The organism is Saccharopolyspora ipomoeae, from assembly GCF_029952525.1.
GTDB classification, from domain to species: Bacteria; Actinomycetota; Actinomycetes; order Mycobacteriales; family Pseudonocardiaceae; genus Saccharopolyspora; species Saccharopolyspora ipomoeae.
This window is the reverse complement of record NZ_JASAOF010000031.1, coordinates 1-56,294: the sequence shown is the minus strand read 5'-3', so window position 1 is coordinate 56,294 and position 56,294 is coordinate 1. Positions and strand designations below refer to the sequence as shown.

Here is a 56,294-nt window from a genome sequence, read left to right as displayed (position 1 = left end):
TGTCGCTGCGCGCCTACGTCCTGGCGGCCCGGCTGGAGGAGGTCGCGATCGCGGCCACCCGCCGCCTGCAGCGGATGAGCGACGGGCGCTACTCGTTCGTGCACTCCGATGCCGCGGGCGCTCGCGGCACCCGCGGCGGCCTGGGCCTGGACGTCCTCGACGACTACTCCGGCAAGGTCCGCCCGGCCAAGACGCTCTCCGGCGGCGAGTCGTTCCTGGCCTCGCTGTCACTGGCCCTGGGCCTGGCCGACGTGGTCGCCGCCGAGACCGGTGGCGCGCTGCTGGACACGCTGTTCATCGACGAGGGCTTCGGCACCCTCGACGCCGACACGCTGGACCTGGTCATGGACACCCTCGACGAGCTCCGCGCGGGTGGCCGCGTCGTCGGCCTGGTCTCGCACGTCGAGGAGATGCGCCAGCGCATCGCGGTCCGCCTCCGGGTCCGCAAGTCCCGCCACGGCTCCACCCTCGAACTCGCCACCTCCTGACCGCGCCGGGTCCCCGATTTCAATGGAAATCAGGTCCCCGACGTCCATTGAAATCGCGTCCCCGGCGCACCCACCGGGCTAATGCCGCAGCTTTCGTCGTGTCGAAACCCCGGTTCTCGTGCGATGAGAACCGGGGTTTTCGGCGTTGTTGGGCGGGTCAGGTGTTGGTGCGTTCGTGGTGGAGGAGCCACTTCTTGCGGTCGGGGCCCCAGCGGAACTCGCCGACCGAGCCGTCGCTGCGGACGATGCGGTGGCAGGGGACGAACAGGGCGACCGCGTTGCGGGAGCACGCCGATGCGGCGGCGCGGACCGCGCGGGGTTTGCCGGTGAGCGCGGCGAACTCGGCGTAGCTGGTGAGCTTCCCGGGCTCGACGGTGCGCAGCACCTTCCAGGCGTGCTGCAGGTACGGCCCGGAGCTCTGGCTGACCGGGATGTCGTCGATCGCCTCCAGATCGCCCTCGTGGTAGGCCACGACGGCCTTGGTGACCGGGCCGAGATCGGCGGCCTCCACGAGGGTTTCGAACATCAGCGCCGGCGCCACCTGGGGCAGCAGGTCGTCGGTGAAGGCCGTCCAGCCGGAGGCGAGCACGACGCCGTCGGCGTCGACCACCGCGCAGAACGGACCCGCCGGAGTGTCCACAGTGGACCACTTGATCACGATTTCTCCCAGTGTTCGAAGGATTTCTGCCGCGTCACGTCGTCGGGCCCCCAGGCGGCCCGCTGCTCGCGGTCTCCCACAGCAGCACTCCGGCGTAGGAGCGCCACGGGCTCCAGCGCTGGGCGTGCGCTTGCAGAGCGGTGGGTTCTTCGGGGATTCCTAGCAGTCCCGCACCTCGCCTCAGGGCGAAATCACCGGAAAGCAGCACATCGGGCGCCCCGAGCACCCGCATCGCCACGTACCCCGAGGTCCACGGCCCGACGCCCCGGATGCGCTCCAGGTCGGCGCGCAGCTCGGCCTCGTCGCGCCCGGCGTGCAGCGCGAGCCGCCCTTCGGCGACCGCGACCGCCAGGTCCCGCACCGTCTCGGCCCGCCGCCGAGGTCCCGGCAGCGCCGAGACCGCGTGCTCGGCGAGCGCCTCGGCGGTGGGGAACAGCCTGGTCACGCCCCCTTCCGGGTGCGCCAGTTCCGAGCCGAGCTCGGCGACGAGCCCTTCGGCGGTGGTCCGCGCGGACGCGACCGAGACCTGCTGGCCGAGCACCGCCCGGACCGCGATCTCCAGCCCGTCCACGGCGCCCGGCACCCGCACGCCGGGGGAGCGCGCGACCGCGCCCCGCAGCACCGGGTCGGCTCCGAGCGCCTCGCCGATCGCGATCGGGTCGGCGTCGAGGTCGAGCAGTCGCCGCAACCGGGCCACCGCGCTGCCGAGATCCCGCAGATCGCTGAGCCGCAGCGTGCACGCGAAGTGCGTGTCCGCAGGTCGCAGCGTCGCGACGGCGGTGCCGTGCGGCAGCCGCAGCGACCGCGCGTAGGAGCCGTCGCGGCACTCCTCGATCCCGGCCAGCGCCCGCCGCCGCAGGAACCGCAGCGCCCCGGCCGTGTCGCAGGGCGCGCGGAACGGCAACCGCAGCGGCACCGTCCCGGCACCGCCGGGCGCGCCGCGCCGCTGTCCGCGCAGGTCGGTGGGGGTGCGACCGAAGATCTCACGCATCGTGTCGTTGAACTGCCGCAGGCTCGCGAACCCGGCCGCGAAGGCGACGTCGCTGAACGGGATGTCGGTGGTCTCGATGAGCACCCGGGCCGAGTGCGCCCGGTTGGCGCGGGCCAGGCCGAGCGGTCCGGCGCCGAGCTCGGTGGTGAGCACCCTGGTCAGGTGCCGCTCGGAGTACCCGAGCGCTTCGGCGAGGCCCCGCACCCCGCAGCGGTCGACGACGCCGTCGCCGATCAGCCGCATCGCCCGCCCGGCGAGGTCGGCCCGCAGGTCCCACTCGGGGGAGCCGGGCACGGCGTCGGGCAGGCAGCGGCGGCAGGCGCGGTACCCGGCGGCCTGCGCGGCGGCGGCCGTCGGGTAGAACTCGCTGTTGTCGCGCTTGGGCGTGCGCGCCGGGCAGGACGGTCGGCAGTAGATGCCGGTCGATCGCACGGCGTGGATGAAGGTGCCGTCGAACCGCGCGTCGCGCGCGGCCACGGCCCTGAGCGCTTCCTCTGTTCCCACCAGCACGACCTCGATGTTCCCAGCGCTGGGAAGCCGGCACTGGCGGGAATCGGACATGGCGGGGGCGACCGGGCCCGATGGTCTCGGGGAGGAACGCCTAGACTCCCCAGGCGTGAGTCTCACCCTCGGAATCGTCGGTCTGCCCAACGTCGGCAAGTCCACCCTGTTCAACGCGCTGACCAGCAACGACGCGCTCGCGGCGAACTACCCGTTCGCCACGATCGAGCCCAACGTCGGCGTGGTGCCGCTGCCGGACGTCCGGCTGGACAAGCTCGCCGAGGTGTTCAGCTCGGCGAAGACCGTGCCCGCCACCGTGTCGTTCGTCGACATCGCGGGCCTGGTCAAGGGTGCTTCCGAGGGGCAGGGCCTGGGCAACAAGTTCCTCGCCAACATCCGCGAGGCCGACGCGATCTGCCAGGTCATCCGCGTCTTCGACGACCCGGACGTGGTGCACGTCGACGGCCGGGTGGACCCGTCGGGCGACATCGAGACGATCAACACCGAGCTGATCCTCGCCGACCTGCAGACCTTGGAGAAGGCGCTGCCGCGGCTGGAGAAGGAAGCCCGGACGAACAAGGACAAGCGCCCGGCGCTGGAGGCCGTGAAGAAGGCCCAGACGATCCTGGAGGACGGCAAGACGCTGTTCGCGGCCGGGATCGGCAAGGACGACCCGGACCTGCGCGAGCTCAACCTGCTCACGACCAAGCCGTTCCTGTACGTGTTCAACGCGGACGAGGGCGTGCTGGCCGAGGAGTCCAAGCAGAAGGAGCTGCGCGACCTGGTGGCCCCGGCCGACGCGGTGTTCCTGGACGCCAAGGTGGAGGCCGAGCTCAAGGAGCTCGACGAGGAGTCCCAGCGCGAGCTGCTGGAGAGCATCGGTCAGGAGGAGCCGGGCCTCAACGCCCTGGCCCGCGCCGGCTTCCACACCCTGGGCCTGCAGACCTACCTGACGGCGGGCCCGAAGGAGGCCCGCGCCTGGACGATCCCGCAGGGCGCCACCGCCCCGCAGGCCGCGGGCGTCATCCACACCGACTTCGAGCGCGGCTTCATCAAGGCCGAGGTCGTCTCCTACGACGACCTCATGGCCGCGGGCACGATGGCCGAGGCCAAGTCCGCGGGCAAGGTCCGCATGGAGGGCAAGGACTACATCATGACCGACGGAGACGTGGTGGAGTTCCGCTTCAACGTCTGATCGCGCGTCGAGGACCCCGGACTTTCTTCTTCGAGAGTCCGGGGTTTTCTCATGTTCGGCCCTGGGCTTCTTCGCGATGTCGCTCCCGGGCGTGAAGTGTTCTGCTCGATGAGCCGATAGAAGCGGGCTCCGATGGTCGGGCGGGTGGTGGGGTCGGCGGGTGAGTGTGGTGTCCGAAGGGAGTGGCCGTGATCGAGGTTCTGAACAGGCTCGTCGATGCGATCGAGGAGCGGCTCGGGGGCGAGATCGACGTCGACGGGCTTGCCGCCTCGATGGGGACCACGGGGTATCACGCGCGGCGGATGTTCTCGTCGTTGGCCGGGATGCCGGTGTCGGAGTACGTGCGTCGCCGGCGGATGACCGTCGCGGCTGCAGAGGTGATCGGCGGTGCGGATCTCCTGACGATCGCCGTGCGCTACGGGTACTCCTCCGTCGAGGCGTTCGGGCGCGCGTTCCGGTCCGTGCACGGCGTGAGCCACGGAGACGTGCGCCGTGACGGCGGCCCCCTTCGGACCCAACCCACCATCAGGTTCCGCCTGACCGTCGAAGGGAACACCGCCATGGACGCACGCATCGTCGAGCGCCCCACCGTCCGCCTGATCGGGCACGCGGCCCGCGTGCCGTTGATCTACGAGGGCATCAACCCCCACATCCAGCAGCACATCACCTCGTTGCCCGCCGGGGAGCACGAGCGCCTCGAAGGGCTCAGCAGCGCCGAACCGAGCGGGTTGCTGCAGGTCAGCGCCGATGTCGACCCCGACTGCACCGAGGGCAGCGAGCTGACCTACCTGCACGGCGTCGCGGTCGGTGCCGATTCCGACGTTCCCGCCGACCTCGACGTGATCGAGGTGGCCGCCGGGGCGTGGGTCGTGTTCCGCACGTCGGGACCGCACCCGGCGGCGCTCCAGAACGCCTACGCGGCCTCGGCGGCCGAGTGGTTCCCGTCGAACCCGTGGCGGCTGCGGCCGGGCCCGTCGATCGTCGCGATCCGCGACCACGCCGAGGACTTCAGCACCGCCACCTGCGAGCTGTGGTTCCCGGTCGAGCGGGGCTGACGCGGCACGTCAGGTGAGCCCGGAGCTCAGCAGCTCGTCGAGGGGGACGGGTTTGCTGAGGTAGTAGCCCTGGGCGTGGTCGCAGCCGATGTCGCGGAGCAGGTCGAGCTGCCGGGCGGTCTCGACGCCTTCGGCGACGACGTCGAGGCCGATCGCGTGGGCCATCGTGATGATGCTGGAGACGATGACCCGGAGCTCCGCGGACTCGGGCAGGTCGGTGATGAACGACCGGTCGATCTTGAGGGTGTCCAGCGGGAGCCGCCGCAGCTGCGCCAACGACGAGTAGCCGGTGCCGAAGTCGTCGATCGCGAGGAAAACGCCCAGCTCGCGAAGGCCGTTCAGGACGCGGGCCGCCGCCGTCGGGTCGCGCATGATCGCCTCCTCGGTGACCTCCAGGCACAGGTTCTCGGCGGGCAGGCCCGAGTCGGACAGGGTGCGCTGCACCAGCGCGTGCAGACCGGGGTCGTCGAGCTGGCGCGGCGAGAGGTTCGCGTTGAGCACCACGTCGAGCCCGGGACGCTCCGCGCCGATCTGGCCGGTCGCGGTGCGCAGCATGTGCGCGCCGATGCGGTTGATCAGGTCGCTCCCCTCGGCGATCGGGATGAACTCGCCGGGGGAGACCGCGCCGTGGACGGGGTGCTGCCACCGCAGCAGCCCCTCCACGGCCACCAAGCGGCCGGTGCCCAGCTCGGCCACCGGCTGGTAGGCCACCCACAGCTCGTCCACCCGCGCCGCGTGGCGGAGGTCCTGCTCCAGGTCCATGTGGCGCTGCACCCGCTCGCGCAGCGCCACGTCGAAGAACGCGTGGCACCCGCCGCCACGGGATTTCGCCTGGTACATGGCCACATCGGCGTCCCGCAGCAGGTCCTGGCCGGCGCGCTCGTCGCCGGGGCCGAACACGACGATGCCGACGCTGCCGGTCACGTGCAGCAGCCTGCCCTGCGCCCGCAGCGGTTCGGCGACGGCGCCGAGCATCCGGGCGCAGCGGTCGCCGAGCTCCTCGTGGCCGCTGAGATCGCGGGCGAGGACCACGAACTCGTCACCGCCGAGCCGCCCCACCAGGTCGCCGGGGGGAGTGGCGTGCACCAGCTGCCGCCCGACGTGCTTGAGCACGTCATCGCCGACGCTGTGGCCCAGGGAGTCGTTGATGAGCTTGAAGTTGTCCAGGTCGAGGAACAGCACCGCCGTCGGCCGGTCCTGGCTGCGCGCCTGCTCCAGGTGCTGGAGCACCAGGGTTCGGTTGGCCAGGCCGGTCAGCGGGTCGTGCGCCGCCTCGTGCTCCAAGCGGGCCCGGGCGGCGCGCTGCTCGGTGATGTCGGTGAACGACATGACGACCTTGGTGCGCATGCCCTCCGCCGTGGTCAGCGCGCGCGAGGTGAGCGCCAGCCACACGCTGCGGCCGTCCTTGCGCTCCAGGCGCAGGACCTTGGAGTTCACGTACATCGGGTTGAGGTCCCGCGGCGCCGTCATCTTCCCGAACTCGTCGAACACGCGCCACGCCGTGACCGGCGTGCCCACGATCTCCGGCCCGGGCACCCCGAGGATGCGCTGGGCGGCCGGATTCGCCGACTCGATGAGCCGGTCGGGCCCGACCACGACGACGCCCTCGTCGAGCGCGTCGACCACCGTCGCGTAGTCCTGCTCCGCGCGGTGGCGCTCGGCCTTCTCGTGCCGGGCGAGTTCCTCCTGCATCCGCGCGATGTGCCGGGTCTCGTCGAGGATGCGCCTGCGCATCGACTCCACGGCCCGCGCCACCGTCGCCAGCTCCGGTGGCCCGTCCGCCTCGACAGGCCGGTCGAGGTTCCCCCGCGACACCCCGTTGACGTCCGACAGGAGCGCGCGCAAGGGGCGGTTGAGGGAGAGGTGGAGCGTGAGGATCGCGCCGAGCGAGGCGATCAGTCCGGCCATGACCAGGGCCAACGTGAGCCAGTTCGCCGCCGCGCGGGCCGCTGCCGCCCGGTCCTCCTCGGACCGGGCGAGCTGGTCGACCCGCTCGTGGAGCTCGTTGAGCCGGTCCCGCAGCTGGTTCGCCAGCTGCACCTCGGAGCGCTGCTCGGCCTGCGACAACGCGGACGGGCCGGGGCCGGAACCCTGGGTCAGCAGCGGGTCCACCGACTGCGCCCGCCACGTCTCCGCCGCCCCGATGACCTGGCCCAACATCTCCTGGACGGCGGCGTCGTCGGCGAGCAGCCGCTGCAGCCGGGCCTCGATGTCGGCGGCGCTGGCCTGGTCGGACTCGTAGGCGCGGAGGAACGCCGGATCGTCGGTCAGCAGGAAAGCTCGCACGCGGCTCTCCTGCTGGGCGTAGGCGGTGATCAGGCCGGCGGTGTCGTTCTGCGCCGGCACGATGCGGCTGATCAGGTACGACGTCGAGTCCTCGACCCGCTGGCGCAGCGCGAACGTGCCACCGGTGATCACGGCGGAGACGATGATCAGCGCTGCGGCGAGCGCGTAGATGCGCCCCAGCAGGGAAAGCCGCCCACGCAGTCGCCAAGCCACCCAGCGAGTATGCGAGACCAACGCCCACAACACTGCTCAGGCGGCTACTTGCGGACGAACGTGCCCCGTCCCTGCGTTCGAATCACGAGCCCGTCGGCTTCGAGCGCTTTGACCGCCTTCACCGCGGTCACAGTGGCCACCTGGTAGATCTCCGCGAGCTCGGTCCCGGAGGGGAGACGGCTGCCGGGCGCGAGCTCTCCGGACTCGACGTCGGCGCGCAGGTCGTCGGCGATCTGCTGCCAGACCGTCACCGGCCCGTCCTTCTCGATCCGTCCAGCACGGCTCTCCCACATGCGGCCAACTGTCTTCTACCGCAGTTCAGCCTGCCGGATGACATAAGACCGCAGTAGACTGCAGTAGTATTTACGCATGGTGGCTCTCGCGATCGGCGGGTGTTCGGTCGAGTTGGAGGTGGTGTTGTTCGATGGTCGGGAGTGGTGGGCGTGCCCGGTCAGCGGCACGGGCTGCGTGCGCGTCCTGGTGGACTTCGGGCCGATGGGGGTCGACGCGCTCGCCCGGCACGTCGAGATCGCGCACCCGCACGTCCTCGCCGCGTGGCGGATCGCGCAGCGCGTCGGGCGGACGTCGGCGGAAGCGCAAGCCGACTGACCCCGTTCTCGGTTGCTCAGAGTGTTGATCAGATCGGACGCGGTGGGATTCCGGTACCGAAAGGGTTCAACCGACGATCACCGGAACCATCCCCACCGGCCCAGAGTCCGGCCTCGCGACGTTGATCTGAGGCGCGTTCCCGGCGTCGACCGACCACGAAGGCCGGTCGTGTGGTGGTACGCGAAGTTTTCATGAAAACTTCCCCCACCCCATGCACGGGAGTACGTTTCCCCTGGTCATGGCGGCGTCGGCGAGTCTCGGTTGAAACTTCCGTCCCGTGGGGGTGCGAAGTTTTCATGAAAACTGCGCATACCCCCAAAGCCCTCGGCCTCCTCGCCGAAACCCTCGACGAACCAGTTTTTCGCTGACGCAGCAAGGTGTTTCGGGGCTGAAGGAGATTACTGTCATCGATGGATACTCACTTGCGCGTAGCCGACGCAGTGATCGGCTCGGGCCGTGTGGCTCGCGTTGTGCTCCGTCCGGGCTCGGCGGAATTCAGGGGAGTCGTGGGGTAGGTCTACTCAGCGCGGAGACGTTCTTCGACGCTGCTGGGGCACCCTTGCTGACCTGCATCATCGAGGTACTTCCGATGTTGGGGCGGGTGAGGGTGATGATCGACGGGGACCGGAGGATCGGCAGGCCGATGTGCCGATCGGCGAGTTTCGCCGTGGTGCTGCGGGAAGCGCAGTGGGAGCTCGACCGGGTGGCGTTCCGGCTGCCCAGGGGCGAGGTCTCCCGGGCCGAGCGGCACCGGCTGGCCGACGCGCTGATCGAACTGGCCGAAGTGCTCCGCGACTGCGAATGACATGACCGGGCGGCCGGGTGAAACCCCGATTTCCCGGGGGTCCGCTCGGCCTCGGGACTGCTAGCGTCGGACGGGTGAGTCCGGTACTCGTGATCGGTGCTGGCGTGCACGGCCTGACCTGCGGCGTCGTGCTCGCCGAAGCAGGCCGGGACGTGCTGATCCGCACCGCCGAGCGGCCGCGCGAGACGACGTCCGCCGTGGCCGGGGCGATGTGGGGTCCGGCGCGGCTCAAACCCCCGGAACGGGTCCTGTACTGGGCGACCCTGTCGCACGCCGAGTTCACCGCGCTCGCGCGCGACGAGAGCTCCGGCGTGCACCTGGCCTCCGGCCGGATGGCCGCGCGGTTCGACCTCGGCGACGTCGTCCCGCCCGAGACCAAGCTCATCCCCGACCTGCAGCGATGTGGCGAGCAGGAGCTCCCCGACGGCTTCGTCTGGGGCTACCGGGGAACCGTTCCGCTGATCGACATGCCCCGCTACCTCGACCACCTGCTGGAGCGGTTCCAGGCGGCGGGCGGCGAGATCCGGCTGAGCCCGGTGCAGTCGCTGGCCGACGCCGCAGCCGAATCCGACGTCGTCGTCAACTGCACCGGCGTCGGCGCGCACGAGCTCGTCGGCGACCCCGGCGTGCACCCGCTGTTCGGGCAGCACGTCGTGGTGCGCAACCCGGGCATCGACGAGTACTTCATCGAGCTCAGCGACGGCGGCGAGTTCACGTCGTGGATGCCGCACGGCGATCGGCTGGTGCTCGGCGGCATCTCGCTGGACCACGACTGGCGGCGGAGGCCGCGGCCGGAGATCAGCGACGGCATCCTCCGCCGCGCCGCCCGGCTCGAACCGCGCCTGGCCGACGTCGAGGTCCTGGAGGAGACCGTCGGCCTCCGCCCCGGCCGCGACTCGGTGCGCGTGTGCACCGAGGACTACGAAGGCGCCCGGATCATCCACGACTACGGCCACGCCGGCTGCGGCGTCGGCCTCTCCTGGGGCTGCGCCTTCGAAGTCGCCGACCTCATCGAGGGCTCAGGATGAACAGTTCTCAAGCGAACTGATCGACCACCGTGTCGATCTCCTGGGCCATCGAGGTGTCGTTGCCGGTGATGCCGCCCTTGTAGTGGGTGGAGAGCATGAACGTCACCGTCTTGTAGCGGATGTCGATGTCGGGGTGGTGGTTCTCGTTCTCGGCGATCTCCGCGATGCGGGTGACGGCCTGGATGGCCTGCGGGAACCCGGGGAATTCCACCTCGCGGACGATCTTGTCGCCGTCCCGGTGCCATTCCGGCAGGTGTTCCAGGGCCTCGGAGATCTGCGCGTCGGTGAGCAGTTCGGTCATGCCTCACATGGTGCCCGAGCGCGGCCGGATCGACTGGGCCAGCCTGAGACCGAGCTGAGAATCCGGCCGATCACTGTGAGAAGGCCCTGAGACCTGATGCCCCGGCCGGGTGCAGGTCGGCATCCTGGTCACCATGTTGCCTCGGGTTCTGGTTGTCGACGACGAGCCGGGAGTGCGGACCGCCCTGCGCCGGGGACTGTCCGCGGAGGGCATGGAGGTCAGCGTCGCCGCCGACGGGCCCGAGGCGCTGCGCCTGGCCACCACCGGGGCGTTCGACGTCGTGCTGCTCGACGTGATGCTGCCCGGCATGTCCGGTTACCGGGTGCTGGAGAAGATGCGCGAGCAGGACGTGAGCACCCCCGTGCTGCTCATCTCCGCCAAGAGCGGCGAGGTCGACCAGGCCGACGGCCTCGACCTCGGCGCCGACGGCTACCTGGTCAAGCCCTTCTCGTTCCTGGTGCTCGTCGCCCAGGTGCGGGCGATGCTGCGGCGCCGCGACCACGCCGGTCAGCAGGCGTGCCTGCGGGTGGGGCCGCTGGAGATCGACCGCAGCAGCCGCGAGGTGCACTGGGACGGTCAACCCGTGACGCTCTCGCCGCGCGAGTTCGGGCTGCTCGTCGCGCTGGCCAGCCACCCCGAATCGGTGGTGCCCAAGGACGACCTGCTGCGCATGGTGTGGGGCGAGGAGCAGTTCGTCACCCGCAACGTCGTCGAGGTCTACGTCGGCTACCTGCGGCGGAAGCTGTCCGCCGTGGGTGCGGGCGAGCTCGTGCAGACCGTGCGCGGGCAGGGGTACAGAGTCTGCGTCGACGCATGATCGCCCGCCTGCGCGTCTGGTGGCAGCGTCGCACCATCCAGTTCCGCACCAGCGTCGTGGCCGCGGCCGTCGCGCTGATCGGGCTCGGCGTCGTCGCCCACGCCGGGGCGGGCATCGTCAGCTGGCTGCTGATCGACTCCGTGGACGCCGACCTCAAGCGCATCGCGAGCGGGACCGCCAACCAGGTCGCGGCGGGCGCGCCCGTCGCAGGCAGGCCCGACGTGCGCGTGCTGGAGGAGCGGACCGGGACACCGGTGGACGGCCTGCCCAGCGCGAACCTCAGCGAGTGGCAGATCGTCGAGCTCAGCGCGGGCACCGGCGTCCTCGACTTCGAGGCGCCCGCCGAACTGCACCGCTGGCGCGGCGTGCCCGTCACCGACCCCGCAGGGCGGCACCTGCTGGTGGCGGCCGAATCCCGCCTGGTCGGCTTCGCCGACACCGCCGGGCGCACCGGCAAGCTGCTGAGCTTCGGATCGGTGCTGGCCGCGGCGCTGGTCGGCTTCGCGACGTGGATCGTCGTGCACCGCTCGCTGCGCCCGGTCGACCGGATCCGCAGCGCGGCCGCCGAGCTCCCGGAGGGGGAGCGGCTGCCGGTGCCCGAGGCCGCCGACGAGATCCGGGCGCTGGCCGAGGAGCTCAACACGATGCTCGCCCGCCGCGACGCCGACACCGAGCGGCTGCGGCGCTTCACCGGCGACGCCGCGCACGAGCTGCGCAACCCCGTCGCCTCCATCCGCGCCCAGGCCGAGGTCGCGGTCATGCACCCCGACCCGGAGATCGCGCACGAGACGCTGCAGGACATCGCCCTCGAAGCGCAGCGGCTGTCCACGCTGGTGGAGAGCCTGCTGGCGCTCGCGCGGGCGGAGCGCGAGGCCGAACCGACCCAGCAGGTGGACCTGGTCGCGGCGGTGCGGAGGGTCGCCGAGCGCCTGGGGGAGGAGGTGCTGGTCGACGTCCCGGACCGGCCGGTGCTCGTGCTCGCCGCGCCCGCCGAGGTGTCGAGCGTGCTGGAGAACATCATCGGCAACGCGCTGCGCTACTCCCGGACGCTGGTGCGGGCGTCCGTGCAGGCCGAGCCGGGGATGGGCGTGCGGCTGGTCGTCGACGACGACGGCCCCGGCATCCCCGCCGAGCACCGGCCGCGCGTGTTCGACCGCTTCTACCGGGTGGAGGAGGACCGGGCGCGCACCAGCGGCGGCGCCGGGCTCGGGCTCGCGCTGGCCGCCGAGGCCGTGACCAGGCGCGGCGGCACCGCGCACGCGGCCGAGTCGCCGGAGGGCGGGGCGCGCATCGAGGTCCGGTGGCCCGCCGCGCCCTGACGTCGGGCAAGATTCGGGACGTGGCGGTTCTGCGCAACACCGGTCTGATCGAGGCACCACTGGCCACCGTGGGGGCCGCGCTGCGGCACACCCGCACCGCCGAGACCGGTCTGGCCGCGCTCGGCGTTCGCGGCGAGGCGCTGACCGGCGCCGGTTCGTTGCTGGTGCCCGGTGACGAGCTCGCGTTCCGCCTCGCCGGGTTCACCCTGACCACGAGGATCGTCCGCGCCGACGCCGACCGGTTGAGCTCGGTGCTGGTCGGTGGCCCGTTGCGGCGGCTGGAGCACGACACCGTTCTGGCGCAGGTCGGCCCGCGCACGCTGCTCACCGACTCGGTGCGGTGGACGACGCCGCTCGGGGTGCTCGGCCGTTTCGGCGACGTCGCGGTGGGCCGGAAGCTGGTGCTCGACGTGCTGGCGGCCCGCGTCCGCGCCGTCCGCGAGCTCGCCGAGTCCTGGGCGAGCCGGACGATCGTCGTGGGCACGGCCCTGGTGCACGAGGGGCGGCTGCTGGCGCAGCAGCGCAGCTACCCGGCCGCGCACGCGGGCCGGTGGGAGCTGCCCGGCGGGCGCGTGGAGGCCGGCGAGGACGAGGCCGACGCCGTGGTCCGCGAGTGCCGCGAGGAGCTCGACGTCGACGTGCGCCCCACCGGGCGGCTCGGCACCGACGTCCCGCTGGACAACGGCATGCTCCTGCGCATCCACACCGCCGAGCTCAAGGACCCCGGTCAGGTGCCGCGGGCGGTGGAGCACCGCGAGGTCCGCTGGCTCACCGCTGCCGACCTCCCCACCCTCGACTGGCTCGAAACCGACCGGGTGCTGCTGCACGACCTCCGCGCCCTGCTGCGGTGAGGTGCACCACGGCAGGGGACAGTTTTTCCTCGAATCACCCATGATCAATATCCGTTTTGCCCGGTTGATTCGAGGAAGAACTGTCCCCTGCCGAGGCGTTGCGGCCGCAGCGGTGGAGCGGAGCCGCGTTGCAGCCGTCCGGGGTGTTGCGGTTGATCAATGCAGAAGGCGCGCTCGGGGTGGAGGCGGGTCTTCGTGGGTGGGGCGGCTTTCGGTTGGTTGCTCCGGGTGAGTGAGGGGATTCGGGGCGTGCGTACCGGGGAGTCCGTTTTCCGAATTCTTGATCTTGTGCTGCGCGAAAAGAACGCGTCAACGTGATCGGCATGGGCGGGCTCGGGGAGTTACATTGAAAGAATGTTTGTAGTGCTGCTGCAATACACCGCGCCCCAATCGGAAATCGACGCCCAACTGGTAGATCACTACGAATGGGTCACCCAGCATTACGACGCCGGCGACTTCATCGCCGCCGGTCACCGGCACCCCCGCAACGGGGCGGTGATCATCGCCAGGGCGATGTCCCGCGGCAAGCTGGACGCGATCCTGGCGACCGACCCGTTCGCCCTGCACAAACTGGTTCGGTACGAGGTCATCGAGTTCCAGGCGCTGCGCACGATCCCGGAGCTGGCGGCCTACGCGGACCCGCTCAGCACCGTCGCGCAGAACTGACCCGACCGGGTTTACCGGAAGGCCTGTCCCCGCCGCGGTGCCCGCGCCGCGGCCAGGTCACTTCGCGTCCTTCTTCTTGCCCGCTTTCAGAGCCTTCTTCTGCTTTTTCTTGACCTCTTCCGCTTTTTGGTCCTTGAGCAGTTTGCGCAGAGCCACGATGGGGCAGCTCTTGCACGGTGGTTGCGAGTGGCAACATTTCTTCTTGACCTTGATGGTGCCTTTGCCCACGGTGCTTCTTTCATCGCGGAGTCGGTCGTCACGGCCGAGCGTAGGTGAACCTAACCCCGGATCGCGAACTTGATGTTCGCCGACTGTTCGTTGTTGCGCTGAGCACGTGCTCGCCGGTCCCGGAAGCGCTTGCACTACCCTGGACGGGGCCGCGTGTCGACGTAGCGCCCCCGGAAGCAGCGGGGTGTCGCCCGAAATGAGCTCCGCAGCAGCGGCGCAGTGGAGCCGCGGCCGGCGTCTGGAAGTTCCGCAGGCGCCATGCGGGAGAACCGCATCCGGTGCCATCGCCCAGCGGTGCATCACATCGACGAACCGCCGCGCCCTTTCCGCGCCGAGCCATGGAGTACCCGCGTGTCCGCCACCAGCGTCGCCGCCCCCACGCGCAGTGATCTGCGCAACGTAGCCATCGTCGCGCACGTCGACCACGGCAAGACCACCCTGGTCGACGCGATGCTGCGCCAGTCCGGGGCCTTCTCCGAACGCGCCGAGCTCGTCGACCGCGTCATGGACTCCAACGACCTGGAGCGTGAGAAGGGCATCACGATCCTGGCCAAGAACACGGCCATCCGCCGTGAGACCGAGGACGGCCCGGTCACCATCAACGTCGTCGACACCCCCGGCCACGCCGACTTCGGCGGCGAGGTCGAGCGCGCCCTGTCGATGGTCGACGGCGTGACCCTGCTGGTCGACGCCAGCGAGGGCCCGCTGCCGCAGACCCGCTTCGTGCTGCGCAAGGCGCTGGCCGCGAAGCTGCCGGTCATCCTCGTCGTCAACAAGGTCGACCGCCCCGACGCCCGCTGCGCCGAGGTCGTCGAGGAGGCCCACGACCTGCTGCTGGAGCTCGCCAGCGAGCTCGACGGCGAGGTCGACCTCGACATGGAGGCCATCCTCGACCTGCCGGTCGTCTACGCCTCCGCCCGCGCCGGCCGCGCCTCCATGGAGCAGCCCGTCGACGGCGAGCTGCCCGACGAGGAGAACCTGGACTCGCTGTTCAAGGTGCTGCTCGACCACGTCCCGGCGCCCGTCGCCGACTACGACTCGCCGCTGAGCGCCCTGGTCACCAACCTCGACGCCTCGTCGTTCCTGGGCCGCATCGGCCTGTGCCGGATCCACTCCGGCACCATGCGCAAGGGCCAGACCGTCGGCTGGTGCCGCGAGGACGGCAGCGTCGAGAAGGTCCGGCTCACCGAGCTGCTCATCACCGAGAACCTCGACCGCGTCCCCGCCGAGCAGGCCTCCGCGGGTGACCTGGTGGCCATCGCGGGCGTCCCGGACATCACCATCGGCGACACCCTCACCGACCCCGACGACCCCCGGCCGCTGCCGCGGATCACCGTCGACGACCCGGCGATCTCGATGACCATCGGCGTCAACACCTCGCCGCTGACCGGCCGCAACGGCGGTTCCAAGATCACCGCCCGGCAGGTCAAGGCCCGCCTCGACTCCGAGCTCATCGGCAACGTCAGCATGAAGGTGCTGCCGACCGACAAGCCCGACGCCTGGGAGGTCCAGGGCCGCGGTGAGCTGGCGCTGGCCATCCTGGTCGAGAACATGCGCCGCGAGGGCTTCGAGCTGACCGTCGGCAAGCCGCAGGTGGTCACCAAGACCATCGACGGCAAGCTGTGCGAGCCGTTCGAGCGGCTCACCATCGACACCCCCGAGGAGCACCTCGGCGCCGTCACCCAGCTGCTGGCCGGCCGCAAGGGCCGCATGGAGACCATGGACGGGCACGGCACCGGCCGCATCAAGCTGATCTACGTGATCCCCTCGCGCGGCCTGATCGGGTTCCGCACCGAGTTCCTCACCGAGACGCGCGGCACCGGCATCGCCAACCACGTCTTCGAGGGCTACTTCCCGTGGGTGGGCGAGCTGCGCACCCGGCACAGCGGCTCGTTGGTCGCCGACCGCTCCGGCCCGGCCACCAACTACGCGCTGCTGCAGCTGGCCGACCGCGGCTCGTTCTTCGTCCAGCCGGGCAGCGAGGTCTACGAGGGCATGGTCGTGGGCGAGAACCCGCGCGCCGAGGACCTCGACGTGAACATCACCAAGGAGAAGAAGCTCACCAACATGCGGTCCTCGACCGCCGATGAGCTGGAGAAGCTGGCCAAGCCGCGGACCCTCTCCCTGGAGGAGGCGCTGGAGTTCTGCTCCGGCGACGAGTGCGTCGAGGTCGGTCCGGAGGCCATCCGCGTCCGGAAGATCATCCTCGACAGCACCACCCGAGGCCGCGAGCGCTCCCGCCAGAAGGCCCGCGACAACGGCTGATGACGCGCTTGAACCGTGGTTCCCCTGCTTGGCGGTGCCTGTAGGGGAACCTGAGCGGCGCTGTGGACTCCGCGCGGTCCAATACACGGCGTCGAGCCGTGCTCGCCACAGCGCCGCTCAGAACCCCCGGCGGTGCAGGCTGCGAGGGTGGGGTAAGGAGAAAGCAGCTCCGCTGCTTGCCTGACGGCGTGTGACCCCGGTGACGATCACCGGATCGCTTGCGGAACCATGGGGGGCTCTCGCGCGTCCTGCGTTCGGATGGAAGCCGTCCGAGCCCCGGGGCGCCCGCCCCGGGGTGATCCTCCGGCGGCCGATGTGAGGGGAGGTTCGGCGTGTCCCAGGGTCGACGCCGCACACGAGGAGCGGTTCCCCTGCTGGTGGGCCCCGTGCTGGTGTCCATCAGCCTGGTGGCCGGGTGCACGAACGCCCCGCCGCCGCAGCTCGTGGCACCGAACCCGACGACCAGCGAACCCAGCACCAGCACCCCGGCGCAGCCGATGCCGATCGAGGTCGTCGTCGGCCTCGACGAGCTCGAAGGCGGGTTCAACCCGCACACCCTCGCCGACCTGTCACCGACCAGCTCCGCGCTGGCCGGCCTCATGCTGCCCTCGGTGTTCCGGCCCGGCGCCGACGGCGCCCTGCAGCTCGACACCAACCTGATGGACTCGGCCGAGATCGTCCCGGACGCCGAGAAGTTCACCGTCCGGTACCGGATCAAGCGCGAAGCCAGCTGGTCCGACGGCGCGCCGATCGCCGCCGAGGACTTCGTCTACCTGTGGGAACAGCTCAAGTCCCAGCCCGGAGTGGCCGACCCGGCCGGATACCGGCTGATCGACGACGTCGCCTCCCGGCAGGGCGGCAAGACCGTCGACGTGACCTTCAGCAGACCCTTCGCCGGGTGGCAGACGCTGTTCAACAACCTGCTGCCCGCGCACCTGCTGCGCTCCGCCCCGCGCGGCTGGGCGACCGTCCTCGACGACGGCTACCCGGCCTCCGGCGGGCCGTTCGCGATCCGGCAGATCGACCTGGACCGCGGCGAGATCATCCTGGAGCGCAACGACCGCTACTGGGGCCCGCCCGCCAAGTCCGACCGGATCGTGCTGCGCGCCCTCGACAAGACCCGCCAGGTGGAGGCGCTGCGCAGCGGCGACAGCCACCTCGCCCTGTTCAGCCCCGACGCGCGCACCGTCCAGTCGCTGCGCGAACTCGGCGACCAGGTGCAGCTGATGACCGTGCCGCGCCCGGCCACGATGGAGATGCTGCTGCGGCAGGACAGCCGCGCCCTCGCCGACACGAAGGTCCGGCAAGCCGTCATGGCCGCGCTCGACCGCCCCGCGCTGATCGAAGCCGGGACCGAAGGCGGCCCCGGCGACCAGCTGCACGCGCACGCCCAGGTCCTCGCCCCGTCCGAGCACGGCTACACCCCGACCGAACCCGCCGGGGCACTGCCCAAGAAGCCCGACCCGGCGCAGGTCCAACGGCTCCTGACCGACGCCGGCTACCAGCGCAGCGGCGGCTCGTGGATCCGCGACGGACGCCCGCTGAACCTGGTGATCGCCGCCCCCTTCGAGCACGAGGGCTACATCAAGATCGCCGAGGCCGCCGCCCAGCAGCTCCGCGACCAGGGCATCCAGGCCACCGTCGTGACACCGACCGGGGACCAGCTCTTCGGCGACATGCTCGCCACCGACCCGCACTCGGCCGAGGCCGGTACCTCCGGCACCGTCGACATGGCCGTCGCGCCCCGCCCGGCGGGCGGCGACCCGGCCGCCACCATGGCCTCGTCCTACGGGTGCCCCGGTGTCGACACCGACGATCAGACGCTGCCGTACAACGCGGCCGGGTTCTGCGACGAGCTCCTGCAGCCGACCATCGACGCCGCCCTGAGCGGGAAGCTGTCGTTCCAGCAGGCGTCGACCAACGTCGAATCCGTGCTGTGGCGGGACGCGATCGCTCTGCCGCTGTACCAGCAGGCCCAGGTGCTGGCGCTCACCAAGGAGGCTCGGGGGGTTCAGCCCGGGAACGGGTTTGCCGGGCCGTTCTCCACAGCTGCCGACTGGTTGGGCACACCGGCTGAAAACGATGGCTATTAATGGTGTTTTCTTGTGTTGTGGTCTTGTTTGCTCGTCACTGCTGATGGTTTGGGGTTTCGTCTACTGACAAGACTCTGTGGTCTTGTTGCTTGGCGGTGCGGGTAGCGGAACCTGACACGCCTTCTGGCTCCGGGATCCGAGGCTTGTGTATGCCAATACACGACACGTCGGCTGTCCTCCCCAGAAGACGTGTCAGAACCCGCGGCGGTGCCAGGTGCTTGGGTGGGGTACTGAGAAACCGCCTTCGGCGGTTGCCTGACGGTGGTCGGGGTCAGGGTCGTGGCTCCTGGCTCGACGTTTAGGCTGGACCGGTGACGCTGACGGCCCCACCGCGGTTGCTGCTGGTACACGCGCATCCAGATGACGAGACCCTGTGGACCGGCGGGACGATCGCCCGCTACGCGGCGCGGGGGGTGCAGGTGTACGTGGTGACCTGCACTCTCGGCGAGGAGGGCGAGGTCATACCGGAGAGCCTGCAGGGGTTGGTGGCCGATCAGGCCGACCAGCTCGGCGGTTATCGCGTCGGTGAACTCCGCTCGGCCTGCGCCGCGCTGCGCGTCGCCGACCAGCGGTTCCTGGGCGGCGTCGGCCGGTGGCGCGACTCCGGGATGCTCTGGGAGCAGCCCGGCCAGGCGACCTCCCGCCCCGACGCGCATCCGCGCGCCTTCGCCACCGGCGATCCCGAGCCGCAGACCGCGGCCCTCGCGGAGATCCTCGACGAGGTGAAACCGCAGGTCGTCGTCACCTACGCCGAGGACGGCGGCTACGGCCACCCCGACCACATCCGCGCGCACGAGATCACCCGCGCCGCCGTCGAGCGGGTGCCGGACGTGGAGCGGCTGTTCTACGCGGTCCCGTCGCGCGACGCGCTGGCCGCCGGGCTCGCCGACCTCGCCCGCGCCGACGACCTGCCGTTCGACCTGCCCGAACCGCACGAGCTGGCCAGCGTCGCCGACGAGACGATCACCACCGTCATCGACATCGCCGAGCACCTGCCCGCCAAGATCAGCGCGCTGCGGGCGCACGGCACCCAGGTCAAGGTCTGGGTCGAGCAGTGGCGCAACGGTGACGGAGTCGCCTCCTACGCGCTGTCCAACGGCGTCGCCCACCCGGTCGTGACCACCGAGCACTACGTGCTGGCCACCGGACCGTCCGAGGGCTGCGAGGCGGACCTGTTCGGCGGGCTCGGGGTGAGCGGCACCGAACCGGTGGGGGAGCGGTGACGCGCTCCGACGCCGTGGTGTTCGGATTCCTGCTGGTCGACGCGGTGCTGCTGGCGATCCTGGAGCTCATGTTCCTGCCGCTTTACATCGGCTCCGTGCAGTTCCCGATCACCGCCGCCGTGGCCGCGGTGACGACGCCGCTGCTCGTCGCCGCCGCCGGCCGCATCTCGAAGAGCCGTCGCGTCGCGGGCGCTCCGCTGGTCCTCTGGTTCGCCGTCGTCCTGATCTTCGGCGTCCTGGGGCCCGGAGGCGACGTGGTCCTCATGGGCAGCGACTGGCGCACCCTCCTGTTCATCGCGGGCGGCGCCCTCCCCAGCGCCATGATGCTCGGCATGGTCCTCGCCAAGCCCACGCCCTGACCTCCCCCAACACGCCCGACCCACCCCCAGCACCGTCGAAGACCGCAACATTCACCGGTCGAAAACCGCGGTTCTCGACACGACGAATGTTGCGGTCTTCGACCTGGGGGTTCTGCAGAATGGGTGCATGACCGAGGTTCTGACCGATGAGCGGATCGCGGGGGTGTTGCGGCCGTTCGTGCGGGCGGCGTCGCCGGTGCTCAACGCGTTGCGGGAGGCCGATCCCGTGCGGCTGCGGGGGCGGGAGATCGAGGCGCTCGGCGACGGGGCCGTGAACAAGCTGCTCCGGCAGCTCGATTCCATGCAGCTGCCCGGCAGCTCCACCTGGGACTCGATGAGCGTCGACGAGCGCTGCGACTGGTGGACGCTGCGGGTGGGGCGGTTCCTCGCGCTGGCGGCCGGGCTGCCGCGGTTCGGCGGGGCGATCACCTCGCGGCTGCCGCTGCGCAACGCGCTGGGCATCACCGGGCAGAGCCTCGTGCTCTGCGCGATCGCCGGTGAGCACGGGGTCACCGACCCGGCCGTCAAGGTCCGGCTGATCGCCGAGGTGCTGCTGGACCGCGAGATCAGCCCCGAGCTGGCCGCCGGGACCGCCGCCGACGACGAGCAGGCGCAGGAGCTCACCGAGGATCTCGACGCCTCGAAGCGCAAGCACGGTAAAGCGACCGTGAAGGCCGTGGTGCGCACGGTGTGGCGCATGGCACGTGCGCTCTGGGAGATCGATTCGGAGCTCGACAAGCGGCCGCAGGGGCGGCTGCACCACCAGATGCTCGGGAACCTGCCGGTCGTGGGCGTCATCGGCGGTTACCTGGGGGAACGTTCGGCGCTCAAGCGAATCGGCCGGAAGGGCGCGGAGTGGTTGGGCCGGAACGGTTTACGCCGTTAACTCAACCGAAGTAGAGTCGTCTGGACTCCCGAGCTGTGGGACCAGTTCCCCGCGCGCGGGGGTCCGCGAGATACTGTCAGCAGTCGCGGCAGGAGATTCCTGCGCGCGAGTTGGACAACGCTTCGAGCTGGAGTGCAACCGTGACCTACGTGATCGCCGAGCCGTGCGTGGACGTGCTCGACAAGGCATGCATCGAGGAGTGCCCTGTCGACTGCATCTACGAGGGCGGGCGGATGCTCTACATCCACCCCGATGAGTGCGTCGACTGCGGTGCCTGCGAGCCGGTCTGCCCGGTCGAGGCCATCTACTACGAGGACGACGTCCCGGACGAGTGGACCGCCTACACGAAGGCGAACGTGGACTTCTTCGACGAGCTCGGCTCGCCGGGTGGTGCCGCGAAGGTGGGCAAGGTCAACAAGGACGTCGAGCCCGTCACGAGCCTGCCGCCTCAGGGCGAATGAGTTCCACGACCGGCCCGGGCGCAGCGACGCCCGGGCCCCGGCTTCCTGACTTCCCCTGGGATTCGCTGGCACCGCACAAGGCGACCGCGCAGGCCCACCCGGACGGCATCGTCGATCTGTCCGTGGGCACGCCGGTCGACCCGGTCCCGGCGAAGCTCCAGGAGGCGCTCTCGTCCGTGGCGGACGTGCCGGGCTACCCGGCCACCCACGGCACTGCCGACCTGCGCGAGGCGGCCGTGGCGTCGCTGCGCAGGCGCTACGGGATCACCGGCCTGGAGCCGGACGCGGTGCTGCCGACCATCGGCTCCAAGGAGCTGGTGGCGTGGTTGCCGACGCTGCTGGGCGTGCGTCCCGGCGACGTCGTCGCGATCCCGGACCTGGCCTACCCGACCTACGAGGTCGGCGCCAAGATCGCCGGTGCCGAGGTCGTCCGGCTCGCCCCCGGTGAGCTGCCGCCCGTCGGCACCCGGCTGCTCTGGCTGAACTCGCCGTCCAACCCGACCGGCCGCGTGCTCACCGCCGACGAGCTCGGCCGGATGGTGCGCGCCGCCCAGGACATGGCCGCCGCGGTGGCCTCCGACGAGTGCTACCTGGCGCTGGGCTGGGACGCCGAGCCGGTCTCCGTGCTGCACCCCTCGGTCGGCGCCGCGCGCGACGGCCTGCTGGCGGTGCACTCGCTGTCGAAGTCGTCGAACCTGGCCGGCTACCGCGCCGGGTTCGTCACCGGTGACCCGGTGCTGGTCGCGCGGCTGCTGGAGCTGCGCAAGCACGCGGGCATGATCGTCCCGCGCCCGGTGCAGGAGGCGGTCACCGCCGCCCTGCACGACGACGAGCACGTCGCCGCCCAGCGCGAGCTCTACGCCGCGCGCCGCGCCGTGCTGCGGCCCGCGTTGGAGGCCGCCGGGTTCACCATCGAGCACTCCCAGGCGGGGCTGTACCTGTGGTCGACCCGGGGTGAGGACGCCTGGGCGACCGTGGAGTGGCTCGCCGAGCGCGGCATCCTCGCCGCGCCGGGCACGTTCTACGGCCCCGACGGCGGCCGTCACGTGCGCATCGCGCTCACCGCGACCGATGAGCGGATCGCGGCCGCGGCGAAGCGGTTGGGTGCTTGATCCCGACAGTTTTAGCCATAATTGACCATGATCGAAGTCCCTTTTGTCCGGTCAATTATGGCTAAAACTGTCCTCACACCGCGTCCCCGGCGGAGCTGAGCGCCTCCCAGGACTCGGGCCACCGCGCACGGCGGTCCGCCTTGCGGAACTCCTCGCGCGCCACCAGCCGCCCTGCCGCGAAGGCGATCGAGGCGTCCGGGCGCGGCCCGAGACCGTCGAGCAGCGCGCGGATCCGCTCCTCGGCCACGCACGCGTCCTGGTGCTCCCCGAGGACGTCCTGGAAGCCCTTCGTGGCCTTGATCAGCCGCTTCACCGGGGCGCCGAGCAGCGGTTCGGCGAGCTCCGCGGTGTAGCGGAGCCGCTTGCCGTCGATGCGCAGCGCGTGCAGCTCGGCGTCGGCGGGTTCGGCGGGCAGCGCGCCGACGGCCTTGCCCAGCTTGCGGAACTCGCGCCGCACCAGCTTGCGCAGCTGGGCCGCCGCGTCCGCACCGGAATCCCGGCCGGGAAGTTCCCGAGTCGCCCGGGCGAGTCGTTCCAGCAGCTCGTCGTAGCGGTCGCTGTCCAGCGCCGCCAGCATGTCGTCCCGGGCCCGCAGGTAGTCGCCGTCCAGCCCCGAGATGAGCCGTTCCGCGGCGCCGCGCTCGGACTCCGGCAGGTCGGCCGACTCCGCCCGGAGCCGCTCCAGCAGCACGTCCAGGTCCCGGACCGGGCCCAGAGCCCTGCCCAGCCAGCCCAGCTCGGCGCGCAGCGGCTCGGACTCCTCCCGGTCCAGGAACGGCCTCGCCGAGCGCAGCATCGCCCGCATCCGCCGGACCGACACCCGCATCTGGTGCAGCTCCTCGGGATCTTCCCCGACCCGAGTCCCGGCCTCGTGCGCGCGCAGCGCCCGCAACCGCTGGTCCAGCCCGGCGCGAACGTGAGCCGCGATCGGGGCCTTGCGCCCCACCTCGACCGGCTCGGCGGCGAGCACGTCCTCGAGAAGCCGGGTAGCAGCCATCCCCCATGCTAAACCGGACAACTCACCCCGAGGCTTGCTCCGAACGGGCCAAAATCAACCCGAAGGGCCCCTCCCACCTGCGGCGGAAGGGGCCCTCGCGAGCTAGCGGATGATCAGTCGTTGGCGTGCAGGGCGGCGTTGAGCTCGACCTTGCCGCCGGTCTTGTTGACGACCTCGACCGCGCCGGTCGTGGAGTTGCGGCGGAACAGCAGGCCGTCGTTGCCCGAGACCTCGGAGGCCTTGGTCAGCGTGCCGTCCGGCAGCGTGATCTTGGTGCCGGCCGTGACGTACAGGCCCGCCTCGACGACGCAGTCGTCGCCCAGCGAGATGCCGATGCCGCCGTTGGCGCCGATCAGGCAGCGCTCACCGATGGAGATGACCTCCTTGCCGCCGCCCGACAGCGTGCCCATGATCGACGCGCCTCCGCCGACGTCGGAGCCGTCGCCGACCACGACACCGGCCGAGATGCGGCCCTCGACCATCGAGGCGCCCAGCGTCCCGGCGTTGAAGTTCACGAAGCCCTCGTGCATCACGGTCGTGCCGCTGGCCAGGTGCGCGCCCAGCCGGACCCGGTCCGCGTCGCCGATGCGGACGCCGGAGGGCACCACGTAGTCGACCATGCGCGGGAACTTGTCGACGCTGTACACGGTCACCGGACCGCGCGCCCGCAGCCGCAGCCGGGTCGCCTCGAAGCCCTCCACCGGGCACGGCCCGTGGTTGGTCCACACGACGTTCGCGAGCAGGCCGAACTGGCCGTCCAGGCTCACCCCGTGCGGGCGCACCAGGCGGTGCGAGAGCAGGTGGAGCCGCAGGTAGACGTCGTGCGCGTCGGCCGGGGCGTCGGCCAGCTTGGCGATGTCGACGCGGACCGCGATGACCTCGACGCCGCGGGCGTCATCCCGCCCGAGCAGCGCGACACCGGCCTCGCCGAGGGACTCGGCGGCCTGCTCGGCGGTCAGCTTCGTCGTGCCGGACTCGCCGGACTCGCTGAGCTTGACGGTGGGGAACCAGGTGTCGAGAACCGTGCCGTCGTCGGTCACGGTCGCCAGGCCCACGCCGTGGGCACCCGTGGTCTGCGGGTCGGGGATGTTCGCGCTCATGCCCAAAACGGTAATCGGCAACACCCCGCTCGGCCCGCACGGGGTCAGGACTTCAGGGCGCTCGGCAGGTGGCATCCCGTGGTCAGCGTCAGGATCGTCGCCTTCGCGGTCCCGAAGGTGTAGACGGCGCCGTAGGAGTCGTTGCCGGTGATCTCGTGATCCCCGGTCCGGTTCACGATGATCTCCGGCTCGCCGAAGCCGTACTCGGCGGTGATGGACCGGACGATGGACACCGCGCTGGGCCAGTCGTGGTCGGCGATCGGCTCCGCCGCCCGCCAGGACTCCAGCACGCGGCTCTCGGCGTCGGACCCGGCGAACTCGGTGCAGTCCACTCTCGTCTCGGGCGTGGACACCGCCCACCGGAGCGGTCCGACCAGGTGGTCGAGGAGATCGCGCAGCCGCTCCTGCATCTGGCCGTACTGCGCGATGATCTGCTCGATGCTCGGTCGCTGCTGCAGCGCACTTCGCGGGTCCAACACCGGTACCCCCGTCAGAGACACACGTCTTAGCGGACGTCTTCGGATGATGCCGGACCGCTGTCACGGAGCCGTGACGGGACGACGCCACGGACGTGTGATGCCGCTCTCAGATGGCCAGACCGAGGCTCATCGCCCCCAAGGCCAGCAGCGGGGCGACGATCAGGGTGATCAACCCCGTCGCCACCGCGCCCCCGGTCGAGCCGGGCCGGACCACCCTGATCCACAGCAGGATCGGCGCGGCGAGCAGGACCAGCACGGCCACGATCGCAGCGACCCCGACCGGGAGGCAGGTGCCCGACGAGCCGGAATCGCACGGGACGGACGCGGCGAAGACGCCGATCACGCCGGTGAACCAGATCGCGGGGAACGCCGCGAGGGTGGCGATCACGGCGAAGATCACCGCAGCAGTCCGCCCGCTGGTGTCCACGTCGCTCATCCCTTCACCGCCAGATGGCACCCGGTGCGGACGCTCAGGACGGTGTTGGCGGCCGAACCCAGTTGGAGCTTCGCTCCGTAGGAGTTGTGCAGCTCGATCTTGTGGTCGCCGGGGCGGTCGGTCACCACGTGCAGTTCGGTGAACCCGCGCGTGCTGCCCACCTCGGTGGCGATCTGCAGCGCCCGCTCCCACTTCTCGTCCGGGATGCCACCTTCCTGCATCCACGTCGCGAGAGTGCGCTGCTCGGCGCCGGGCACGTCGGCGAAGTCCGTGCAGGCGGACTGGCCCGTGTTGCCCTTGTCGCTGAACTCCGGCAGCCCCAGCTCGGCCACCAACCGCTCTCGGAGCTCCTGCTGCATCCGGTCGTAGTCGGCGGTGACCTCTCCCAAGGTGGGACGCTGCCGCAGTGCGTTGAGCTGGTCTTCCATGCTTCCCCCGTCGGGCTGTCCCGCGCACCCCGTCAGGAGCGCGGCGGCCAGGATCAGTGGTGCGAGTCGCCTCATGAGAACAGGTCCTTGACGTCGGCAATGCGGTCGCTGCCCCAGTCGTGCACAGCCGAAGCGCCTTCCTGCACCTGGTGGGGGACGTAGGACAGGGCATCGCCGACGCCGTCGGTCTTGCCCTCCACCGCGTTCTCCGGCACGCCACCCACCACCGAGGCGATGTTGTGCTGGCTCGTCGTGTCCGGGTGGAGGTAGTCGCTGTGCCCGGTGACCTGCGCGCCTTCCTCGGACTTCTCCGTCGACAGATCGGTGAACCCGTCCATGTGCGACGGGTCGCCGCCGAACCGGGACAGGTCTGCGACGAAGTCGTCCTTGGCCTCCAACCGGTAGGTGTGGCCCTCCGGGACGTGCAGGTCCTCGATGTCGTTGGTGCCCACGCCGGGGGAGCCGTAGATGATCGCGTCATCCACGCCGTGCCCGCCTCCCTGCAACGCGTAGCCGGTGGTCGTGGAGCCGTAGGAGTGGCCGATGGCGGTCAGGTGCGGGTCTGTGTCGCGGGAGCTGTTGATGCCCTTGTAGAACTCGTTGAGCTTCTCCCCACCTTCCTTCGCCGATTCCGAGCTGACCACGGAATCGCCGGTCACATCCGCGGTTTCGTCCGTCTGAGGGGCCTCGTAACCCAGCCAGAACACGCCCGCGACCTCGCCGTCCTTGCCGGCGCGCATCATCTCCCGCTGCGACTCGGCCACCAGGTTCTGGGTCTCGGCGTCGGCCCCCTTGAGGCTGTCCGCGGCAGTGGTGGTGAAGCCGGGCGTGAACACCGAGACGTGGTCGGCGGTGTCCACGTCTCCGACGGCGACAGCCGTTTTCACCCGCTCGCCGCTCGCGTCGAGGACGAGCAGCTGCCGGTTGTCCCGGGCGATCGTGTCCTCGACGGCATCGAGGTCCTTGAGCTTCGCGTCGAGCTGGTCGGCTTCGGCCTGCTCGTCCTCGCTGATCCCACCCTGCGCCAGTCGGTTTCGTTCGTCGCGCAGCTGGGAGCGGGTCTTGTCGAAGTTCGCGCGGTTGGCCTCGTCCCGGACGACGGCGGGGATGCCGTCGCGGTTGCCGAGCCACGGTGGTGGGTTCTCGCGGAGCGCCGAGCGCTGCTCGTCCGACAGGGACTTCCACCACGCCGCGTTGGCCTTCGCGGTGTTGTGCGGTGGTTGACCGGCGGAGTCGGCGAGCGCGGTCAGATCTTCGGTCTTCGCCGCGCTGGCCAGGGTGGTGCCCGCGCCTGCTCGGACTTCGTCCTCGTCGGCCGCGTCGAGGGCTTCGGCGAGGGCCGCGTCGGTGGCTTCTGCCTGGTCGAGGATCTTCTCGATCTCGTCGACCAGGTCGTCGCGGACCCGGATGCGTTGCGCGCGGACCTGTTCCGCCTCGCCGGCCGGCACGTTCTCCGGTGGCTTGACGTCGCGGACGCCGCCTTCCTCGGTGATCTGGAAGCCGTGGCCCTCGGCCTCCCGGTCGGCCATCTCCACCCGGCGCTTGATCACGGTGACCTCGTCGGCGGCGGTGGCGACGGCAGCGCGGACCGTGGCGACCTCGGCGACCAGCGAACGCATCCGCTCCACGAGCTCGCGGTGCTGGTCGGCGGAGCGCTGGGCGGCGTCGCCGGTCCAGCCGTCGGGGTTGCGGGAGGCGTCGAGCTCGTCCTGCAGGTTGATCAGGTCGTCGCGGCGGTTGCCGAGCTGCTGGTGCACGGCGTCGAGCTGCTCGGGCTTCCACCGGCGCACGTCGGCGTAGCTGACCACGTCGTTCACCGCCCCGCCGAGTCGATGCCGCGGGCGCCGTCGCGGTCGCCGCGCTCGTACTCGTCGGCCGAGCTCGTCAGCGCTTCGCCGTGGGCGCGGGCGTCGCCGCCCCAGGTCTTGAGCGTGCGCTGCCAGCTCTGCGCGACCCGCTTGGCCGCGCCCTCGCTCTTGCCACCCGGCATCGCCTCGGCGATGTCGGTGGCCGGGTCGCCGAGCCGCACCTGCTCGGCCTGCTCCCCGGCGAGCACCGCCTTCCGACCGGCCGCGCGCAGCGCCTCCGGTTCCGCCCTGTAGCTCATGTCCGCCTCCGCGAGCCGCCCGATTCGATGCGGGAGCCTAGCCCGCTGATCTTGACTCTGATGGCGGTTCGGGCGATTCGGTTCCCGCCGGTGCAGGTCACGCAGTTCACCCGAGTAGCCTGCCGGGCGTGACCGCTTCGTTGGACCTCACCTCGGACCCCGTCGAGCTGACCGCCGCGCTGGTGGACATCCCCAGCGTCTCCGGCTCGGAGAAGACCATCGCCGACGCCGTCGAGCAGGCGTTGCGAGCGCAGGCCCCGCACCTGGAGGTCGTCCGCAACGGCGAAGCCGTGCTGGCGCGCACGAACCTCGGCCGCGACGCGCGCGTCGTGCTGGCCGGGCACCTCGACACCGTGCCGATCAACGACAACCTGCCGTCGCACCGCACCGGTTCCGGTGACGAGGAGCTGCTGCACGGCTGCGGCACCACGGACATGAAGAGCGGCGACGCGGTCATGCTGAACCTGGCCGCCGCGCTCACCGAACCGCGCCACGACCTGACCTTCGTGTTCTACGACTGCGAGGAGATCGAAGCCGAGCGCAACGGTCTCGGCCGCATCGAGCGCGAGCTGCCGGAGTGGCTCGACGGCGATCTGGCGGTGGTGTGCGAGCCGTCGAACGGCTCGATCGAGGCGGGCTGCCAGGGCACGATCCGCGTCGAGGTCCGCACCACCGGCGCCCGCGCGCACACGGCGCGCGCGTGGATGGGGGAGAACGCGATCCACGCCGCGCAGCCGATCCTGCAGCGGCTGGTCGAGCACACCCCGCGCAACCCGGTGATCGACGGTCTCCAGTACCGGGAGGGGCTGCAGGCGGTGAAGATCGCCGGCGGCGTCGCGGGCAACGTCGTCCCGGACTCGTGCGTGGTCACGGTCAACCACCGCTTCGCCCCCGACAAGTCCGCCGAGCAGGCCGAAGCCGAACTGCGCGAACTGTTCTCGGGTTACGAGGTCGTGGTCACCGACCTCTCGGCGGGTGCCCTGCCCGGCCTGACCTCGCCGGCCGCCGCCGAGCTCGTCGCGGCTTCCGAGGCGGAGCCGGTCGCCAAGCTCGGCTGGACCGACGTCGCCCGCTTCGCGGCCAGGGGCCTCCCGGCGGTCAACTTCGGACCCGGCAACCCGACCCTGGCCCACACCCAGCACGAGCACGTCCGCACGGCGGAGATCCGCCACTGCGCGGCCACCCTCCACCGCTTCCTCGCCTGACCCCTCACCCCGCCCGGGAGGTCCCCGAATACTCCGGTATTCCGTCCCCCGATTACGGGAGTTCTCCGTGCGGAACACGGATTACCGCCGTAATCGGGTACCCGAATACTGCGGTAATCGGGTACCGGATTACCGGAGTAATCGAGGACCCGCTGGGGGCGGGAGGGGGTTAGGCGGTGCCGAGGACCTCCGTGTCGGCCGGTTCTTCGGTGGCTCTTTGCTGGGGGAGGGCTGGGGCGGGGGTGGTTTCGGCCGGGAGGTCCGCGGCTCGGCGTTCGGCTTCGGTGAGCTCCTGGGGTTCGGGTTCGCTCGGGACCTCCGCTTCCGCGGGGGTCTCGGATGCCGATTGGGTGCCCGGTTGTTGCTGGATGGTGTCGACGAACCGGAGGAGTTCGACCGGGAACGGCAGGACCAGCGTGGAGTTCTTCTCCGCCGCGACCTCGACGACCGTCTCCAGCAGGCGCAGCTGCAGCGCAGCGGGGGTGTCGGACATGACGCGGGCGGCGTCGGAGAGCTTGCGGGAAGCCTGGAACTCGCCGTCGGCGGAGATCACCCGCGACCGGCGCTCGCGCTCCGCCTCGGCCTGGCGGGCGATGGAGCGCTTCATCGACTCCGGCAGCGAGACGTCCTTGATCTCCACCCGGTCGATGTGCACGCCCCACTCCAGCGCCGGGCTGTCGATCATGATTTCCAGGCCCTGGTTGAGGCGTTCGCGGTTGGACAGCAGGTCGTCGAGGTCGCTCTTGCCGATGATCGACCGCAGCGAGGTCTGGGCGAGCTGACCCATCGCGAACAGGTAGTCCTCGACGTTGACCACGGCCCGCGCCGCGTCCTGCACCCGGAAGTACACGACCGCGTCGACCCGGACCGTGACGTTGTCGCGGGTGATGCCCTCCTGCGCGGGCACCGGCATCGTGACGATCTGCAGGTTCACCTTCCGCAAGTGGTCCACGGCGGGAACGATCGTGGTGATCCCGGGGCCGCGGGTGAGCTCCTGCAGCCTGCCGAAGCGGAACACCACGCCCCGCTCGTACTGCTTGATGATCTTGACGCTCGAAGCGACGTAGACGACACCGAGCACGAGGATTGCGATGAGCAGTTCGATGAGCATGATCGACTCCCGGGCTCGTGGGGGACGGCCCGACGGCGCTGGAGCGCCTGCGTAGATCAGGAGCGGATCTGCGGGTGGCGCCCGGCTCGCGTCGCCGGCGCCGCTAGATCTTTTCTTCGTATCGTACGCCGCGAGACGGCCCTGTGAATCCCCCGTGAACAGGCATTTCACCGTCCGCGTACAGCGGCGGGGCGACTCGGAGAACGATCGGCGGCTGCGTAGGCTCGACACCATGACAGTCGATGGCCAGTGGGGTGAACCCAACGGCGTGGAGCGCCCGCACGAGAAGCAACGCGGACCCGTGGTGCTGCGCCGCTCCAGATTGAGCGAGCCGACCACCACCGACCAGCGCCTGCTGGACTCCAGAGGCCCTTCCGACTGGGTGCACACCGACCCGTGGCGGGTGCTGCGGATCCAGGCCGAGTTCGTCGAGGGCTTCGGCGCGCTGGCCGAGGTGCCGCGCGCGGTCACCGTCTTCGGTTCCGCCCGCACCCCGCGCGAGCACCCCGAGTACGCCACCGGCGTGGCGCTGGGCAAGGCGCTGGCCGAGATCGGCTGCGCGTCCATCACCGGCGGCGGCCCCGGCACGATGGAGGCCGTCAACCGCGGCGCCTCCGAGGCCGGCGGGCTGTCGATCGGCCTGGGCATCGAGCTGCCGTTCGAGCAGGGCCTGAACCCGTGGGTCGACCTGGGCGTCAACTTCCGGTACTTCTTCGTCCGCAAGACGATGTTCATGAAGTACGCGCAGGCGTTCATCTGCCTGCCCGGCGGCTTCGGCACCATGGACGAGCTGTTCGAGGCGCTGACCCTGGTGCAGACGAAGAAGGTCACCAAGTTCCCGGTCGTGCTCTTCGGCAGCGACTACTGGCAGGGGCTCTACGACTGGATCCGGGACCGGATGCTCGAAGGCGGCAAGATCGGCGAGAAGGACATGGAGCTGCTGCACGTCACCGACGACATCGACGACGCGGTGTCGATCGTGCAGGAGGCCTACGAGGCGTGGGAGGCGACCCATTGAACACCCCTTCGGCGGACGTATCGGTCTGCGTCTACTGCGCGTCCGGGCCGGTGCCGCAGCACTACCTGGACCTGGCCGCCGAGGTGGGTCGCAAGATCGCCAAGCGCGGGTGGACGCTGGTCTCCGGCGGCGGCAAGGTCTCGATGATGGGCGAGATCGCCCGCGCGGCCCGCGCCGACGGCGGCCGCACCATCGGCGTCATCCCGCGGGCGCTGGTCGACCGCGAGGTCGGTGACACCGATTCCGACGAGCTGCTGGTCGTCGACACCATGCGCGAGCGCAAGGGCCTGATGGACGCGCACTCCAACGCGTTCCTGACCCTGCCCGGCGGCATCGGGACCTGCGAGGAGCTCTTCGAGATCTGGACCGCCCGCTACCTGGGGATGCACGCCAAGCCGGTGGTGCTGCTCGACCCGGACGGGCACTTCCAGGGCCTGCTGGACTGGCTCAACGGCCTGGTGGAGACCGGTTTCGCCTCGCAGCGCTCGCTCGACGTGCTGACCGTGACCGCCGACGTCGACGAAGCCCTCGACGCCCTCGCCGCATGAGCGCACGACAGCTGCGGTTCCGGGACAAGGAGATGCCGTCCGACCGGCCGCTGGTGATGGGCATCGTCAACCGGACCCGCGACTCGTTCTTCGACCGCGGCCGCACGTTCGCCGCCGACGCCGCGCTCGCCGCGGTCGACCGGGCGGTGGCCGACGGGGCGGACATCGTCGACATCGGCGGTGTCCGCGCCGGTGCGCAGGGCGAACGCGTCGACGCCGCCGACGAGGCGGCCCGGGTGGTGCCGTTCGTGACCGCGGTCCGCGAGCGGCACCCGAACCTGGTGATCAGCGTCGACACCTGGCGGCACGAGGTCGCCGCCCAGGTCTGCGAAGCGGGCGCAGACCTGCTCAACGACACCTGGGCGGGCGCCGACCCGAAGCTGGCCGAGGTCGCCGCCGAGCACCGCGTCGGCGTCGTCTGCTCGCACACCGGCGGGCTCGCCCCGCGCACCGACGCCTACCGCCCCCGCTACGCCGACGTGGTCGCCGAGGTGACCGCGGAGCTCGTCGAGCGGGCCGAGCGGATGGTGGCGCTCGGCGTTCCGGCCGAAGGCGTGCTCATCGACCCGACGCACGACTTCGGCAAGAACACCTGGCACGGCCTGGCGCTGCTGCGCCGGGCGGGCGAGCTCGTCGACACCGGCTGGCCGGTGCTGATGGCGCTGTCGAACAAGGACTTCGTCGGCGAGACCCTCGGCACCGAGGTCACCGAACGGCTGGAGGGCACCCTGGCCGCGACAGCCGTGGCGGCGTGGCAGGGCGCCCGCGTCTTCCGCGCGCACCAGGTGCGCGAGACCCGCCGGGTCGTCGACATGGTCGCCACCATCTCCGGCACCCGGCAGCCGGATCAGGTGCTGCGCGGCCTGGCCTGAATCAGGCCACGCCGAGCGCGGTGCGGATCAGGTGGGTGAGGGCGGGGAACGGGATGTCCGGGCGGACCTCGCGCAGCACCGGCACCAGCCGGATCCAGCGCGACTGCACCCGCGGCGGGCTGGGCTGCTCGACGGCCAGCTCGTCGACGATCTCCGCGAGCCGCCACTTCGCCTCGTCGAGGTCGAGGCTCGGTGCGGGGTGCTGGTCGAGGACGTCGACCAGCGAGTTCAGGTAGACGCGGGCCTGGTCGAGGGCGGCCAGCCGGTCGGTGTGGTCGGTGGTGTCCCGGGGGCTCGGGGTGGCCGGGGCGGACCTGGCGAGCAGGCCGGCACCACTGGTCGTTTCCGCTTCGCGGTCGGGCACGGCAATCGGCTCCTGGTCGGGGTTCGGCGGAGGGAGGGTCGGCCTCCGTTTCACGATCCCCGAGTGTGCTCGATTCAGCCGATCGGGAGCGTCCGTTCGGGTCCACACCACCCGATCGGCCGACTCAAGCTGCTGTGACTCACATCATGGAGGTCCTGATCGCGAAAGGACCTTGGTCCTCTTGTGTGGAGGCGGTGACACTGCCCGGAAATATCCGTAGAGTCGCTACCTGTGAAGGCTGATGCGCTCCGCGGCCACCTGGACGCCCTGCTCCTGGCCACCCTCGACGGCAGGGCGTTGCACGGTTACGCGATCATCGAGGCTTTGCAGGAACGCAGTGGTGGCGCCCTGGACCTGCCCACCGGCACGGTCTACCCGGCGCTGCGCAGACTAGAGCGAGCCGGATTCGTGCAGAGCTCCTGGAGCACCGTTGGCGGCCGCCAGCGGCGCACGTACCGGCTCACCCAGGCGGGCACCCAAACCCTCCAGGCGGAACGCCGCGCCTGGCGAGAATTCACCCACGCCATCGAAGGAGTCCTCACGGCTCCTGCCAAGACCTGAGCACCCGCCAAGACCGGATCTCCGTCCGCGGTCGTCTTGCTCGGCGGTGCGGGTAGCGGAACCTGAGACGCCGTCTGGACTCCGTGCGCCGCTCCTGATGTATGCCAGCCAATACGCGGCGTCCCGGCGTACTCGCCAGACGACGTCTCAGAACCCGCGGCGGTGCGGGCTGCGAGGGTGGTGTTCACGCCTCGCGGCTGCGCCGCGTGCGATCCGGCCGTCTGCCTGACGGTCGGTGGGGCGTGCCACGATTGGCTCCGTGGCTAGTGCGCTCATCTACGTGTTCGTGGTGCTGGCGGTCGCGGCCGTCGTGTACCTGCTCGCTTCGCTGGTGTTCGGGCGGGGCGAGCAGCTCGCGCCGCTGCCGCCCGGCTCCACGCCCACCCGGCTCCCCTCGTCCGACGTCGAGGGTTCCGACGTGCGCGCGGTCCGGTTCCAGCAGGTCCTGCGGGGCTACAAGGTCACCGAGGTGGACTGGGTGCTGGACCGGCTCGCCGGCGAGCTCGACGAGCTGCACGGACGGATCGCGGTGCTGGAGCGCCAGCTCGACGTCGCCGGGCAGGAGCTCGACAAGGCGCGCGCCCGGGGCGGTGCCGAGGATGAGTGACGGTGCCGTCGGCAACGGGGCTGCGGGTAACGGGGCCGCTGTAAACGGGGCGGTCGTCATCGGCGAGGACGGTCGCGCGCGGTGCCCGTGGGGCGCCGCGCAACCCGACTACGCCGCCTACCACGACCAGGAATGGGGAGTCGCGCTGCGCGGGGTCCCGGAGCTCTACGAGCGGATCACCCTGGAGTCGTTCCAGTCCGGCCTGTCGTGGCTGACGATCCTGCGCAAGCGCCCGGCCTTCCGCGAGGCCTTCGCCGGTTTCGACCCCGAGGAGGTCGCGGCCTTCGACGAGGACGACCGGCAGCGGCTGCTGGCCGACGCCTCGATCGTCCGCAACCGCGCCAAGATCGACGCCGCCATCACCAACGCCCGCGCGGTCCTGGACCTCGACGTCCCGCTCGACGACCTCCTCTGGTCCTTCGCCCCGCCCCGCAGGCCGGAATCCGAACGCCCGGCCGCGCTCGGCGACGTCCCCGCCATCACCGACGAGTCGAAGGCCATGGCCAAGGAGCTCAAACGCCGGGGCTTCGTCTTCGTCGGCCCCACCACCTGCTACGCCCTCATGCAGGCCACGGGCATGGTCGACGACCACCTCCAGCACTGCTGGCGAGCCTGACCGCGCGGGGGTTCCCGATTTCAATGGAAGTCGGGAACACGACTTCCATTGAAATCGGGTGGCCGAGGGTCAGCGGCCCGTGAAGTTGGGGTCGCGCTTGTCGACGAAGGCGGCGACCGCCTCCTTGTGGTCTGCCGTGAGGCCCGCTTCGTTCTGGGCGCCCGCTTCGACCGCGAGGGCTTCGTCGAGGGCCTCCGCGGAGGCTGCTTGGACGGCTTCCTTGATGCGGGCGTAGGCGAAGGTGGGGCCCGCGGCCATGCGGGTGGCCAGCTCCATCGCCACCGTCAGGGCGTCCTCGACGACCTGGTTGACCATGCCGATGCGCAGCGCCTCGTCGGCCTGCACCGGCTGGGCCAGCAGCAGCATCTCCATCGCGCGGCCGTAGCCGATCAGCCGCGGCAGCGTCCAGGAGGCGCCCGAGTCCGTGGACAGGCCCACGTTGGCGAAGGCCATCAGGAACTTCGAGCCGGTCGCCGCGATCCGCAGGTCGCTGGCGTAGGCGATCGCCGCGCCCGCCCCGGCCGCCGTGCCGTTGACGGCCGCGATCACCGGCTTGGGCATCGTCGCCAGCGCCTTGGTGATCGGGTTGTAGTGCTCCTCGACCGTCTTCAGCGGGCTCGGGTCGCCGCTGGAGAGGAGTTGGATGTGCTCCTTGAGGTCCTGTCCGGCGCAGAACGCCTTGCCCGCGCCGGTGATCACCAGCGCGCGCACCGAGTCGTCCGCCGCGGCTTCCCGCAGGGCCGTCAGCAGCGCCTGCTTGAGCTCGATGTTGAGCGAGTTGAACGACTCGGGGCGGTTCAACGTGAGCAGCCGCACACCAGCGGTGTCCTCGGTCAGCAGTACGTCGGTCACTCCAAGCTCCTTGCCTTGACGTCCGTTGCGGCGGGATCGCGCGAGCACTTCCACTGTGGACCGCGCGGCCGGCGCGCCGTCCCGGTTGGACGGTGTCCCCGCTGGTCGCCGGGACGGCCGCCGTGAGATCGGTGACACGCCGGAGTGGAACGGCTCCTCACGGTGATCGCAGACGGTGTCCGCGATGTGCCGAACGGCGCCGAAACACCCCACACGAACGGTGAGTCTGCCAGCCGTCGGCGATATTCGACCAGCGCACGGGCGACACGAGTTGATCGGTTCGGTTTCGTCCACGCCTCGGGATGGGGGAGAATGGGGGTGGACCCGAGCTGGTTGTGGCGACCAGCGGGGGAAGATTTCACGGAGGGAGCACGCTATGGCGGCCATGAAGCCCCGGACCGGTGACGGTCCCCTCGAGGTGGCGAAGGAGGGACGCGGCATCGTGATGCGCGTCCCGCTTGAGGGTGGTGGGCGGCTCGTCGTCGAGATGTCGGTCGAGGAGGCCAAGAACCTGGGCGACGCCCTGGAGTCGGCCACCGGCTGAGGCCGCCAGGCGGTCCGGGACGCGCTGCCGGCCGGCTGACGCGGTCACGGCGCCTCCCGGCCGAGGCGACAACTGAAAATCACGTCGACGAGCGACGAGCGTGCTCGTCGGGCCCCGGTGCCGAGCGCGGTGCCGGGGTCTCTCGTCGGCGCCCCAGTTCGAGTTCGCACGGCCAGTCCGTGCAGGAAGGTCTTCTCGTGCCCGGTGCCTCCGTGTTCCGTTCCGCCCATTCCTACCGCGGCGGCCAGTCCGCCCGCGGGGTGGAGCCCGAGCTGCCCGTCATCCCGACCGCTCTGGTCGAAGTGGACGTGGTGCAGCGGTGGCGGGACGGAGTGCCGGGCGCGACGGCGGTCTTCGACGGCGAGACCGGCCCGGACCTGGCCGCTGCGGCCGAACGGTTCTCTGTGGACGCCGAGGTGCTCACCGCGCTCGGCGCTTCCGCCTCGGCCGGGGACGCGAAGGCGTTCCCGCTGCGCTCCGGTGACGTCGGCTGGCTCGTCGGCGTCGGCTCCGGCACCCCCGCGCAGTGGCGCTCCGCCGGTGCGGGCCTGGCCCGCGCGGTGCGCGAGAAGCTGACCGGTGCGGGCGACGGCGACTCCGAACCCGGGGACCTCGGCGACGCCTCCGACGCCGACTACCTGCAGGTCCGGTTGCCCGACGACGTCGGCGACGAGCTGATCGGCGAGCTCACCCTCGGGCTCGCGCTGGGCGGGTACCGGTTCAAGGTCACCGACGAGCCCGCGCCGCCGCGCCTGCGCAAGGTCCTGCTCGTCGCCCCGGACGGCGCCGACGTCGCCGCGCTGCGCGAGTCGGTGCGCCGCGCCCGCGAGCTCGCCGCCGCCACCGCGCTGGCCCGCGACCTCGCCAACGCACCCTCCAACGTCAAGGACCCGGCCTGGTTCACCGGGCTGGCCGCCGAGCTCGCCGGGCCGGTCGCGAACCTCACCGCGACCGTGCGGGACGAGAAGTGGCTGGCCGACAACGGTTTCGGCGGCATCCTCGCGGTCGGCGGCGGCTCGTCCCGCCCGCCCCGCCTGCTGCAGCTCGACTACCGGCCGCAGGACGCGACCGGCCCGCACCTGGTGCTGGTCGGCAAGGGCATCACCTTCGACACCGGCGGCATCTCGCTCAAGCCCGCCGACGGCATGCACCTGATGCGCACCGACATGTCCGGTGGCGCGGCGGTCATCGGCGCGCTGCTGGCGATCGCCCGGCTCGGTCTGCCGGTGAAGGTGACCGGCCTGGTGCCCTCCGCCGAGAACCACGTCTCCGGCACCGCCTACCGGCCCGGCGACGTGGTGCGGCACTACGGCGGCAAGACCACCGAGGTCGGCAACACCGACGCCGAAGGGCGGATGGTGCTGGCCGACGCGATGGCCTACGCCGTCGACGAGCTCCAGCCCGACGTGCTCATCGACGTCGCGACGCTGACCGGCGCGATGAAGGTCGCGCTCGGCCTGCGCACCGGCGGCCTGTTCGCCACCGACGACGAGCTGGCCGACCAGATCGCCGGGGCGGGCGAGCGGGTCGGCGAGTCCTGGTGGCGGATGCCGCTGCTGGAGGACCACGCCGAGGCCGTCCAGGGCGCGCTGTCCGACGTCAAGCAGACCCCGGCCGGTCCGGGCGGGATCACCGCGGCGCTGTTCCTGCGCGAGTTCACCGAGGGCGTGCGCTGGGCGCACCTGGACATCGCCGGGCCCGCGCGGGCCGACAAGGACTACTCGGAGGTCACGGTCGGCGGCACCGGCTTCGCCGCCCGCACGCTGGCCGAGCTCGCCTCCGAGCTGAGCTGACCGGGAACGGGCTGACCGGGGAGCGGGCTGACCGGGGAGCGGGCTGACCGGGGAGCGGGCTGATCGCTGAGTCGAGCGCCACGGGTGATGACCGGCACGGTTCCGGGCGCCGTCGATCAGGTGGTGTTTAACGTCTAAAGCATGGTGTCGGCCGGACGTGTGCGCAGGATTCGGATCGCGCTGCTGCTCGGTGCGCTGGCCCTGTTCGCCCTGCTCTACGCGCCGCAGCCGGTGCTGCCGCAGCTGGCGGGCGAGTACGGGCTGAGCCCGGGCTCGGCGGCGCTGCTGGTCTCGGCGGCGACCCTCGGGCTGGCGGTGTCGGCGATCCCGCTGGGCACGCTGTCGGAGGCCGTCGGCCGCCGCAAGACCATGATCACCAGCCTGGTCGTCGCCGAGCTCCTCGGTCTCGTGCTGCCGTGGGTGCACTCGTTCCCGCTGATGGTGGGGCTGCGGCTGGTGCAGGGGGCGGCCGTGGCCGGGCTCGCCGCCGTCGCCACCGCCTACCTCGTCGACGAGACCGGCGGCGTGCGGCTGGGCACCACCGTCGGGCTCTACGTCGCGGGCACCACCATCGGCGGCATGACCGGTCGGCTGCTCGGCGGCGTCGTCGGCGACTTCTGGGGCTGGTCCGGCGGAGTGCTCGCGGTCGCGCTGCTGGCCGCGGTGTGCACGGTCGCGTTCGTCGTCCTGCTGCCGTCCGAGCAGCGCCACCAGCGGAAACCGCTGCGCTGGGGGCCGCTGCTCGGCGGTCTCGGCGCCGCCCTGCGCGACCCCGGGCTGTACCCGCCGTACCTGGTCGCGGCGCTGGGCATGGGCAGCTTCGTGACGGTCTACAACGTGCTGGCCTTCCGCATCACCGCCCCGCCGCTGCTGGTGCCCCCGGCGCTGGCCGCGCTGGCGTTCCTCGCCTACGCGGCGGGCACGGTGACCTCGGCGCTGGCCGGGCGCGCCGCCGACCGCTGGGGGCGCGTGCGGGTGCTGCTGACCAGCCTCGCGGTGGCGGGAGCCGGTCTGCTGCTGATGCTGCCGGACTCGGTGTCGGTGATCCTGGTCGGCCTGGTGGTGTTCACCGGTGGGTTCTTCGGCGCTCACTCGGTCGCCAACGGCTGGGTCGGCACCCGCGCCTCCGCCGAGGCGCGCGGCCAGGCATCGGCCCTCTACCAGCTCGCCTACTACGGCGGCAGCAGCGTCGGCGGAGTCCTCGGCGGCATCGCCTACGGCGCCTGGGGCTGGCCCGGCATGACCCTGCTCCTCGGCATCTGGCTCGCCCTCGCCGCGATCGCGGTCGCCTTCTCCCGCACCCTCACCACCCCGCGCGGGTGACCCGATTTCAATGGAAGTCGGGTTCCCGATTTCCGTTGAGATCAGGAGTCCGACTTCCATTGAAATCGAGTCAGGTGACGGGCGTGCCCCTGCGGTCGGGACCGGTCATGCGAACGAAAGACCTGGTCAGGTGGCGTCCGCGTCGTACGGGGGGCGTTCGCCGGGGGCCAGGGGGCGCTCGGCCGGCTTCGGCGGGGTGGGCGCCGGGGTGTGGCCGTTGGTGGACGGGGTGTGCCCGTTGAGGGGCGAGGAGTTCTTCGAGAACTCCTCGAACGGGTTCTCGCCGTCCAGCAGGTGCTTGGTGACGGCGGTCTTGGGGTTGAAGTTGCGAACGCTGCGGAGCTCGTCGAGCGGCTTCTTCAGCTCGTCGAACTCCGGACCGATCTCCGAGCGGATCTGCTCGCGGGCCCCGGTCGCGTACTCCCTGACCTGCCGGATCGTCTTGCCCAGCCACGCGGCGCCCTGCGGCAGCCGATCCGGACCGAGCACGAACAACCCGACCAGGGCGAGAACCAGGAGCTCGGGCCAGCCGACGCTATCGAACACCTCTCGACTCCTCTGGGATCCTCGTGGCTCGGGGACCGACGCCGAGCTGCCGACAACACCAGAGTACCGACCGGGTGACGCTGGTCGAAGAGGGGAACTGGCGTAAACACGCCCCGTGTCCCAGCGGTGTCCGGCCGTTCATGCCGATGTGATCGGTCATTTCAGCGTCACGTCGAGCACCAGCTCGCGGCCCTGCCGGACCACGGTGACGGGGACGCGCTCGCCGACCTGATGTCGGTCCACTGCCACGATGAGTTCGTCGGCGCTTCCGACCTTGCGGTCGCCGACCTTGATGATGACGTCTCCTTCGGCCATCCCGCCGCCCGCGGCGGAACTGCCGTCCTGCACGTTCTGCACCTGCGCGCCGTCGGCCAGACCGTCGCTCACGGACTTCGCGTTGACGCCGAGATCGGCGTGCCGGACGGTGCCGGTGCGGATGAGTTCCTGAGCGATCCGCCGGACGTCGTCGATCGGGATCGCGAACCCGAGACCGATCGAACCGCCCTCACCGCCCGAACCGAGCGTGCGGATGGCGCTGTTGATGCCGACCACCGCACCTGTCCCGTCGACCAGCGCGCCACCCGAGTTGCCCGGGTTGATGGCCGCGTCGGTCTGGATCGCGTCGATGACGGCGTTGGTGTCGGTGCCCTCGCCGGCCAGCCGGACCGGCCGGTGCACCGAGCTGACGATGCCGGTGGTGACGGTGCCCGCCAGGCCCAGCGGCGAGCCGATGGCGATCACGTCGTCGCCGACCTTCAGCTTGTCCGAGTCGCCGAGCTGGGCGACGGTCGGGTTCGAGACCTCGACCTTGAGCACCGCGAGGTCGGTCTTGACGTCCCGGCCCACGACCCGCGCCGGAGCCCGGGTGCCGTCGTGGAAGACCGTCGAGACCTGCGCGTTCGGGGTGTCGGCGGCCATCGACACCACGTGGTTGTTGGTGACCACGTAGCCGTCGCCGTCGATGACCACGCCCGATCCGGAGCCGCCCTGCCCGCCGATGCGGACCTCGATGGACACCACCGCGGGCACCACCCGCTGCGCCACCTGCGACACCGATCCGCGCGGCCGGTCGGTCGCGCCCTGATCGACCTCGGCGAGCGTGACGTCCGGGTTGACCAGCGGGTTCCCCTCCTCGGCGGTGATCCGCCCGAGGAAGCCGCCCGCCACGCCCACCAGCAGCGCGACCACGCCCAGGATCGCCAGCGCGCGCGGGTGCACGCGCCGGCCGAAGAGCACCTCGCGAGCGCTGAGCAGCGGGCCCGCCGCGCGCTCGCCGTCGTCGTCGGACTGGTTCTCGGGCACCGCGGGCGGGCCGAGGATCGCGCCCGCCGCCGGGTCCCGCCACGGGTCCCGGTCGCCCGAGCGCGCCTGGTCGTCCGAGCGCCACAGCACCGGGTCCGGCTCGGTCTCCGGTGTCATCGGCTTCTCGCCCGGTGCGCGCTGCAGCGGCCCGTCGCCGTGCGACGGTGGGCGGCCGAACGCCTGGACCAGCGCGTCCGCCGGAGGCGGTGCCTGCTCGATCCCGCGCACGGGGAGGCCGTGCTGGTCGGGGTCGAAGCTGCCGGACACGCCGTGCGGGCGGGCGAAGGCGTGGCGCTGCGACGGGTCGACCTCGGGACGCTCCAGCGGACGCGGCGCGAGCCGGTCCGCGGAGTGGCCGTTGGCGTGCTGCGCGGGGGGTGTTGCGAACTGGTCCGCGGGCACGCCGCGACCGGTCATGGTGCCGCCCTGCCAGGGGTGCACCGGCTCGGAGTCCTGCTGACCCGGCGCAGGGGAGTCCCGGCGCGCGTCGGGACCCTGCGCGGGCGTTCCTGGCTGGTCGCTCATCGCTCCCCGGGCTGTCCGATCGGGCTCGTCGCTTCGAGTGGATCACACGGGCGCGCGGCCCGCCTCACCGGCATGGTGCCGACGACCCCATCTTGCCCGCAGCGCGGTGAAGTCGGTGTGGAGTGGGCGCGAACTCGCCAGTTCGTTACCCGGCGGGCGGAGCCGTCGTCGCGGTGGACGGGAGCGCGGCCGAAGGGGCCGGAGGTGCGTCGGGCGCCTTCGGCGCGGGTGCCGCGGTCTGGCTGCCGACCGGCGTGCTCTGGCCGACCGGCGTGCTCTGGCCGACCGGCGTGCTCTGGCCGACCGGGGTGGTCTCCGACGGCAGGGCGGTGTTGCCCGCGGCCGGGATGACGGCGTTGGTGAACGAGCCGCCGGGCAGCGGCACGGGCGCGCCCTGCAGCGGCTGGCCGTCCTCGTCGGTGACCGGCACGTTCAGCAGCGTCAGCGCCCCGAGGACCAGCCCGGAGAAGACCACGCCGGCACCCTGCCGGGTGCGGCGGGTGGCCCGCCGGTTCGCGGTGTCAGGGGCGTCGTAGGAGGTCACGGCCGTGCCCAGCGGCTGCTGCGAGCCGCCGAGCGGCGTGGACGAACCCAGCACCGCTCCGCTGCCGAAGCGCTTCACGTCGTTCGGGCGGGACACGGCGACCAGCTGACCGTCGTCGGTCAGCGCGAGGTTCTCGGGCTGTGCGGGGAGCTCGGCGCTGGAGGGGATCGCCTGCAGCGCCTGCAGGAGCTGCGGCGAGACCGAGGGCGCGTCGGCGGCGCGCACCGCCGCGCGGGCCTGCCGCTGCGCGGCGGCGTCGGCCGCGCACGCGGGGCACCCGGCCAGGTGGGCCACCGCGCGGTCGTGGGCGCTCGGGCTGAGCTCGCCGTCGACGAACGCGACGAGAGCGTCCAGCGCGAGGTGCTGCTCGGACAGCCCCCACCCCCGCAGAACCGTCATCCGTCATTCCTCCCGGCTTGGTCGCGGCTCGCTTCGAGCGTGTTCTTGAGCATCTGGCGGCCGCGGTGGATCCTGCTGCGCACGGTACCCAGCTTCACGCCGAGGGTGGTACCGATCTCCTCGTACGACAGGCCCTCGACGTCGCAGAGCACGATGGCCGCGCGGAACTCCGGCGGCAGCTTGTCCAGCGCGGCCTGCAGGTCCGGGTCGAGGTGGGTGTCGTGGAACACCTGCTCCGGCGTCGGACCGCCGCCGGGCAGCCGGTCGGTGTCCTCGGGCAGGCCCTCCATGCGCAGGCGGGACCTGCGGCGGGCCATGTCCAGGAACAGGTTCGTGGTGATGCGGTGCAGCCACCCCTCGAACGTGCCCGGCTTGTACGAGGCCAGGGAGCGGAACACCCGGATGAAGGTCTCCTGGGTGAGGTCCTCGGCGTCGTGCTGGTTGCCGGACAGCCGGTAGGCGAGCCGGTACACCCGGTCCGCGTGCTGCCGGACCACCTCGTCCCAGCTGGGCGGGGTCCAAGCGGCCTCCTCCGCGCCGGGGGAGACGGGACTCGGGGAAACGCTGGTCTCGTGGGTCCGGTCGGTGCCGGGGGCCACGCTCATCGGCTGTGTTGCCATCGGGCGAAGAGCCACCTCCTGTGGGCTTGCATCTACCAGAACGAGCGGCGCCGGACCGTTGTTCCCGCGACCCGCACGACGGTGAGACGCCGATGGGTGTCGGTGTATGACGTCCACTGTCGTCCTCCCTGGTGAAGTGGGCATGAAAGCCACCTGAGAAGGGCCTGAGATTCCGGGTGAGCCGTCCCTCACCCACTCGGCCGCGCCGCGTTGATCACTCTGCGTGAGGAAATGTCGCGCATGGAAACGGGCTTCTAACGATGTCGCCCGGAAACATCATTTGTGCGCGCGGCGCCGATAACCTCTCGCGTTGTGATACCCGAGAGGTCGGTGGCCCGCTACTCGACGGGCGGCCAAGCGGTGGGGGAGCGGACGCGCGCTCGCCCGGTCGGCGACGGTCCGCTGGACTCGCCGGTCGGTGCGTCGTCGCTGCACGTGCTGCGGTTCCTCGCGGCCGCGCTGCGGGCCAGGGCCGTCGTCGAGATCGGCACCGGGTCCGGGGAGAGCGCCCGCTGGCTGCTCCGCGGGATGCTGCCCGAGGGCGTGCTGACCTCGATCGACGCCGATCCGGCCAACCAGCGGATCGCGCGCGCCGCGCTGCGCGAGGAGGGCGTCGCGCCCACCCGCACGCGGTTGATCACCGGCTGCGCGGTGGAGATGCTGCCGCGCTTCACCGAAGGCGGCTACGACCTGGTCTCGGTCGGCGTCGCGAGCACCGACTACCCCGCCTACCTGGAACTGGGCGCCCGCCTGCTGCGCCCCGGCGGCGTCATCGTCTTCGCCGGGGTCCAGCTCGGCGGCGACCCCGACGACAGCGGCGGCGCCCTGACCGCGGCCATCCGCGACCTGGTCAAGGCCGTTCAAGACGACGAGGGCCTGATCCCGGTGACACTGCCGACCGGGCCAGGCCTCCTCGCCGTCGCCAAGGGTTAAGACCTGTTCCGTGGTTGCTTCGCTTGGCGGTGCGGGTAGCGGAACCTGAGCGGCTCCGTGGTCTCCGTGCGCCGCTCCTTATGCATGTCCGATACACGGCGTCCCGGCGTACTCGCCATGAAGCCGCTCAGAACCCGCGGCGGTGCGGGCTGAGTCCCGCACTTGAAACAGCGGCTTCGCCGCCCTCATGCGCAGCGCTTAAGCGGGGGACACCGACAGGAGCTTGCCCGCCAGGCCTCGGGCACGGGTGCCCAGGCGCTGGGCGATGTCGCTGAGGGCGGCGCCGGCCGGGGAGTCCGGCTCCTGCAGGACCAGCGGCTCGCCCGCGTCGCCGCACTCGCGCAGCCTCGGGTCGAGCGGGATCTGGCCGAGCAGCGGCACCTCGGTGCCCAGCGAGCGGCTCAGCGAGTCGGCCACGATCTGGCCGCCGCCGGAGCCGAAGACCTCCACGCGCTGGCCGTCGGGCATCTCCATCCAGGACATGTTCTCCACGACGCCGGCCAGCCGCTGGCGGGTCTGCATGGCGATGGCGCCCGCGCGCTCGGCCACCTCGGCGGCGGCCTGCTGCGGGGTGGTGACCACCAGGATCTCGGCGTTGGGGATCAGCTGGGCGGTGGACAGCGCGACGTCACCGGTGCCGGGCGGCAGGTCCAGCAGCAGCACGTCCAGGTCGCCCCAGAAGACGTCGGCGAGGAACTGCTGCAGCGCGCGGTGCAGCATCGGGCCGCGCCAGACGACCGGGGTGTTGCCGGGCGTGAACATGCCGATCGAGATGACCTTCACGCCGTGCGACTGCGGAGGCATGATCATCTTCTCGACCTGGGTGGGCTTGCCGCCCGCGCCCAGCATCCGCGGCACGGAGTGGCCGTAGATGTCGGCGTCGACGACGCCGACAGACAGGCCCCGGGCGGCCATCGAGGCGGCCAGGTTGACCGTCACGCTGGACTTGCCGACGCCGCCCTTGCCCGAGGCCACGCAGTAGACGCGGGTCATCGAGCCGGGCTCGGCGAAGGGGATGCGCGGTTCGTCGGCGTCGCCGCGCAGGCTGCGACGCAGCTCGGAGCGCTGCTCGTCGCTCATCACGTCGAGCTCGACCTGCACCGAGGACACGCCGTCGACCGCGGCGACGGCGTCGTTGACCCGCTGCGTGATCGTCTCGCGCATCGGGCAGCCCTGGACCGTCAGGTAGACCTCGACCGTCACCGCGCCGCCGTCGCCGACGGACACGCTCTTGACCATGCCCAGGTCGGTGATCGGCTTGCGGATCTCCGGGTCCTCGACCTTGGTGAGCGCCTGGCGGACGGCGTCCTCGGTCGGTGCGGACTGCGTACTGGTCACGGTTACCTCGACAAGCGTTGGTGAACGTGGTGGGGACGGGACGTGTCCCGCCGAACCAGAAAAGGGTCTCACACCCGCATCCGGCAATCCCATGTTACGGACCAGTAGCCCACCATCTCCGCCGGTAGGACGATCGGCCTCGACTAGACCGGGGGCGCTGCGAAGTCAAGTGCGTGCGGACAGTAATATCCGTCACGTGGCCGAGACGGCTTTGGACCGATTACCCACTCGAAGTGAATTGTTGGCGTACCGCAGTTTTCTTCGCGCGCACGCCCGGGTCACGCGCTGCCTGGAGAGCGACCTGATCGCCGAGCAGAGGCTCACCCTGGCCGCCTACGACGTGCTGGAAGCGCTGGCCGAAGCGCCGGAGCAGCGGCTCCGGATGACCGAGCTCGCCGATGTCGTGCTGCTGTCCCGGTCCGGGGTGACCCGGCTGGTGGACCGGCTCGAACGGCTCGGGCTGGTGCGCCGCGTGCGCGTGGACTCCGACGGGCGCGGCGTGCAGGCCGTGATCACCGAGCGTGGTGAGGGGCGGCTGCGGATGGCCGCGTCGACCCACCGGCACGGTGTCGTGCGGTACTTCCTCAACGCCGCCGACGGAGAGCTCGAAACCCTGGTGCGCGCGTGCGAACGCCTGGCGGACGGGGGTGTGCCCTCGCCACCCGGGCAGCGTGCGCAAGCATGAGCGGGTGAGCTCACTGATCAAGGCGGTCGGCCTGGTGCGGTTCGCGGACCGGCGGTTGCTGCTGGTCCGCTCCGCCGACCAGGAGGCCTTCTACCTGCCCGGCGGCGGTATCGAACCCGGCGAGACCGAGCGCGAGGCGCTGCACCGCGAGGTCGCCGAGGAACTCGGCGTCGTCCTCGGCGAGGCCGAGTTCTACGCCCGCTACTTCAACGACGCCGTCGGGCGCGGCGCGGGCGTGAAGGTCGATCTCGCCTGCTACACGGGCGTTTTCGACGGCGAACCGGTCGCCTCGGCGGAGATCGCCGAGCTCGGCTGGTTCACCCGGGCCGAGTACGAGCAGCACCACGTCACAGCCCCGGCGATCCTCGACCTCTACGCGGACTTGGATCCCGCGTGATAGACAGCCAAGAAGTTGTTTGCGGTCACCTTGCTCAGCGGTGCGGGAAGGGGAACCTGAGCGGCTCCGTGGACTCCGCGCGCCACTCCTGATGTATGCCAATACACGGCGTCGCGGCGTGCTCGCCACGAAGCCGCTCAGAACCCCCGGCGGTGCCAGCTGCCAGGGTGGTTGCCAAGAATCGATGCGGATGTGGAGGTCGACGTGGACGGTCGTCGTGCCCGGCGCAGTTGCCTGGCGGTGCCCGGTTCGAGCGCGAAGATGATCGACAAGGCTCGCGGGCTGGCCGTCGACCAGTTCTTCCTCGACCTGGAGGACGCGGTCGCGCCGCTGGCCAAGGCCGAGGCGCGGGAGCGGATCGTCGGCGCGCTCACCGAGGGCGGCTGGGACGGCAAGGTCCGGTCGGTGCGGGTCAACGCGCTCGACACCGAGTGGACCTACCGCGACGTCGTCACCGTCGTCGAAGGCGCGGGCGCGGACCTGGACACGATCATCCTGCCGAAGGTCTCCACCCCCGACCACGTGCGCTGGCTGGACCTCACGCTGACCCAGATCGAGCGCGCGATGGGCCTGGAGGTCGGGCGGATCGGCATCGAGCCGCAGATCGAGGACGCGCGCGGTCTGGTCGAGATCGACGCGATCGCCCGCGCTCCCCGCGTGGAGGCGCTGATCTACGGGCCCGCCGACTTCATGGCGTCGGTGAACATGCGCTCGCTGGTCGTCGGCCACCAGCCGCCCGGATACGACGTCGGCGACGCCTACCACTACACGCTGTTCCGCATCCTCACCGCGGCGCGCGCCGCCGACGTGCAGGCCATCGACGGGCCGTACCTGCAGATCAAGGACGTCGACGGGCTGCGCGAGGTCGGAGGTCGTTCCGCCGCGCTCGGTTTCGACGGCAAGTGGGTGCTGCACCCGGCGCAGGTGGACGCGGTCAACGAGCTGTTCTCGCCGCGCCAGGCCGACTACGACCACGCCGAGAACATCCTCGACGCCTACGAGTGGCACACCTCCGCCGCCGGTGGTGCGCGCGGAGCGGCGATGCTCGGCGACGAGATGATCGACGAGGCGTCCCGCAAGATGGCCCTGGTCATCGCCGGGAAGGGCCGTGCCGCGGGCATGACCCGCAACGACCCCTGGACTCCGCCGGAAAACTGATTCCGCCCCACCGCGCGCCGTCGTCGCGGTAGTTTCGCGCCCGTGGACGACGGTGACGAACTGCGCTTGGCCCTCGCCATGCGCGGGGGCGCGAGCATGGCGGTGTGGATCGGCGGCGCGGTCGCCGAGGTCAACCGGTTCCGGGAGTCGCTGGAGACCGAAAGCGACCACCCCTGGGCGGCTTTGGCGCGCGCGGCCGGGTACCGGTCGGCGAGCGTCGACGTGCTGGCCGGGGCGTCGGCGGGCGGGCTCAACGCCGCGCTGATGTCGGCGACTCTGGTCTACGGCCTGCCGTTCGACCGGATGCGCCGGATGTGGGTGCAGCTGGCCGACCTGGAGGCGATGTCGCGGCCGGTGCCGAAGTTCTGGCAGCGCGCCCCGCTCTCCTTGCTGGAGGGCGACGACTACTTCCGCGCCGAACTCGTCCGCGTCATCCGGGACAACGCGCCACCGGTCGAGGAGCACCCGGGACGTCGCGCGGACATGCTGCTCACCGCGACCCTGCTGGACCCGCTGGTGGAGCGGTGCCACGACGCGCGCGTCGGGCCGATGCCGCTGGAGAAGCGGGCCGCGCGGCTGACCTTCCACCACGAGGGCCGGGCCGGGGACCCGCTGTCGGACTTCGGCGACGTCGAGGGCACCGCGCTGCGGCTGGCCCACGCGGCCCGCGCCACCTCGTCATTCCCGTTCGCCTTCGAACCCGCCCAGATCCGCTCGGGGCCCGGCGAACCGCCTGCGGGCGAGCCGAACATGCTGGGCCTGTTCTCCGAGACCAGCACGGGCGCAACGCCGTTCCGCGTCATCGACGGCGGGGTGCTGGACAACATCCCGGTCACCGCCGCCATCGAGGCGATCGCGGCGGCGCCCGCCGACCGGCCCACCAAGCGCTTCCTGCTCTACCTCAACCCCGATCCCGTCGTCTCGCACGGGCAGCGCGGCTCCGGTCGGGCGCTGCCGGTGACCGCGGCCGCGCTGCGCAGCCGGTTCACGCAGGAGTCCCTGCTGTCGGACCTCGACGCGCTCGCCGACCACAACCGGTCCGTGGATCGGAACGCGCTGCGCCGCAAGGCGTTGTTCGCCCCGCTGCGCGAGAACCCCGGCGGACTGGGCGAACTCAGCTCGGCGGTCGCCGCCGACAACGCGGTGGTGCGCGCCGAGCTCGACGCCCAGGCGGTGCACGCGCTGCTCGTCGACCCGGCGGGCAGCGAGGACGGAACGCTGCTGCCGCCGGTGATCGGCGATCCGCTGGCGGAGTGGTCCGCGCAGGCCCGCGACCAGCTGCCGGAACGGCTCTCGGCGCTGGCGGCCGAGCGCGGGCCGGAGATCTTCGACGACGCGCACGGGCTGCGCGCGGCGATCGCCGAGTGCCTCGGCTGGTCCTGGGACGTCGAGCGATCCGCGCCGGTCGGGCCCTGCAAGGCGCAGCTGTACCGGTTGCGGGCCTTCGCGACCGTGCTCGCCGGGCACGCCGACCGGTACTGGGTCAACGGCGCCCGGCTGGAGCCGATCGTGGAGACCGCCGAGCTCGACGGCTGGATCCGGCGGGTGCGGCGCCGTCGCGACCGCCTCCAGCACCGGCTGCCGTCGCCGATCGAACCGCTGCTGGGCGCGGTGCTGCGCGCGGTGACCGACGGCGACGGGTTCCAGCAGGCCCTGGCCGAGTTCGCCGCCGAGCTCCGGTCCATCGTGGACTCCTCCGGCGCCGACGCGGCTCCCGAGGCCGACGGCGTGGACGCGGTCGCGCGCGCCCGCGAAGTGCTGCACGGCATCGCCCGCCGCCTCGCCGACGCGGCTCCGCCGCGCCCGGAACCCGTCTCGGCGGAGCGGATCGGCTACGCGCTGCTGGAGACCACCGACCGGATCCCGGAGGTGCTGCGGCAGCTGGTCGTCCTCACCGCCCCGCTGGACGTCGGACGCGTGCCCACCAGCCGCATCGACCTGCTGCGCGTGGTCAGCGACGAGCGCACCCCGCTGCCGTTCAGCGCGCTGCGCCGCGACGGGCAGCTGCGCATCGAGGACAAGATCCGCGGCCTGGACCTGGGCAACTTCGGCGCGTTCCTGTCGGCGAAGTGGCGCGCCAACGACTGGATGTGGGGCCGGATGGACGCGGCCGCCACGCTCGTCGGAATGCTCGCCGACCCGGAACGCCTGGTGCGCCACGGGGATTCGGAGCAGCTCGGCGAGGTCCTGCGATCGGTGGTCAGCGAGCCGACCGAGGCCGAGCTGGGAGCGCTCGACGAGGAGCAGGCCCGGCAGTGGCGCGGGTTCCTCGCCGAGGTGTGGGCCCGCCACGCGGACGAGGTGCGCGGTGAGCTCGACGCGCTGTTCGCAGCCCCCGACGACCGGCACCCGCTGACCGGGACCCGCGCGCTGCTCACCGAGCGCCTGCAGTGGACGATCGCGGCGACCGAGGTCCCGCACGTCGCGTCGGTGTCGCCCGGCGCGGACCCCGCGGGTGGCGCCGACCCCGCCCCACCACCGCCGACGGAGCTGGTCCGCGCCGTGGAGACCTTCGACGTGGGGCGTCAGCGCGTCCGCGACCTGGGCGAACCCCGCCTGCTGTCGGTGGCGACCCGCTTCGGGCTGCTGGCTCTGCGCGCCGTCCGCCCGCAGGGATCCGGTGCGCTGCAGCGGCTGGGTGCGATGGCGCTGACGCTGGTGAAACCGCTGCTGATGCTCGCGGCCTACGCCGCGGCCGCCCCCGGTCGCGCGGCTCTGCTCGGGTTCGCCGCCGCCACGACGATCACGTTGACCAGGGACGACGTTCCCCAGATCACCTGGCTCATGGCGGGTGACTGCCCGCCGCGCGCGATGTGCGCGGTCAGCGCGCCGGACTCGGGCTGGTGGTCGTTCGGCAGCCTCTCCGGGGTGGAGACCACGGGCTGGACCCCCTGGGCGGTGCTGCTGACGATCGTCTGCGCCGTCTGGTTCGGGCGACGAGTGGCCCGGCGCTTCGGCGCCGGACTCGCCCGTTGGGCCCCGGCGCTGGTGGTGGCCGCGCTGATGCTGGTCGGTGCGTACGCGCTGCACCGGACGGGCCTGCGGCTGGGGCCGCCGGCGGTCGTGCTCGTCGCGACCGTCCTGACCTGGCCCGCAGCGGTCGCCTACCGGACCTCGGCCCGGGTCGGCGCCGTCGTGCTGACGCTGCTGACCGGGCTCGTCGCGCTGGTGCTGGGCACGGACCTCGAAACCGAGGTCGGCACGTGGCTCGCGCTGACCGTCCTGGGCCTGACCCTCGCGCACTCCCTCCACCTGAGCAGCGTCGACGTCCTGGCCCCGCGCCCCAGGCCGCAGCACGAGGCGGCGCGCGCCGAGGCACCACCCGTCCGGGTTGCGGCTGCGCATCGTTGAGAAGACGTTCATGATCCTCGGTGAGCACCGCGCGGTAGCCTGGGGGAGCGGACATTGCGCCGGAATCGGGCCACGGCCCCCGCGCGGTCCCCGGTACCAAGCTCAACGGAGGTGTCAGCGGTGTCCAACCCCTTCACCGGCTCCAGCCGGCCGGCGCCGGGCACACCCAACCTGCCCACGCCGCCGACCGGGTGGCCGATCGGTTCCTACGGCACGTACGAGGAAGCGCAGCGCGCCGTCGACCACCTGGCCGACAGCGACTTCCCCGTGCAGGAGGTCACCATCGTCGGCGTCGACCTCATGCTGGTCGAACGCGTGACCGGCAGGCTCACCTGGGGACGCGTGCTCGGCGGCGGCGCCGCCTCGGGCGCCTGGTTCGGCCTGTTCGTCGGCCTGATCATGGGCATGTTCACCCCGCAGGGCAGCTGGATCGCCCCGGTGCTCGCCGGTCTCGGCGCGGGCATCGTGTTCGGGCTGGTCTTCGCCGCCGTCGGCTACGCCTCCACGCGCGGCCGCCGCGACTTCTCCTCGGCCAGCCAGCTGGTCGCGGGGCGTTACGACGTGCTCGCCCAGCCCAAGCACGCCGAGCAGGGTCGCGACCTGCTCGCCAAGCTGGCGATGCGCCCGCAGAACCCCTGAGGCCCCCTACCGCCGGGTGGTGAAACTCCTGGTCCAGCCCCCGAATCGGGTAAGCGGGGTGCGGCTGACGGGGGAGCCGGTACGCCTGTTGTTTCCCGCTTCTTCACGGGTTGGCAACAAGGCGCGAGACCGCTTGCCCTCCGTGATCATCACGCCTAGCTTTCCTGCCACCGGCTGACCGCCGGTGGTTGCGGTGCGACGGAGCGTTGGCGAATCCCGGGAGCTCGGTCGCGTCCGCGGCCAGTGCACCGGAAGGACCGAGAGTGAAAGTTCGCCGCGTTCGCACGGCGGCACTGCTGGGCGCGTCACTGGTCTGCGCGTCGGCGCTGACCGCGTGCGGCCAAGCCACCAGTGCCAACACGATCAACCTCTACAGCGCACCCGAGGAGAACCTGCAGCACAACGTCGACCGCTGCAACGCGCAGTCCGGCGGCAAGTACGACATCGTCTACCACAAGCTCCCGCGCGACGCCGACGGTCAGCGCGAGCAGATGGTGCGTCGCCTCGCCGCCGGGGACACCGGGATGGACCTGCTCTACCTCGACGTCACCTGGACCGGCGAGTTCGCCGAGGCGAACTGGGTTCGCGAGTGGACCGGCGCCGACAAGGCCGAGGTCGAGCGGGACACCCTGCCCGGACCGCTGGAGACCGCGACCTGGCAGGGCAAGCTCTACGCGGCGCCGAAGAACACCAACGTGCAGCTGCTCTGGTACCGCAAGGACCTGGTGCCCGAACCGCCGAAGACCTGGAACGAGATGATCTCGACGGCCCAGCGCCTCGAGCGGGAGGGCAAGCCGCACTGGATCACCCTCACCGGCGCGCAGTTCGAGGGCCTGTACGTGCACTACAACACGCTGCTGGAATCGGCGGGCGGGCACGTGCTCAGCGACGACGGCAAGCAGGCCGTCGTCGATGAGGGCGCGGTGCGCGGGCTCGAAGCCCTCCGCGACCTGGGCACCGCAGGCGTCACCAGCCCCGGCATGAACAACGCCGAGGAGGACGACGCCCGCCAGGAGTTCGAGACCGGGCAGTCGGCGTTCCAGCTCAACTGGCCGTTCGTCTACGCCTCCATGCAGGAGGAGAAGCCGGAGCTGGCGAAGAAGGTCGGCTGGGCGCGGGTTCCGGGCCTGGACGCCGGGGTGCCCAGCAAGTCCACCATCGGCGGCGCCAACTACGCGGTGAGCAGCTACTCCACCAAACCGGAGCTGTCGTTCGAGGCCGCGAAGTGCCTGCGGGACAAGGAGAGCCAGAAGTTCTCCGCCATCAACGACGGCGTGCCGCCCACCATCGAATCGCTGTACTCCGACCCCGAGCTGCAGGCCGAGTACCCGATGCACGAGACGATCCTGCAAGCCCTCAAGGACCCGGGCATGCGGCCGGTGACCCCCGCCGCGCAGAACGTCTCGACGGTGCTGTCCAACATGCTCAGCCCGATCGCCGAGATCGATCCGCAGGCCACCGCCGAGCGGATGCGCCGTGAGGTGCAGAACGCCCTGGAGTCCAAGGGAGTGATGCCCTGATGGCGACGAAGGAGTCGCTCAGCGACGGCAAGCGGGCCGAGCGCAGGCTGGGCCTGATGCTGGCCGCGCCCGCGGCGCTGGTGATGATCGCCGTCACCGGCTGGCCCATCCTCTACGCGTTCTGGTTGTCCTTCCAGCGCTTCGACCTGAAGTACCCGGACCAGCGCGAGTTCATCTGGTTCGACAACTACATCACCGTGCTCGGCAACGGCTACTGGTGGAGCGCGTTCGCGGTGACCGTCCTGGTGACCGCCGTGTCGGTGCTGGTGGAGTTCGTCCTCGGCATGGGGCTGGCGCTGATCATGCACCGCGCGCTGGTCGGCAAGGGCCTGGTGCGCACGGTCAGCCTCATCCCGTACGGCATCGTCACCGTCGTCGCCGCGTTCAGCTGGCGCTACGCGTGGACGCCCGACACCGGCTACCTGGCCAACGCCATCGCCCCCGGCGGGGCACCGCTGACCGAGTACGGCAGCGCGCTGGCGATCGTCATCGTCGCCGAGATCTGGAAGACCACGCCGTTCATGGCGCTGCTGCTGATGTCCGGGCTCGCGCTCGTGCCCGACGACCTGCTCAAGGCGGCCGCGATGGACGGAGCGGGCGCCTGGCAGCGGTTCGTCAAGGTCATGCTGCCGGTGATGAAGCCGGCGATCCTCGTCGCGCTGCTGTTCCGCACCCTCGACGCCTTCCGCGTCTTCGACCACATCGTGGTGCTCACCGGCGGAGCGCAGGACACCTCCTCGGTGTCGGTGCTCGCCTACAACAACCTGATCAAGGGCCTGAACCTGGGCATCGGCTCGACCATGTCGGTGCTGATCTTCATCGCGGTCGCGCTCATCGCGTGGATCTTCGTGAAGCTCTTCGGCACCGCCGCCCCGGGTAGCGACGAGAAGGGGAGGGGCTGATGGCCGGCCTCGGCGGCACACCGACACCCGCGCGCAAGGCCAAGTGGGCCGCGCTCAACGTGATCGTGGTGGCCTACGCGCTGCTCCCGGTGCTGTGGATCCTGTCGCTGTCGTTCAAGACCTCCGACACCCTCTCCGACGGGAACCTCATCCCGCGCGAGTGGACGCTGGAGAACTACGCGGCGATCTTCACCACCACCGAGTTCACCCGCGCGCTGCTGAACTCCATCGGCATCGCGCTGATCGCCACGGCGATCGCCGTCGTGCTCGGGACGATGGCCGCCTACGCCATCGCCCGGCTCGACTTCCCCGGCAAGCGAGCGCTGGTCGGGGCGTCCCTGCTGATCGCGATGTTCCCGCAGGTCTCGCTGGTCTCGCCGCTGTTCGACATCGAGCGGACGGTGGGGCTGTTCGACACCTGGCCGGGACTGATCCTGCCCTACATCACCTTCTCGCTGCCGCTGGCGATCTACACGCTGTCGGCGTTCTTCCGGGAGATCCCCTGGGAGCTGGAGAAGGCGGCCAAGATGGACGGGGCCACGCCCGCGCAGGCGTTCCGGCGGGTCATTGCCCCGCTGGCCGCGCCGGGCGTGTTCACCACCGCGATCCTGGTGTTCATCTTCTGCTGGAACGACTTCCTGTTCGCCATCTCGCTGACGTCCACGGAGAACTCGCGGACGGTCCCGGTGGCGCTGCAGTTCTTCACCGGCGACTCGCAGTTCGAGGACCCGACGGGGACGATCTCGGCCGCCGCCGTGGTGATCACCATTCCGATCATCCTGTTCGTGCTGTTCTTCCAGCGACGCATCGTGTCCGGACTGACCTCCGGCGCAGTGAAGGGGTAAGCAAGTGGCCGACATCGTGCTGGACAAGGTGACCAAGCGCTACCCGGACGGGGCGCTGGCGGTCGACGAGGTCGACCTGCAGATCGCCGACGGCGAGTTCGTGATCCTGGTGGGCCCCTCGGGCTGCGGGAAGTCCACCACGCTCAACATGATCGCCGGGCTGGAGGACATCAGCGGCGGCGAGCTGCGCATCGGGGGCGAGCGGGTCAACGAGCGGGCGCCCAAGGACCGCGACATCGCGATGGTGTTCCAGTCCTACGCGCTCTACCCGCACATGACCGTGTTCGAGAACATGGCCTTCCCGCTGCGGCTGGCCAAGGTGGACAACGCGACGGTGAAGGACAAGGTCACCGAGGCCGCGAAGATCCTCGACCTGTCGGGTCATCTCGACCGCAAGCCCGCCAACCTCTCCGGCGGTCAGCGGCAGCGGGTGGCGATGGGGCGGGCGATCGTGCGCAGCCCCAAGGCGTTCCTTATGGACGAACCGCTGTCCAACCTGGACGCCAAGCTGCGCGTGCAGATGCGGACCTCGGTGTCGAAGCTGCAGAAGCAGCTGGGCACCACCACCGTCTACGTCACCCACGACCAGACCGAGGCGATGACCCTCGGCGACCGGGTCGTGGTGCTGCGCGGCGGCGTGGTGCAGCAGGTCGGCCCGCCGCAACACCTCTACGAGAACCCGGCGAACCTGTTCGTGGCCGGGTTCATCGGTTCGCCGGCGATGAACTTCGTGCCGGTGGAGCTCGCCGACGGCGTGCTGCGCAGCGCCCTGGGCGACGTGCCGCTGCCGGACCGGCTGCGCAAGGCCGTCGAGGCGGCCAACGCTCCGCGCGAGCTGGTGCTGGGCATCCGCCCGGAGCACTTCGAGGACGCCGCTCTGGTCGACGACGCGGCGCAGGCCGGGGGAGCGACGTTCACCGCCGAGGTGGACGTGGTGGAGGAGATGGGCTCGGACAAGTACGTCTACTTCACCCTGGCCGGTGCCAAGGCCAGCAGCGATCAGCTCGACGAGCTCGCCGCCGACAGCGGCAGCTCGGAGGTCCCGACCGACGAGGGCCAGGTGGTCACGCGCCTGTCGGTCCAGTCCCGGGCCGCGGAGAACCAGCCCCTGTCGGTCTGGTTCGACACGGACGAGATCCACCTCTTCAACCCGGCCACGGGCGAGACGATCCGCTGACGGTCCTCGGACGCTGTCGTGGGGGGGGGGGGGGGGGGGGGG

General features: G+C 71.2%; 58 protein-coding genes (1 of these 58 running past the window's edge). 37 read left to right on the top strand and 21 right to left on the bottom strand.

Annotated elements, in window-relative coordinates:
- Positions 1 to 488, top strand: the end of a protein-coding gene (locus QFW96_RS28390; protein WP_281458817.1) for an AAA family ATPase. 2,467 nt of this gene lie to the left of the window's left edge; the window shows 488 of its 2,955 coding nt (coding positions 2,468–2,955); the start codon falls outside the window, past its left edge; its stop codon occupies positions 486 to 488.
- 157 nt (positions 489 to 645) lie between these two features.
- Here the strand turns inward: QFW96_RS28390 and QFW96_RS28385 are convergent, their stop codons facing one another.
- Positions 646 to 1,149 (bottom strand): methylated-DNA--[protein]-cysteine S-methyltransferase, encoded by a 504-nt coding sequence (locus QFW96_RS28385; protein WP_281458824.1) that lies wholly within the window; start codon positions 1,147 to 1,149, stop codon positions 646 to 648.
- A 31-nt stretch (positions 1,150 to 1,180) separates the two neighbouring features.
- Entirely contained in the window at positions 1,181 to 2,698 is a 1,518-nt protein-coding gene (locus QFW96_RS28380; RefSeq protein WP_281458816.1) for a DNA-3-methyladenine glycosylase 2, read from the bottom strand.
- 55 nt (positions 2,699 to 2,753) lie between these two features.
- Between QFW96_RS28380 and ychF the strand changes: the two genes are divergently transcribed.
- A complete protein-coding gene (gene ychF, locus QFW96_RS28375) occupies positions 2,754 to 3,833 on the top strand; it encodes a redox-regulated ATPase YchF (protein ID WP_281458815.1) in 1,080 nt (359 codons plus the stop codon).
- Between the two features lie 188 nt (positions 3,834 to 4,021).
- Positions 4,022 to 4,888, top strand: coding sequence for an AraC family transcriptional regulator (locus tag QFW96_RS28370; protein ID WP_281458814.1), 867 nt, complete (start codon positions 4,022 to 4,024; stop codon positions 4,886 to 4,888).
- A 9-nt stretch (positions 4,889 to 4,897) separates the two neighbouring features.
- On the opposite strand, the gene QFW96_RS28365 is transcribed toward QFW96_RS28370, so the two are convergent.
- Both QFW96_RS28365 and QFW96_RS28360 read right to left on the bottom strand, forming a co-directional pair.
- A complete protein-coding gene (locus tag QFW96_RS28365; protein WP_281458813.1) occupies positions 4,898 to 7,387 on the bottom strand; it encodes an EAL domain-containing protein in 2,490 nt (829 codons plus the stop codon).
- Between the two features lie 44 nt (positions 7,388 to 7,431).
- Positions 7,432 to 7,680, bottom strand: coding sequence for a GntR family transcriptional regulator (locus tag QFW96_RS28360; protein WP_281458812.1), 249 nt, complete (start codon positions 7,678 to 7,680; stop codon positions 7,432 to 7,434).
- A 76-nt stretch (positions 7,681 to 7,756) separates the two neighbouring features.
- On the opposite strand from QFW96_RS28360, the gene QFW96_RS28355 reads away from it, so the two are divergent.
- The 3 genes from QFW96_RS28355 (at position 7,757) to QFW96_RS28345 (ending at position 9,829) form a co-directional block, all read left to right on the top strand.
- Entirely contained in the window at positions 7,757 to 7,996 is a 240-nt protein-coding gene (locus QFW96_RS28355; RefSeq protein WP_281458811.1) for a hypothetical protein, read from the top strand.
- A 610-nt stretch (positions 7,997 to 8,606) separates the two neighbouring features.
- Positions 8,607 to 8,801, top strand: coding sequence for a hypothetical protein (locus QFW96_RS28350; RefSeq protein WP_281458810.1), 195 nt, complete (start codon positions 8,607 to 8,609; stop codon positions 8,799 to 8,801).
- 74 nt (positions 8,802 to 8,875) lie between these two features.
- The gene (locus tag QFW96_RS28345) at positions 8,876 to 9,829 is read left to right on the top strand and encodes an FAD-dependent oxidoreductase (RefSeq protein ID WP_281458809.1); all 954 of its coding nucleotides are present in this window, start codon (positions 8,876 to 8,878) and stop codon (positions 9,827 to 9,829) included.
- Positions 9,830 to 9,836: 7 nt separating this feature from the next.
- Here the strand turns inward: QFW96_RS28345 and QFW96_RS28340 are convergent, their stop codons facing one another.
- The gene (locus tag QFW96_RS28340; protein WP_281458808.1) at positions 9,837 to 10,130 is read right to left on the bottom strand and encodes a 4a-hydroxytetrahydrobiopterin dehydratase; all 294 of its coding nucleotides are present in this window, start codon (positions 10,128 to 10,130) and stop codon (positions 9,837 to 9,839) included.
- Between the two features lie 133 nt (positions 10,131 to 10,263).
- Between QFW96_RS28340 and QFW96_RS28335 the strand changes: the two genes are divergently transcribed.
- The 4 genes from QFW96_RS28335 (at position 10,264) to QFW96_RS28320 (ending at position 13,783) form a co-directional block, all read left to right on the top strand.
- The gene (locus QFW96_RS28335) at positions 10,264 to 10,947 is read left to right on the top strand and encodes a response regulator transcription factor (RefSeq protein ID WP_281458807.1); all 684 of its coding nucleotides are present in this window, start codon (positions 10,264 to 10,266) and stop codon (positions 10,945 to 10,947) included.
- The gene (locus QFW96_RS28330; protein ID WP_281458806.1) at positions 10,944 to 12,266 is read left to right on the top strand and encodes a sensor histidine kinase; all 1,323 of its coding nucleotides are present in this window, start codon (positions 10,944 to 10,946) and stop codon (positions 12,264 to 12,266) included. The genes QFW96_RS28335 and QFW96_RS28330 overlap by 4 nt, the downstream gene beginning before the upstream one ends.
- Before the next feature lie 20 nt (positions 12,267 to 12,286).
- The gene (locus QFW96_RS28325) at positions 12,287 to 13,117 is read left to right on the top strand and encodes an NUDIX domain-containing protein (RefSeq protein WP_281458805.1); all 831 of its coding nucleotides are present in this window, start codon (positions 12,287 to 12,289) and stop codon (positions 13,115 to 13,117) included.
- Positions 13,118 to 13,471: 354 nt separating this feature from the next.
- Positions 13,472 to 13,783 carry a YciI family protein gene (locus QFW96_RS28320; protein ID WP_281458804.1) on the top strand — a complete coding sequence of 104 codons (312 nt, stop codon included), beginning with the start codon at positions 13,472 to 13,474 and terminating at the stop codon, positions 13,781 to 13,783.
- Between the two features lie 57 nt (positions 13,784 to 13,840).
- On the opposite strand, the gene QFW96_RS28315 is transcribed toward QFW96_RS28320, so the two are convergent.
- Positions 13,841 to 14,011, bottom strand: a complete 171-nt coding sequence (locus QFW96_RS28315) for a hypothetical protein (RefSeq protein WP_175547985.1) — start codon at positions 14,009 to 14,011, stop codon at positions 13,841 to 13,843.
- 351 nt (positions 14,012 to 14,362) lie between these two features.
- Between QFW96_RS28315 and typA the strand changes: the two genes are divergently transcribed.
- The 7 genes from typA (at position 14,363) to dapC (ending at position 22,410) form a co-directional block, all read left to right on the top strand.
- Positions 14,363 to 16,276 (top strand): translational GTPase TypA, encoded by a 1,914-nt coding sequence (gene typA, locus QFW96_RS28310; protein ID WP_281458803.1) that lies wholly within the window; start codon positions 14,363 to 14,365, stop codon positions 16,274 to 16,276.
- A gap of 332 nt (positions 16,277 to 16,608) precedes the next feature.
- The gene (locus QFW96_RS28305) at positions 16,609 to 18,369 is read left to right on the top strand and encodes an ABC transporter family substrate-binding protein (RefSeq protein ID WP_281458802.1); all 1,761 of its coding nucleotides are present in this window, start codon (positions 16,609 to 16,611) and stop codon (positions 18,367 to 18,369) included.
- A 311-nt stretch (positions 18,370 to 18,680) separates the two neighbouring features.
- Entirely contained in the window at positions 18,681 to 19,592 is a 912-nt protein-coding gene (gene mshB / locus QFW96_RS28300; RefSeq protein WP_281458801.1) for an N-acetyl-1-D-myo-inositol-2-amino-2-deoxy-alpha-D-glucopyranoside deacetylase, read from the top strand.
- Complete coding sequence (locus QFW96_RS28295; RefSeq protein ID WP_281458800.1) at positions 19,589 to 19,951, top strand: hypothetical protein; 363 nt, start codon at positions 19,589 to 19,591, stop codon at positions 19,949 to 19,951. The genes mshB and QFW96_RS28295 overlap by 4 nt, the downstream gene beginning before the upstream one ends.
- Before the next feature lie 127 nt (positions 19,952 to 20,078).
- Positions 20,079 to 20,837: a hypothetical protein gene (locus tag QFW96_RS28290; protein WP_281458799.1), complete on the top strand. Its 759-nt coding sequence runs from the start codon at positions 20,079 to 20,081 to the stop codon at positions 20,835 to 20,837.
- 140 nt (positions 20,838 to 20,977) lie between these two features.
- Complete coding sequence (gene fdxA / locus QFW96_RS28285) at positions 20,978 to 21,298, top strand: ferredoxin (RefSeq protein WP_281458798.1); 321 nt, start codon at positions 20,978 to 20,980, stop codon at positions 21,296 to 21,298.
- Positions 21,295 to 22,410: a succinyldiaminopimelate transaminase gene (dapC, locus tag QFW96_RS28280; RefSeq protein ID WP_281458797.1), complete on the top strand. Its 1,116-nt coding sequence runs from the start codon at positions 21,295 to 21,297 to the stop codon at positions 22,408 to 22,410. The genes fdxA and dapC overlap by 4 nt, the downstream gene beginning before the upstream one ends.
- 73 nt (positions 22,411 to 22,483) lie before the next feature.
- Here dapC and QFW96_RS28275 read toward each other — a convergent pair whose 3' ends face one another.
- The 7 genes from QFW96_RS28275 to QFW96_RS28245 all read right to left on the bottom strand — a co-directional run bounded on the left by QFW96_RS28275 (position 22,484) and on the right by QFW96_RS28245 (position 27,957).
- Positions 22,484 to 23,407, bottom strand: coding sequence for a CHAD domain-containing protein (locus tag QFW96_RS28275; protein ID WP_281458796.1), 924 nt, complete (start codon positions 23,405 to 23,407; stop codon positions 22,484 to 22,486).
- A gap of 113 nt (positions 23,408 to 23,520) precedes the next feature.
- Positions 23,521 to 24,507: a 2,3,4,5-tetrahydropyridine-2,6-dicarboxylate N-succinyltransferase gene (gene dapD, locus QFW96_RS28270; protein WP_093415071.1), complete on the bottom strand. Its 987-nt coding sequence runs from the start codon at positions 24,505 to 24,507 to the stop codon at positions 23,521 to 23,523.
- A 44-nt stretch (positions 24,508 to 24,551) separates the two neighbouring features.
- Positions 24,552 to 24,986 (bottom strand): LppA family lipoprotein, encoded by a 435-nt coding sequence (locus tag QFW96_RS28265; protein ID WP_281458795.1) that lies wholly within the window; start codon positions 24,984 to 24,986, stop codon positions 24,552 to 24,554.
- 106 nt (positions 24,987 to 25,092) lie between these two features.
- The gene (locus QFW96_RS28260; RefSeq protein ID WP_093415069.1) at positions 25,093 to 25,422 is read right to left on the bottom strand and encodes a hypothetical protein; all 330 of its coding nucleotides are present in this window, start codon (positions 25,420 to 25,422) and stop codon (positions 25,093 to 25,095) included.
- The gene (locus QFW96_RS28255; RefSeq protein WP_281458794.1) at positions 25,419 to 25,925 is read right to left on the bottom strand and encodes an LppA family lipoprotein; all 507 of its coding nucleotides are present in this window, start codon (positions 25,923 to 25,925) and stop codon (positions 25,419 to 25,421) included. Before QFW96_RS28255 ends, QFW96_RS28260 begins: the two co-directional genes overlap by 4 nt.
- Positions 25,922 to 27,658, bottom strand: a complete 1,737-nt coding sequence (locus QFW96_RS28250; RefSeq protein WP_281458793.1) for an alpha/beta hydrolase — start codon at positions 27,656 to 27,658, stop codon at positions 25,922 to 25,924. The genes QFW96_RS28255 and QFW96_RS28250 overlap by 4 nt, the downstream gene beginning before the upstream one ends.
- A 5-nt stretch (positions 27,659 to 27,663) precedes the next feature.
- On the bottom strand, positions 27,664 to 27,957 hold the full coding sequence (locus QFW96_RS28245; RefSeq protein WP_281458792.1) for a hypothetical protein: 294 nt from the start codon (positions 27,955 to 27,957) through the stop codon (positions 27,664 to 27,666).
- Between the two features lie 128 nt (positions 27,958 to 28,085).
- Between QFW96_RS28245 and dapE the strand changes: the two genes are divergently transcribed.
- Complete coding sequence (gene dapE, locus QFW96_RS28240) at positions 28,086 to 29,162, top strand: succinyl-diaminopimelate desuccinylase (RefSeq protein WP_281458791.1); 1,077 nt, start codon at positions 28,086 to 28,088, stop codon at positions 29,160 to 29,162.
- 169 nt (positions 29,163 to 29,331) lie between these two features.
- On the opposite strand, the gene QFW96_RS28235 is transcribed toward dapE, so the two are convergent.
- Entirely contained in the window at positions 29,332 to 30,273 is a 942-nt protein-coding gene (locus QFW96_RS28235; RefSeq protein WP_281458790.1) for a slipin family protein, read from the bottom strand.
- A 232-nt stretch (positions 30,274 to 30,505) separates the two neighbouring features.
- Between QFW96_RS28235 and QFW96_RS28230 the strand changes: the two genes are divergently transcribed.
- The 3 genes from QFW96_RS28230 to folP are packed head-to-tail and all read left to right on the top strand — an operon-like array spanning position 30,506 to position 32,711.
- Complete coding sequence (locus tag QFW96_RS28230; RefSeq protein ID WP_281458789.1) at positions 30,506 to 31,291, top strand: LOG family protein; 786 nt, start codon at positions 30,506 to 30,508, stop codon at positions 31,289 to 31,291.
- Complete coding sequence (locus tag QFW96_RS28225) at positions 31,288 to 31,839, top strand: LOG family protein (protein ID WP_281458788.1); 552 nt, start codon at positions 31,288 to 31,290, stop codon at positions 31,837 to 31,839. Before QFW96_RS28230 ends, QFW96_RS28225 begins: the two co-directional genes overlap by 4 nt.
- Positions 31,836 to 32,711 (top strand): dihydropteroate synthase, encoded by an 876-nt coding sequence (gene folP, locus QFW96_RS28220; RefSeq protein ID WP_281458787.1) that lies wholly within the window; start codon positions 31,836 to 31,838, stop codon positions 32,709 to 32,711. The genes QFW96_RS28225 and folP overlap by 4 nt, the downstream gene beginning before the upstream one ends.
- 1 nt (position 32,712) lies before the next feature.
- Here the strand turns inward: folP and QFW96_RS28215 are convergent, their stop codons facing one another.
- Positions 32,713 to 33,075: a hypothetical protein gene (locus QFW96_RS28215; protein WP_281458786.1), complete on the bottom strand. Its 363-nt coding sequence runs from the start codon at positions 33,073 to 33,075 to the stop codon at positions 32,713 to 32,715.
- A gap of 231 nt (positions 33,076 to 33,306) precedes the next feature.
- Between QFW96_RS28215 and QFW96_RS28210 the strand changes: the two genes are divergently transcribed.
- The 3 genes from QFW96_RS28210 to QFW96_RS28200 all read left to right on the top strand — a co-directional run bounded on the left by QFW96_RS28210 (position 33,307) and on the right by QFW96_RS28200 (position 34,859).
- Positions 33,307 to 33,636 carry a PadR family transcriptional regulator gene (locus QFW96_RS28210; protein ID WP_281458785.1) on the top strand — a complete coding sequence of 110 codons (330 nt, stop codon included), beginning with the start codon at positions 33,307 to 33,309 and terminating at the stop codon, positions 33,634 to 33,636.
- A gap of 259 nt (positions 33,637 to 33,895) precedes the next feature.
- The gene (locus tag QFW96_RS28205) at positions 33,896 to 34,243 is read left to right on the top strand and encodes a DivIVA domain-containing protein (RefSeq protein WP_093415054.1); all 348 of its coding nucleotides are present in this window, start codon (positions 33,896 to 33,898) and stop codon (positions 34,241 to 34,243) included.
- On the top strand, positions 34,236 to 34,859 hold the full coding sequence (locus tag QFW96_RS28200) for a DNA-3-methyladenine glycosylase I (RefSeq protein ID WP_281458784.1): 624 nt from the start codon (positions 34,236 to 34,238) through the stop codon (positions 34,857 to 34,859). Before QFW96_RS28205 ends, QFW96_RS28200 begins: the two co-directional genes overlap by 8 nt.
- A gap of 69 nt (positions 34,860 to 34,928) precedes the next feature.
- On the opposite strand, the gene QFW96_RS28195 is transcribed toward QFW96_RS28200, so the two are convergent.
- Positions 34,929 to 35,711, bottom strand: coding sequence for an enoyl-CoA hydratase-related protein (locus QFW96_RS28195; protein ID WP_281458783.1), 783 nt, complete (start codon positions 35,709 to 35,711; stop codon positions 34,929 to 34,931).
- 376 nt (positions 35,712 to 36,087) lie between these two features.
- Between QFW96_RS28195 and QFW96_RS28190 the strand changes: the two genes are divergently transcribed.
- From QFW96_RS28190 to QFW96_RS28180, 3 genes are all read left to right on the top strand, one after another.
- Entirely contained in the window at positions 36,088 to 36,255 is a 168-nt protein-coding gene (locus QFW96_RS28190; protein WP_281458782.1) for a DUF3117 domain-containing protein, read from the top strand.
- Between the two features lie 260 nt (positions 36,256 to 36,515).
- On the top strand, positions 36,516 to 38,048 hold the full coding sequence (locus tag QFW96_RS28185) for a leucyl aminopeptidase family protein (protein WP_425524810.1): 1,533 nt from the start codon (positions 36,516 to 36,518) through the stop codon (positions 38,046 to 38,048).
- Between the two features lie 159 nt (positions 38,049 to 38,207).
- Complete coding sequence (locus QFW96_RS28180) at positions 38,208 to 39,371, top strand: MFS transporter (protein WP_281458780.1); 1,164 nt, start codon at positions 38,208 to 38,210, stop codon at positions 39,369 to 39,371.
- A gap of 126 nt (positions 39,372 to 39,497) precedes the next feature.
- Here the strand turns inward: QFW96_RS28180 and tatB are convergent, their stop codons facing one another.
- From tatB to sigE, 4 genes are all read right to left on the bottom strand, one after another.
- On the bottom strand, positions 39,498 to 39,917 hold the full coding sequence (tatB, locus tag QFW96_RS28175; RefSeq protein WP_281458779.1) for a Sec-independent protein translocase protein TatB: 420 nt from the start codon (positions 39,915 to 39,917) through the stop codon (positions 39,498 to 39,500).
- A gap of 156 nt (positions 39,918 to 40,073) precedes the next feature.
- Positions 40,074 to 41,744, bottom strand: a complete 1,671-nt coding sequence (locus QFW96_RS28170) for a S1C family serine protease (protein ID WP_281458778.1) — start codon at positions 41,742 to 41,744, stop codon at positions 40,074 to 40,076.
- Between the two features lie 145 nt (positions 41,745 to 41,889).
- A complete protein-coding gene (locus QFW96_RS28165) occupies positions 41,890 to 42,687 on the bottom strand; it encodes a zf-HC2 domain-containing protein (protein WP_281458777.1) in 798 nt (265 codons plus the stop codon).
- Positions 42,684 to 43,307: an RNA polymerase sigma factor SigE gene (sigE, locus tag QFW96_RS28160; protein ID WP_281458776.1), complete on the bottom strand. Its 624-nt coding sequence runs from the start codon at positions 43,305 to 43,307 to the stop codon at positions 42,684 to 42,686. The genes QFW96_RS28165 and sigE overlap by 4 nt, the downstream gene beginning before the upstream one ends.
- Positions 43,308 to 43,619: 312 nt before the next feature.
- On the opposite strand from sigE, the gene QFW96_RS28155 reads away from it, so the two are divergent.
- The gene (locus QFW96_RS28155) at positions 43,620 to 44,240 is read left to right on the top strand and encodes an O-methyltransferase (RefSeq protein ID WP_281458775.1); all 621 of its coding nucleotides are present in this window, start codon (positions 43,620 to 43,622) and stop codon (positions 44,238 to 44,240) included.
- A 198-nt stretch (positions 44,241 to 44,438) separates the two neighbouring features.
- Here QFW96_RS28155 and QFW96_RS28150 read toward each other — a convergent pair whose 3' ends face one another.
- Positions 44,439 to 45,578 carry an Mrp/NBP35 family ATP-binding protein gene (locus tag QFW96_RS28150; RefSeq protein WP_281458774.1) on the bottom strand — a complete coding sequence of 380 codons (1,140 nt, stop codon included), beginning with the start codon at positions 45,576 to 45,578 and terminating at the stop codon, positions 44,439 to 44,441.
- 196 nt (positions 45,579 to 45,774) lie between these two features.
- Between QFW96_RS28150 and QFW96_RS28145 the strand changes: the two genes are divergently transcribed.
- The 9 genes from QFW96_RS28145 to QFW96_RS28105 all read left to right on the top strand — a co-directional run bounded on the left by QFW96_RS28145 (position 45,775) and on the right by QFW96_RS28105 (position 56,252).
- Positions 45,775 to 46,263, top strand: a complete 489-nt coding sequence (locus QFW96_RS28145; RefSeq protein ID WP_281458773.1) for a MarR family winged helix-turn-helix transcriptional regulator — start codon at positions 45,775 to 45,777, stop codon at positions 46,261 to 46,263.
- A gap of 4 nt (positions 46,264 to 46,267) precedes the next feature.
- Entirely contained in the window at positions 46,268 to 46,660 is a 393-nt protein-coding gene (locus tag QFW96_RS28140; RefSeq protein WP_281458772.1) for an NUDIX hydrolase, read from the top strand.
- 204 nt (positions 46,661 to 46,864) lie between these two features.
- Entirely contained in the window at positions 46,865 to 47,818 is a 954-nt protein-coding gene (locus QFW96_RS28135; RefSeq protein WP_281458771.1) for an HpcH/HpaI aldolase/citrate lyase family protein, read from the top strand.
- Between the two features lie 42 nt (positions 47,819 to 47,860).
- Positions 47,861 to 51,169 (top strand): patatin-like protein, encoded by a 3,309-nt coding sequence (locus QFW96_RS28130; protein WP_281458770.1) that lies wholly within the window; start codon positions 47,861 to 47,863, stop codon positions 51,167 to 51,169.
- A gap of 120 nt (positions 51,170 to 51,289) precedes the next feature.
- A complete protein-coding gene (locus QFW96_RS28125; RefSeq protein WP_281458769.1) occupies positions 51,290 to 51,808 on the top strand; it encodes a YflT domain-containing protein in 519 nt (172 codons plus the stop codon).
- 263 nt (positions 51,809 to 52,071) lie between these two features.
- Complete coding sequence (locus QFW96_RS28120) at positions 52,072 to 53,328, top strand: ABC transporter substrate-binding protein (RefSeq protein ID WP_281458768.1); 1,257 nt, start codon at positions 52,072 to 52,074, stop codon at positions 53,326 to 53,328.
- Positions 53,328 to 54,230, top strand: coding sequence for a carbohydrate ABC transporter permease (locus QFW96_RS28115; RefSeq protein WP_281458767.1), 903 nt, complete (start codon positions 53,328 to 53,330; stop codon positions 54,228 to 54,230). The genes QFW96_RS28120 and QFW96_RS28115 overlap by 1 nt, the downstream gene beginning before the upstream one ends.
- Entirely contained in the window at positions 54,230 to 55,075 is an 846-nt protein-coding gene (locus QFW96_RS28110; RefSeq protein ID WP_281458766.1) for a carbohydrate ABC transporter permease, read from the top strand. The genes QFW96_RS28115 and QFW96_RS28110 overlap by 1 nt, the downstream gene beginning before the upstream one ends.
- A 4-nt stretch (positions 55,076 to 55,079) precedes the next feature.
- Positions 55,080 to 56,252, top strand: a complete 1,173-nt coding sequence (locus QFW96_RS28105; protein WP_281458765.1) for an ABC transporter ATP-binding protein — start codon at positions 55,080 to 55,082, stop codon at positions 56,250 to 56,252.
- Positions 56,253 to 56,294: the final 42 nt, after the last annotated feature.

Bases quoted from the DNA above. Each gene is read 5' to 3' on its own strand.
- QFW96_RS28380 (WP_281458816.1), bottom strand. From the start codon at position 2,698: ATGTCCGATTCCCGCCAGTGCCGGCTTCCCAGCGCTGGGAACATCGAG.
- QFW96_RS28190 (WP_281458782.1), top strand. From the start codon at position 36,088: ATGGCGGCCATGAAGCCCCGGACCGGTGACGGTCCCCTCGAGGTGGCG.
- QFW96_RS28335 (WP_281458807.1), top strand. From the start codon at position 10,264: ATGTTGCCTCGGGTTCTGGTTGTCGACGACGAGCCGGGAGTGCGGACC.
- QFW96_RS28320 (WP_281458804.1), top strand. From the start codon at position 13,472: ATGTTTGTAGTGCTGCTGCAATACACCGCGCCCCAATCGGAAATCGAC.
- QFW96_RS28200 (WP_281458784.1), top strand. From the start codon at position 34,236: ATGAGTGACGGTGCCGTCGGCAACGGGGCTGCGGGTAACGGGGCCGCT.
- dapD (WP_093415071.1), bottom strand. From the start codon at position 24,507: ATGAGCGCGAACATCCCCGACCCGCAGACCACGGGTGCCCACGGCGTG.
- QFW96_RS28275 (WP_281458796.1), bottom strand. From the start codon at position 23,407: ATGGCTGCTACCCGGCTTCTCGAGGACGTGCTCGCCGCCGAGCCGGTC.
- QFW96_RS28230 (WP_281458789.1), top strand. From the start codon at position 30,506: ATGACAGTCGATGGCCAGTGGGGTGAACCCAACGGCGTGGAGCGCCCG.
- QFW96_RS28255 (WP_281458794.1), bottom strand. From the start codon at position 25,925: ATGAGGCGACTCGCACCACTGATCCTGGCCGCCGCGCTCCTGACGGGG.
- QFW96_RS28330 (WP_281458806.1), top strand. From the start codon at position 10,944: ATGATCGCCCGCCTGCGCGTCTGGTGGCAGCGTCGCACCATCCAGTTC.
- dapC (WP_281458797.1), top strand. From the start codon at position 21,295: ATGAGTTCCACGACCGGCCCGGGCGCAGCGACGCCCGGGCCCCGGCTT.
- QFW96_RS28110 (WP_281458766.1), top strand. From the start codon at position 54,230: ATGGCCGGCCTCGGCGGCACACCGACACCCGCGCGCAAGGCCAAGTGG.
- QFW96_RS28290 (WP_281458799.1), top strand. From the start codon at position 20,079: ATGACCGAGGTTCTGACCGATGAGCGGATCGCGGGGGTGTTGCGGCCG.
- QFW96_RS28115 (WP_281458767.1), top strand. From the start codon at position 53,328: ATGGCGACGAAGGAGTCGCTCAGCGACGGCAAGCGGGCCGAGCGCAGG.
- QFW96_RS28355 (WP_281458811.1), top strand. From the start codon at position 7,757: ATGGTGGCTCTCGCGATCGGCGGGTGTTCGGTCGAGTTGGAGGTGGTG.
- sigE (WP_281458776.1), bottom strand. From the start codon at position 43,307: ATGGCAACACAGCCGATGAGCGTGGCCCCCGGCACCGACCGGACCCAC.
- QFW96_RS28360 (WP_281458812.1), bottom strand. From the start codon at position 7,680: ATGTGGGAGAGCCGTGCTGGACGGATCGAGAAGGACGGGCCGGTGACG.
- QFW96_RS28340 (WP_281458808.1), bottom strand. From the start codon at position 10,130: ATGACCGAACTGCTCACCGACGCGCAGATCTCCGAGGCCCTGGAACAC.
- QFW96_RS28245 (WP_281458792.1), bottom strand. From the start codon at position 27,957: ATGAGCTACAGGGCGGAACCGGAGGCGCTGCGCGCGGCCGGTCGGAAG.
- folP (WP_281458787.1), top strand. From the start codon at position 31,836: ATGAGCGCACGACAGCTGCGGTTCCGGGACAAGGAGATGCCGTCCGAC.
- QFW96_RS28350 (WP_281458810.1), top strand. From the start codon at position 8,607: ATGATCGACGGGGACCGGAGGATCGGCAGGCCGATGTGCCGATCGGCG.
- QFW96_RS28170 (WP_281458778.1), bottom strand. From the start codon at position 41,744: ATGAGCGACCAGCCAGGAACGCCCGCGCAGGGTCCCGACGCGCGCCGG.
- QFW96_RS28260 (WP_093415069.1), bottom strand. From the start codon at position 25,422: ATGAGCGACGTGGACACCAGCGGGCGGACTGCTGCGGTGATCTTCGCC.
- QFW96_RS28235 (WP_281458790.1), bottom strand. From the start codon at position 30,273: ATGCTCATCGAACTGCTCATCGCAATCCTCGTGCTCGGTGTCGTCTAC.
- QFW96_RS28165 (WP_281458777.1), bottom strand. From the start codon at position 42,687: ATGACGGTTCTGCGGGGGTGGGGGCTGTCCGAGCAGCACCTCGCGCTG.